General features: G+C 66.6%; 44 protein-coding genes and 2 pseudogenes (2 of these 46 cut by a window edge). 24 read left to right on the forward strand and 22 right to left on the reverse strand.

Features of this window, described 5'->3' with window-relative positions; genetic code table 11:
- The 10 genes from ACKN61_RS07355 to ACKN61_RS07400 all read right to left on the reverse strand — a co-directional run.
- A protein-coding gene (locus ACKN61_RS07355) for an AraC family ligand binding domain-containing protein (protein WP_408952929.1) crosses the window boundary here: on the reverse strand, positions 1–765 show its 5' portion. It extends 60 nt beyond the left edge of the window; only the first 765 of its 825 coding nucleotides appear in the window; the start codon lies at positions 763–765; its stop codon lies off the left edge, out of view.
- Between the two features lie 44 nt (positions 766–809).
- A complete protein-coding gene (locus tag ACKN61_RS07360; RefSeq protein ID WP_408952930.1) occupies positions 810–1298 on the reverse strand; it encodes a putative toxin-antitoxin system toxin component, PIN family in 489 nt (162 codons plus the stop codon).
- Positions 1295–2047 (reverse strand): hypothetical protein, encoded by a 753-nt coding sequence (locus ACKN61_RS07365; protein WP_408952932.1) that lies wholly within the window; start codon positions 2045–2047, stop codon positions 1295–1297. The genes ACKN61_RS07360 and ACKN61_RS07365 overlap by 4 nt, the downstream gene beginning before the upstream one ends.
- Positions 2044–2769: a hypothetical protein gene (locus tag ACKN61_RS07370; RefSeq protein ID WP_408952933.1), complete on the reverse strand. Its 726-nt coding sequence runs from the start codon at positions 2767–2769 to the stop codon at positions 2044–2046. Before ACKN61_RS07370 ends, ACKN61_RS07365 begins: the two co-directional genes overlap by 4 nt.
- A 180-nt stretch (positions 2770–2949) precedes the next feature.
- Positions 2950–3480 (reverse strand): hypothetical protein, encoded by a 531-nt coding sequence (locus ACKN61_RS07375; protein ID WP_408952934.1) that lies wholly within the window; start codon positions 3478–3480, stop codon positions 2950–2952.
- A gap of 183 nt (positions 3481–3663) precedes the next feature.
- A complete protein-coding gene (locus tag ACKN61_RS07380) occupies positions 3664–4395 on the reverse strand; it encodes a tellurite resistance TerB family protein (RefSeq protein ID WP_408952935.1) in 732 nt (243 codons plus the stop codon).
- Positions 4396–4542: 147 nt separating this feature from the next.
- Positions 4543–5187 (reverse strand): LysE family translocator, encoded by a 645-nt coding sequence (locus ACKN61_RS07385; RefSeq protein ID WP_408952936.1) that lies wholly within the window; start codon positions 5185–5187, stop codon positions 4543–4545.
- A gap of 147 nt (positions 5188–5334) precedes the next feature.
- Positions 5335–6732 (reverse strand): hypothetical protein, encoded by a 1398-nt coding sequence (locus ACKN61_RS07390; protein WP_408952937.1) that lies wholly within the window; start codon positions 6730–6732, stop codon positions 5335–5337.
- Positions 6733–6921: 189 nt separating this feature from the next.
- Complete coding sequence (locus ACKN61_RS07395) at positions 6922–7290, reverse strand: hypothetical protein (protein WP_408952938.1); 369 nt, start codon at positions 7288–7290, stop codon at positions 6922–6924.
- An 82-nt stretch (positions 7291–7372) separates the two neighbouring features.
- Positions 7373–8077, reverse strand: a complete 705-nt coding sequence (locus ACKN61_RS07400) for a mechanosensitive ion channel family protein (protein WP_408952939.1) — start codon at positions 8075–8077, stop codon at positions 7373–7375.
- On the opposite strand from ACKN61_RS07400, the gene ACKN61_RS07405 reads away from it, so the two are divergent.
- Entirely contained in the window at positions 8046–8651 is a 606-nt protein-coding gene (locus ACKN61_RS07405; RefSeq protein ID WP_408952940.1) for a hypothetical protein, read from the forward strand. The genes ACKN61_RS07400 and ACKN61_RS07405 overlap by 32 nt on opposite strands.
- Here the strand turns inward: ACKN61_RS07405 and ACKN61_RS07410 are convergent.
- From ACKN61_RS07410 to fusA, 3 genes are all read right to left on the reverse strand, one after another.
- Entirely contained in the window at positions 8632–9063 is a 432-nt protein-coding gene (locus tag ACKN61_RS07410) for a DUF4087 domain-containing protein (RefSeq protein WP_408952941.1), read from the reverse strand. The two genes, ACKN61_RS07405 and ACKN61_RS07410, sit on opposite strands and share 20 nt — an antisense overlap.
- Positions 9064–9163: 100 nt before the next feature.
- Positions 9164–10069: a hypothetical protein gene (locus tag ACKN61_RS07415; protein ID WP_408952942.1), complete on the reverse strand. Its 906-nt coding sequence runs from the start codon at positions 10067–10069 to the stop codon at positions 9164–9166.
- A 50-nt stretch (positions 10070–10119) separates the two neighbouring features.
- Entirely contained in the window at positions 10120–12177 is a 2058-nt protein-coding gene (fusA, locus tag ACKN61_RS07420) for an elongation factor G (protein ID WP_408952943.1), read from the reverse strand.
- A 304-nt stretch (positions 12178–12481) separates the two neighbouring features.
- On the opposite strand from fusA, the gene ACKN61_RS07425 reads away from it, so the two are divergent.
- The 4 genes from ACKN61_RS07425 (at position 12482) to ACKN61_RS07440 (ending at position 15839) form a co-directional block, all read left to right on the forward strand.
- Positions 12482–12913, forward strand: coding sequence for an OsmC family protein (locus tag ACKN61_RS07425; RefSeq protein ID WP_057917301.1), 432 nt, complete (start codon positions 12482–12484; stop codon positions 12911–12913).
- A gap of 211 nt (positions 12914–13124) precedes the next feature.
- A complete protein-coding gene (locus tag ACKN61_RS07430; protein WP_408952944.1) occupies positions 13125–13874 on the forward strand; it encodes an alpha/beta fold hydrolase in 750 nt (249 codons plus the stop codon).
- Positions 13875–13976: 102 nt separating this feature from the next.
- Complete coding sequence (locus ACKN61_RS07435) at positions 13977–14663, forward strand: glycine zipper 2TM domain-containing protein (RefSeq protein WP_408952945.1); 687 nt, start codon at positions 13977–13979, stop codon at positions 14661–14663.
- 282 nt (positions 14664–14945) lie between these two features.
- Entirely contained in the window at positions 14946–15839 is an 894-nt protein-coding gene (locus tag ACKN61_RS07440; protein WP_223619940.1) for a bile acid:sodium symporter family protein, read from the forward strand.
- Positions 15840–15893: 54 nt separating this feature from the next.
- Here ACKN61_RS07440 and ACKN61_RS07445 read toward each other — a convergent pair whose 3' ends face one another.
- Positions 15894–16775 carry a PhzF family phenazine biosynthesis protein gene (locus ACKN61_RS07445; protein WP_031373286.1) on the reverse strand — a complete coding sequence of 294 codons (882 nt, stop codon included), beginning with the start codon at positions 16773–16775 and terminating at the stop codon, positions 15894–15896.
- A 281-nt stretch (positions 16776–17056) separates the two neighbouring features.
- Here ACKN61_RS07445 and ACKN61_RS07450 point away from each other — a divergent pair, with 281 nt between their 5' ends.
- From ACKN61_RS07450 to ACKN61_RS07465, 4 genes are all read left to right on the forward strand, one after another.
- Entirely contained in the window at positions 17057–19654 is a 2598-nt protein-coding gene (locus ACKN61_RS07450; RefSeq protein ID WP_408952946.1) for a bifunctional aspartate kinase/diaminopimelate decarboxylase, read from the forward strand.
- 127 nt (positions 19655–19781) lie between these two features.
- Positions 19782–21143: a UDP-N-acetyl-alpha-D-muramoyl-L-alanyl-L-glutamate epimerase gene (gene murL / locus ACKN61_RS07455; protein WP_408952947.1), complete on the forward strand. Its 1362-nt coding sequence runs from the start codon at positions 19782–19784 to the stop codon at positions 21141–21143.
- Positions 21124–22524, forward strand: coding sequence for a UDP-N-acetylmuramoyl-L-alanine--D-glutamate ligase (murD, locus tag ACKN61_RS07460; RefSeq protein ID WP_408952948.1), 1401 nt, complete (start codon positions 21124–21126; stop codon positions 22522–22524). Before murL ends, murD begins: the two co-directional genes overlap by 20 nt.
- A gap of 105 nt (positions 22525–22629) precedes the next feature.
- Positions 22630–23427: a dienelactone hydrolase family protein gene (locus tag ACKN61_RS07465; protein WP_408952949.1), complete on the forward strand. Its 798-nt coding sequence runs from the start codon at positions 22630–22632 to the stop codon at positions 23425–23427.
- 1338 nt (positions 23428–24765) lie between these two features.
- On the opposite strand, the gene ACKN61_RS07470 is transcribed toward ACKN61_RS07465, so the two are convergent.
- On the reverse strand, positions 24766–25764 hold the full coding sequence (locus ACKN61_RS07470) for a polyprenyl synthetase family protein (RefSeq protein ID WP_408952950.1): 999 nt from the start codon (positions 25762–25764) through the stop codon (positions 24766–24768).
- Positions 25765–26516: 752 nt separating this feature from the next.
- On the opposite strand from ACKN61_RS07470, the gene ACKN61_RS07475 reads away from it, so the two are divergent.
- The 6 genes from ACKN61_RS07475 (at position 26517) to ACKN61_RS07500 (ending at position 34074) form a co-directional block, all read left to right on the forward strand.
- A complete protein-coding gene (locus ACKN61_RS07475; RefSeq protein ID WP_408952951.1) occupies positions 26517–28124 on the forward strand; it encodes a hypothetical protein in 1608 nt (535 codons plus the stop codon).
- Between the two features lie 80 nt (positions 28125–28204).
- On the forward strand, positions 28205–28753 hold the full coding sequence (locus ACKN61_RS07480; protein WP_408952952.1) for a hypothetical protein: 549 nt from the start codon (positions 28205–28207) through the stop codon (positions 28751–28753).
- Between the two features lie 594 nt (positions 28754–29347).
- Positions 29348–29884 carry a single-stranded DNA-binding protein gene (gene ssb, locus ACKN61_RS07485; RefSeq protein ID WP_223621260.1) on the forward strand — a complete coding sequence of 179 codons (537 nt, stop codon included), beginning with the start codon at positions 29348–29350 and terminating at the stop codon, positions 29882–29884.
- Between the two features lie 585 nt (positions 29885–30469).
- Positions 30470–31471: a hypothetical protein gene (locus tag ACKN61_RS07490; RefSeq protein ID WP_408952953.1), complete on the forward strand. Its 1002-nt coding sequence runs from the start codon at positions 30470–30472 to the stop codon at positions 31469–31471.
- 375 nt (positions 31472–31846) lie between these two features.
- Positions 31847–33616 (forward strand): ATP-dependent nuclease, encoded by a 1770-nt coding sequence (locus tag ACKN61_RS07495; protein WP_408952954.1) that lies wholly within the window; start codon positions 31847–31849, stop codon positions 33614–33616.
- A gap of 68 nt (positions 33617–33684) precedes the next feature.
- The gene (locus ACKN61_RS07500; RefSeq protein WP_408952955.1) at positions 33685–34074 is read left to right on the forward strand and encodes a hypothetical protein; all 390 of its coding nucleotides are present in this window, start codon (positions 33685–33687) and stop codon (positions 34072–34074) included.
- Positions 34075–34362: 288 nt separating this feature from the next.
- Here ACKN61_RS07500 and ACKN61_RS07505 read toward each other — a convergent pair.
- Positions 34363–34488, reverse strand: a pseudogene (locus ACKN61_RS07505) (N-acetylglucosamine-6-phosphate deacetylase); the annotation flags it as partial.
- Positions 34489–34896: 408 nt separating this feature from the next.
- On the opposite strand from ACKN61_RS07505, the gene ACKN61_RS07510 reads away from it, so the two are divergent.
- Positions 34897–36678 carry an Ig-like domain-containing protein gene (locus ACKN61_RS07510; protein WP_408952956.1) on the forward strand — a complete coding sequence of 594 codons (1782 nt, stop codon included), beginning with the start codon at positions 34897–34899 and terminating at the stop codon, positions 36676–36678.
- Between the two features lie 295 nt (positions 36679–36973).
- Here the strand turns inward: ACKN61_RS07510 and ACKN61_RS07515 are convergent.
- Positions 36974–37347: pseudogene (locus ACKN61_RS07515) on the reverse strand (N-acetylglucosamine-6-phosphate deacetylase); the annotation flags it as partial.
- Between the two features lie 308 nt (positions 37348–37655).
- Here ACKN61_RS07515 and ACKN61_RS07520 point away from each other — a divergent pair.
- The 6 genes from ACKN61_RS07520 (at position 37656) to ACKN61_RS07545 (ending at position 46007) form a co-directional block, all read left to right on the forward strand.
- The gene (locus ACKN61_RS07520) at positions 37656–40751 is read left to right on the forward strand and encodes a TonB-dependent receptor (RefSeq protein ID WP_408952957.1); all 3096 of its coding nucleotides are present in this window, start codon (positions 37656–37658) and stop codon (positions 40749–40751) included.
- 111 nt (positions 40752–40862) lie between these two features.
- Positions 40863–41594, forward strand: coding sequence for a SapC family protein (locus tag ACKN61_RS07525; RefSeq protein WP_408952958.1), 732 nt, complete (start codon positions 40863–40865; stop codon positions 41592–41594).
- On the forward strand, positions 41578–42585 hold the full coding sequence (locus tag ACKN61_RS07530) for a cupin-like domain-containing protein (RefSeq protein ID WP_408952959.1): 1008 nt from the start codon (positions 41578–41580) through the stop codon (positions 42583–42585). The genes ACKN61_RS07525 and ACKN61_RS07530 overlap by 17 nt, the downstream gene beginning before the upstream one ends.
- An 83-nt stretch (positions 42586–42668) precedes the next feature.
- Positions 42669–44429 carry a cellulase family glycosylhydrolase gene (locus ACKN61_RS07535; RefSeq protein ID WP_408952960.1) on the forward strand — a complete coding sequence of 587 codons (1761 nt, stop codon included), beginning with the start codon at positions 42669–42671 and terminating at the stop codon, positions 44427–44429.
- A complete protein-coding gene (gene glk / locus ACKN61_RS07540) occupies positions 44429–45415 on the forward strand; it encodes a glucokinase (RefSeq protein WP_408952961.1) in 987 nt (328 codons plus the stop codon). Before ACKN61_RS07535 ends, glk begins: the two co-directional genes overlap by 1 nt.
- Before the next feature lie 262 nt (positions 45416–45677).
- Positions 45678–46007: a hypothetical protein gene (locus ACKN61_RS07545; RefSeq protein ID WP_408952962.1), complete on the forward strand. Its 330-nt coding sequence runs from the start codon at positions 45678–45680 to the stop codon at positions 46005–46007.
- A gap of 67 nt (positions 46008–46074) precedes the next feature.
- Here ACKN61_RS07545 and nagA read toward each other — a convergent pair whose 3' ends face one another.
- The 5 genes from nagA to ACKN61_RS07570 form a co-directional block, all read right to left on the reverse strand.
- On the reverse strand, positions 46075–47202 hold the full coding sequence (gene nagA / locus ACKN61_RS07550; RefSeq protein ID WP_408952963.1) for an N-acetylglucosamine-6-phosphate deacetylase: 1128 nt from the start codon (positions 47200–47202) through the stop codon (positions 46075–46077).
- On the reverse strand, positions 47199–47975 hold the full coding sequence (locus ACKN61_RS07555; RefSeq protein WP_223621270.1) for a DeoR family transcriptional regulator: 777 nt from the start codon (positions 47973–47975) through the stop codon (positions 47199–47201). The genes nagA and ACKN61_RS07555 overlap by 4 nt, the downstream gene beginning before the upstream one ends.
- Before the next feature lie 34 nt (positions 47976–48009).
- Positions 48010–49350: a D-tagatose-bisphosphate aldolase, class II, non-catalytic subunit gene (locus ACKN61_RS07560; RefSeq protein WP_408952964.1), complete on the reverse strand. Its 1341-nt coding sequence runs from the start codon at positions 49348–49350 to the stop codon at positions 48010–48012.
- 114 nt (positions 49351–49464) lie between these two features.
- Positions 49465–50406, reverse strand: a complete 942-nt coding sequence (locus ACKN61_RS07565) for an ROK family protein (RefSeq protein WP_408952965.1) — start codon at positions 50404–50406, stop codon at positions 49465–49467.
- A gap of 7 nt (positions 50407–50413) precedes the next feature.
- Positions 50414–51568, reverse strand: coding sequence for an SIS domain-containing protein (locus ACKN61_RS07570; RefSeq protein ID WP_408952966.1), 1155 nt, complete (start codon positions 51566–51568; stop codon positions 50414–50416).
- Positions 51569–51886: 318 nt separating this feature from the next.
- Here ACKN61_RS07570 and ACKN61_RS07575 point away from each other — a divergent pair, with 318 nt between their 5' ends.
- The gene (locus ACKN61_RS07575) at positions 51887–55240 is read left to right on the forward strand and encodes a TIM-barrel domain-containing protein (protein ID WP_408952967.1); all 3354 of its coding nucleotides are present in this window, start codon (positions 51887–51889) and stop codon (positions 55238–55240) included.
- Positions 55241–55509: 269 nt separating this feature from the next.
- Positions 55510–57671, forward strand: partial view of a TonB-dependent receptor domain-containing protein gene (locus tag ACKN61_RS07580; RefSeq protein WP_408953775.1) — the 5' portion only. It continues 790 nt past the right edge of the window; the window shows 2162 of its 2952 coding nt (coding positions 1–2162); the start codon lies at positions 55510–55512; the stop codon falls past the right edge of the window.

The following is a 57671-nucleotide window of genomic DNA, read 5'->3' on the forward strand; positions in this document are numbered from 1 at the left end:
CCGGGTCAGATGGGCCTGATCGGTCAACCCGGTGTCGGCGGCGATGCTTGCGAGCGCAGCGCCGTCGGCGAGCAGGCGCTTGGCCTCGTACAGGCGCAGCGCCATCAGCATCTGCTGCGGGGTGACGTGGTACTGGGCGCGAAAACGGCGCAGGAAGTGGAAGGGGCTGAGGCCGGCGACCGCGGCCAGTTCTTCCAGGGTGACGCGTTCGGCCAGATGCGCGCGCAGGTACTCGACGACCGGGCCGAAGCGCGAAGCCGCTTCTTCGCGCAGATGCCGCGGCATGCGGGCGTGATCGCGGAACTCCATCAGCAGGGCGTACAACTGGCTGTCGAACGCAAGCGGCTCGCGTGCGTTCCACAAGGCATCCAGGCGCGCGGTGATGCGGCGGGCGCGTTCGGGGTCGTGGCGCACGGCGTCCTCGAACCACCAGCCGGCCTCGCCGGTGATGTCTTCGACCACGTCGGGGTCGACATAGACCATGCGATAACGCCAGCCGCCTTCGGTCTCGGCGCGGCCGGTGTGCAGCACGTCGGGATTCATCAGCACCAACGAATCCGGCGGGGCGAGGTGGTCGCTGCCGCGATAACGGAAACGTTCGACGCCCGATTCGATCGCGCCCAGACCGAAGGCCTCGTGGGTGTGCGGCTCGAAGGCGTGGCGGACGATGTGCGCGCGGTACAGCTCGACGCCGGCGCGATGCGAAGGCTGCCGGAATTCGGCGGCATCGTGGGCGTGGACGAACTGGGCAGGGACGCCTTGCATGGGCCGAGTATCGCACGGCCTCCGCGCACGATCCGCAGCGCCGTTCAGGCCCCGGGCGCGGTCTCGCGCAGGGTCTGCAGCGCGGCCCAGGCGCGCGGCGTCAACACTTCGAACAGGCCGTCGCGCGCGGTGCGGCGGCCGAGCACCAGCAGGGCGTGATCGCGGCTGAGCAGCCAGCGCGCGTCGGCGGCCAGGGCGAGTTCGAGGAACTTCTGGTCGTCGGGATCGGCGCAGCGGGGCAGGGAGCGCGCCGGAACGCCGTCGTGTCGGTGCAGACGCAGCAACTCGTCGTAGTCGCGCAGGCAATCGGCGCGTGCACTGTCGTCGAGGGCGAGCTTGGGATAGGTCAGCACGCGCTGCCATTCTTCGCGGCAGGCCGTATCGGTGACGGCCTCGATGCGGCCCGTGCGCAACGCCGCGAGCAATGAGGCAGTCAGCGGGTCCTTGAAGGCGAACATGTCCAGGCAGACGTTGCTGTCGAGGACGATGCGCGGGACGCCGGTGTTCTTGCCGCACTGCGAAGCGCGATTCAAAGATCGTCCTCGCCCGGGAACGACACCCGCAGTTCGCCGACCGACAGCAGTTCGCCCTGTTGCGGATAGCGTTTGTCGTCGCTGGAGAATTCGTTGTCGCCGGAGGGGTAGGCATCCTCCGCGGTGGACGCTTGCGCATTGCGGTCCAGACGCGCATGCCGGATCACCGGGCCGCCGTCCTTGGCGGCGAGACGGCCGCCGTTCCAGTCGGTAATCGCGCCGCCGTAGTCCCAGTCCAGGCCGCTGAACCGGATCGGCTTGCCGTTGAGGCGGACCAGCTCGGCCAAGCGCATGCCCATGCGCACGCCGTTGTCGAGGCGCCAACGCGAGTCGGGCTCGCGCACCACCACGTTGGACAGGCCGCGCAGTTGTTGCGAGTCCTGGAAATACAGATAGGCGCGCAGCGCCGAACTCTTGGGGTAGAGGATCACCCCGCGGAACTCCTCGCCTTCCGCGCCCGGCAGATGATCGGAGATCTCCACCTGGTCCGCGCCGAACAAGGCGCGCAACTGGGCCGGCCCGGTGTCGGGGGCGAGGGCGCCGGGCAGGACGTGGTCGAGCTTGGCCGGCGGCGCTGTGTCCTGGCCTTTTTCGGTCGCGGGCGTGTTCGTTTGTGGCGTTGCTGCCGGCCGCGACACCTGCGCGACCGGCTCGGCGGCAGGCGCGGGCGGCGTGCGTTCGCAAGCGCCGAGCAAGGCGACGGTGGCGATCGCGACGAAGGTCCGGCTCGCCACCGCGCGCGGGTTCATTGCCTGACCTCGCGGATGTCGGCGCTGCCGATCCGCCATGCGCGTTGTTCGTCGCTGGCGCCGTCGACGACGCTGCGGCGCAGGGTGTAGGCGCCCACGTATTTGCGCTGGCTGCCGTCGCGTTGAGTGGCGGTGATCGCGATCGGCACTTCGACATAGCGCTGGCCGGCGCCGGCATCGACCCGGCCCGGTGCCAGCACTTCCACCGACACGCCGGTGGTCTCGGCGAAACCGTTGGCGAACTGCTGGGCGTTCTGTCCGCTGGCGTTGCCGCCGTCCGACCACAGTGCGTGAGCGCGGGCGAAATTGCCGCCATTGATCGCGGCGTAGTAATCGCGCACGACGGCGACGGCGTCTTCCGGGGTGGGTTCGGCGGCGAGCGGCGGGGTGTCGGTCTCGGTGCCGGACTCGGGCGGCGGCAAAGTGCCGTCGATGCCGGCCGCGGGCGTGCCGGCGTCGCTGCCGGGAATCGGATCGCCGTTCTCGTCGAACAAGGGGCCGGCCGTGCTGCCTTCGACCGGCGCGCCGACCTGGCCGGGCCCGGGCGCCGAGGGCATGCCGGTGACGCCGGCCGCGCCTGCGCCGGCAGGCGCCGGCAGCGCCTGGGGATCGGCGCCGGCGGCGGTGCCGTCCGCGGGGCGGTCCTTGCCGTCGCAGGCGGCGAGCAGGGCGGACATCGCGAGTGCGAGGGCCGGGACGGCGAGGAAACGATTCGGGCGCATGACGGGGTCCGTAGAGGCATAGACCGCGCGCCGCTCGTTCGAGGGCGCGTCGATGGCCCAGTGTATAAGCCCCTCCTCGATTGCGGCGAGATGCCGGAAGTCGGGCACAGCGCAGGCTCAGCTCGCTGGACGCGCGCTGACCGGGGTGGGCGTTGAGTGCGCCAGCGTGGCGCGCGCGGCTTACTGCAGCTTCACCGACAGCGACGTGGCGGTCAGTTCCCAGCTGCGGTCGACCGGGCTGCGCCGCATGCGATACCAGCCGGTGTAGCGCCGCGACTCGCCGTCGGCGACGTCGACCCGCAGTTCGACCGGGATCTCCAGCGATTCCGGTACCGCTTCCTGGTCGAGTGGTTTCGGCGTGTCGTTCTCGATCCGCATCGAGGTGAATTGCTTGATCGAACGCAGGTCGGCTTCTTCGTTGCCGCGCGGCATGCGTTGATAGGCCCAATGCTTGTCGGCCGCTTCGCGTTTGCCGCTGCTGAGTTGCTGCAGGTACAGATGCAGCTTGTTGACCGCTTCGTTCATTGCATCCAGGCGCTGCTGGCTCAGTGCGTCGGCGCGTTTGGCGGCATCGGCGCGGGCGCGCGCGGCGGCATCGTCGGCGACCGGCGCCGTCGCCGCATCGGCAACGGGCGCATCGGTCTCGGCCTGGCGTTGGCAGGAGCAGCCGACGAAGGTCAGCGCTAACAAGGCGGGAATCAGCAAACGCATCGGCGACGGTCCGGTCGATAGGGAAGCGCCGCGCAGTAGGGCGGCGCAGCGATCCTAACGGTTGCCATCGGCGATGAGGGCGCCGCGCCGACCGGCGGCAGCGCCGGCGGTGCGGACGCGTCGTCGCCGCGTCCGCTTGTGACCGAGTTCCGCTCCGGGCGGCGGCCGGGAGCGCTTGGGTGCTTAGGTTTGTGCGTCGCGCAACTGCTGTTCGAGCCGGCTCTTGAGCGCGTCGTCGATCTTGAGCTGGCGCGCCAGTTCGTCGAGATAGGCGCGTTCCATATAGCTCTGTTCATCGGCGGCGAGCAGGCTGGCCAGGTACATCTCCGCGGCGATCTCCGGGGTGGTCGCGGCACGCGCCACTTCGGCCGGGTCCAGCGGTTTTTCCAGTTCGTCGTGCAGCCAGCGGCGCAGTTCCGGGTCGCCGTCGATGCGGGTGAATTCGCCTTCGATGGCCTCGCGTTCGCGCGCATCGATATGGCCGTCGGCCTTGGATGCGGCGACCAGCGCCTGCAGGATGGCCTGGCTGTGTTGCTCGGCCTGCGGCGGCGGCAGGCGGTCGACGGTCTGCGGCTCCACGGCGCCGGCATCCTGCTGCCGCTTGTATTCGCCATAGGCCTTGTAGGCCAGCACGCCGACCGCGGCGACGCCGCCGTACAACGCGATCTTGCCCGCGCTCTTGCGCAGCTTGCGGTGGCCGAGCAGCAGGCCGAGTGCGCCGCCGGCGAGCGCGCCCTTGCCGAAGTCGGCGTTGAGCAGGCCGCGTTTCTCTTCCGTTTGCTTGTCTCGTGCGTGCTTGTCCTGATAGGGCACCGGCGGTTTGCCGCCGCCGAGCAGGCCTTCGAGTCCGCCGGCCCCGCCGAGGCTGCTTTGTGCGGTCTTCAGCAATTGGTCGAGAAAACCCTGTGTCTTCATGCGCGGCGCTCCTGCAATCGAGGTCGTGAATCTCCGACCTGTGGGCGCGGGACCGCCGCTTCAAGACGAAGCGCGGCCTGCGCCGGCGGCGCCGTACATCCGCGGTTGGGTCCTCGCCGAAACGCCCGGGCGTGCGGGCGCTGCGCCTCAGCTGCGCTGCTGCACCGCCAGGCGCAGGCCCAGGGCGATGAATACGCTGCCGGTCAGGCGTTCTTTCCAGCGCCCGCCGCCGGAGAAGCGCCGGCCGATGCGGCGGCCGAAATGGCCGAAGGCGACGCTCAGCAACACGCTGTGCGACAGGCCGATCAGCGACAGCAAGGCGCCGAGCACCAGGAACTGCAGCCAGACCATGCCGCGCTCGGGGTGGACGAATTGCGGCAGGAAGGCGAGGAAAAACAGCGCGACCTTCGGATTGAGCACGCCGGTCATCACCGAGCGCAGATAGACGTGGCGCGCCGAGCTTGCTGCTGCCTGCGGCGCGTCCTCGGTCGCGGCCGGCGCAGGCGAGGGGCTGCGCCAGGCCTTGATGCCGAGCCAGATCAGATAGGCGGCGCCGGCATATTTGATCGCCTCGAAGGCCAGCGCCGAGGTCGCGAGCAACGCCGACAGGCCGAGGCCGGCGGCGAGCGCATGGATCAGGGTGGCGGTTTCGAGCCCGAACGCCGCCTGCACGCCGCGCGAGGTTCCGCCGGCGGCGCTCTGGGCGATGATCCAGGCCGTGCCCGGTCCGGGAATCAGGACCAGCACCGCAGCGGCGGCGAGGTAGGCGGCGAGCGTGGCGAAGTCGAACATGGCGGGTAGGCCGAGATGGATGGTTGCATGAAGTCTGCGCCGGCAGGCGCAATCCGCCAAGTCTCGTCAGGAGCTGCCCGCTCTCGAAAGTCTTGCGGCGACCTGTTCGGTCGCAGCAAGACCGTTTGCGAGGGTAGATCGACAGACTTACATGCTCAATCTATACAAACTGCCGGGGAAGTCGGTCAGAGCGACATTCACCTGATGGGTGTTGGTGCCGACGGTAATCCATTGGCCGCTGTTGAAGTCGTAGCGATCGACCTTCACCCACCACTTACTCAGCGTAATCATCGAACTGGCGTTCGCATATGGATTGTGTTTGGCCACGAACAGCATCGCCTCATTCGCTGCGTTGGTTCCGTATTGGCCGACCAGAACATCGTCGTTGGAGACGCCGCCGATCATGGGCCCATTATTCACGCCCAAAAACTGCGAAACGAAGCCCTGATAGGTATGTTGGCCGAGCTGTTGTTGGGCCAGTCGCGCGAACGAATTCAGGTCCGATTGCTCGGCCGCCAACTGGTTGGGAACGTTGTTGCGGTTGAGCAGGCCGATGTTGTTGTCGAAATCGTGGCTGACGAAATTCGCGGTACCCCGTCCACCGAACACATAAAACCAGCTCGCCAACCAGCGCAGCTGATTGAAGTTGGCGTGCAGCGGCTGGGTCGGCCCTGCCGGCGACTTAGCCATGTAGTTTTGCGAGTACGCCACCGGAACCTGGCCGCGCAGGCGTGCGGCGTGGGAGATGATTGCCATGTTCTCCGACAACACCAAGTCGCGTGCCGCGGGGCAGGCGTTCAGATACTCGTTGAAGGGATACAAATTGAAGGTCAGATAGTCCGGGTCGACGTTGTCGGCGATATCGTTCACGTAAGCCGAATAACGCGACACCATCGCATTGACCTTGGTGCGGTCGGTGATCTGCCCGGCAGCACAGTCCACGCCGTATTGGTCCGGTGTCATGGCATCGCCATGACCCGTGCCAGCGAAGGATGCGTCGTTGCCATAAATCGGGATCAGGTTGATGAAGACCTTCATTTGCGCCAACACCGGATTGGCGCGCACGCATTGTGCGAGCTCCTTGATCCGGCCCAAGTCGGGAATCGGGGGTTCGTCGCGGAACTGCAGGCCGGCGAAGGCATCGCCATACTTCGCTTTGAATGCCACCAGCGGAGCGATCCTTCCGGCGGTATAGGCCTCGCAGGTGCGGTAACCGCCGTTGCCGGGGTTGGAATCCCACCATTGCCAGCCTTCGTAGGTGTAGAAGCTCAAACCACGGTCCTTGATGACTTTGGCGATCAGGTCCAGTTCGGCCACGCTTTCGGTCGGCGGCAACAGAAAACGGGTCACTCCGCGGTCGGCGAGTGCGTTGATGGTCCTCTTGGCTTCCAACTCGTTGGTCAGATAACAACTGGCTGTAACCACCGGGCGGCAGCTTTCGTCCGACATGAATACGAAGCTGCCGCTTTGGATTTCGTCAGCGACGGCCGTATGCGATGCGATGGCCGTGATCAGGCCTAGAAGGGCCATGCTGATCTTTCTCATTTGATGCTCCTGATTGATTCATTCCATAAGGTGCCAGCACCGCAGCTGCATGGTGGCCGGCCGTGGGTCGGCCGGTGCCAATGTTTGCAGATTTCAGTCGCCCAGCGCGATACCGTTGCGCCTGTCGCGGGCGGCGCGATCGAGTGGGGCTAATGTTCAACGAAGCACGTCTTTTGGATCGACCAGCAGTTACGTTTCGCCGCGCAGTTTCTCGATCGCGGCGACGAAGGCGTCGGTGCCGGGCCATTGGCTGATCCGGCCGAGCTTCTTGGCGCCTCGGAACACGAAGAACGCCGGAATGCCGTGCAGGCCGAAATGGGTGCCCATGCTCGGGTCTTCGTAGACGTTGTCGTGCATCCATTCGACATCGGGCCAGACGAAGCGCTCAGGCGTGAGCAGGATCTGGCCCTTGGCGATATCGCAGTTCGGGCAGTCCTTGCCCCACAGGAACAGGATGCGCAGGTGGCCGTCGTCGGGCAGGGCCTCGGCCAATCCCTTCTCGCGGATCGGCCGCATCGGGAACTGCCAGAAGAAGCGCGGGTGGGAGCCGTCGTTCATGCCCGCATCCTACTCCTGCCGGGGCGTCGGCCAAGCGCAGCGGCGACGAACGGATCGGTCGCCGGACCGGCTTGCGTCCGCCTTACTGCGCCACCAGCGCGATGCCGTTCTTGCGGAAGGACTGCAGCACCGCGTCGTAGATGTCGGAGGCGACGTTGTGCTGGCCGTTCTCGGGGTCGTTGATCCAGAAGTGGCCGTCAAGCTGGATGCCCTTGTCGTTGACGCCGGTGACGTACATATGCGGCGGCGGTTGCTGCAGGACGCGGTCCTGCGCCTTCATCGCTTCCAGGAACAGTGCGCGGGCGGCGTGGGTGTCGGTGTCGCCCTTGACCAGCACGCCGCAGACCAGGCGCAGATTGCGGTCGGACCAGGACTGATTGACGATCACGTTGCTGGTCAGGCTGTCGTTGGGCACGATCGCCTCGACGCCGTCGCGAGTGCGGATCATGGTGTAGCGCACGGTCATGCGGGTGACGCGGCCGATGATGTTGTTGGTGGCGATGTTGTCGCCCACCCGCACCGACTGCTCGAACAGCACGATCAGGCCGCTGATGTAACTGGCCGCGAGCCGTTGCAGGCCGAGCCCCAGGCCGATGCCGAGGGCGCCGCTGAACGCGGCCAGGGCGGTGAGGTTGATGCCGCTGATCGAGAAGATCAGCGCCAGCGCGGCGATCCACATCAGCACGCTGAAGATGCGCGACAGGGCAAGGACGAAATTCGGCTGCAGGGTGCGGTTGCGCCGCAGCAGGTTGCCGATGGCCTTGTCGCCCCACAGCGCGACGATCACGATCACCACGCCGGCGGTGAGGCCGTCGAGGATGTGGCGGCACGCTCCATTGCGTCGAGAAGAACTGGCCGATCAGCGGGTTGCGCGTGCCGAAGATCTGCAGCACCACGTAGATCCACAGCAGCACCGTAACCACGCGCAGCATGAAGCGCAGGGTCGCGGTCGGGCGGAACAGCAGCTCGACGATCGCGCCGAGCAGGCGGATGAGGCACAGCAGCGCGATCAAGGTGCCGCCGAGATCGATCAGCGGGTTGTCGAACAGGTCGCCGAACAGGCCGAACAACGACAGCAAGGTCAGCGACAGCACCGGCGTGGCGAGGTAGTCGAGCAGGGTCAGCCAGGCGAAGCGATGCTTGAGTCGCGGCCGGATCCGGCGGACGATCAGCGCCGATGCGAGCACGCTGCCCACGACCACGAACAAGGTCGCGAGCAGGTCGGTGGGATTGGAGACGACCGTCAACGCATCGGAGACGATCTTGGTCAGCTCCGGATCGGTTTCCAGCGACGGCGGAGCGGGGGTGGTCGGGGCTGCGGTCATGGGCGGGGAGCGCGGCTCAGTCCTTGGGTTCCTTGAGCTTCGGGTCGCGTCGGCACTGCGCGAGCGGCTTGCTCTGCGCCGAGGCGATCCGCAGCACCGTCATGGTCTTGCGGTCCACCTTGACCTTCATGCAGGCGCAACCATGGCCGTAGCTGCTGCCGTTGGTGACGACCCAATCCTTGTCGGCGAACTCGGGCCAGTCGCCGTCGGCCTGGTGGCCGCCTTGCAGCGCCACCGTCCAACTGCCGTCGCGATCGTCGAGCCAGGCATTGGCCGGGGTCGGGTTGATGAACCAGCCGCAGCGGTTCTGCAGGGCCGTGCGCGACGATGCCTTGGTCCCGGCGGCCGCGGCGAACGCGGGCAGCAAGGCGAGGGCGACGAGCAGGCAGGCCAGCGCCGCGGCAGGGCCCGGCGTGCTGCGGCGATCGGATGGCGAGGTCGTGGGCATCGTGGCGCTCCTTGATTCCGATGGTAACGAGGCGGCGCGGCGCTTGTGAGCGCCGCCGCAGCGGGGCGGACGGGACTGCGCCCGCTGCGATTGTCCGGCCTCAGGGCGTGACGTCGGCGGGAAAGACGCGGCCGAATTCGAGCAGGCGCGCCTGCGGATGCGCGCCCAGCCAGTCGTCGAGCACGCCGCGCAGCCAGGCTTCGTCGGTCGCGGCGATGCCGAGCTGGAAGTGGGTGTGCGGGATGGGCTCGGCGCTGTCGTCGTGGTCGTGATCGCCCTCGGCACAGGCCTTGCACAGATAACGCACGCTGTGGGTCCAGTCCTCGACCTGGCCCTTGCTTTCGCCCTGGCCCTCGCGCACCCGCTCGACCAGTGCCGCCAAGGTTTCCGGCGCCGGGGTTTCGATCAGCGCCTCGTAGGTGGCGTAAGCCGAGGCCTGCCACAGCCCAAGGGCGTTGAACACCGGGTACTCGCGCCCTTCGACCTTGCGCGTGCCCTGCATGGCGCCGTCGTGCAGGACGATGTCGGCGTAGCGATGGCCGCTGCCAGGCAGCGGCACGTTGAGGATGCGCGCGCGCGCCGGGTCGATGCGTTCGGCCCAGACCGCCTCGCCGCTATCGTCCAGATCCACCCGCAGCACCATCGCGCCCAGTCCGGCTTCGATCGGGCCCTCGCCCTCGGGCAGGCCCACGCCGTACTTGCGCCAGGCCTCGCGGGTGCTGCTCCAATCGCTCAAGGCGGTCGCGGCGATGCCCAGGTTCCAGCAAGCGCCGGCATGGTCGCCCTGGCGTTCCAGCGCGGCGCGATTGGCCTGCAGGGATTCGGCCCACTCGCCGCGGTACTTGTGCGCCAGGCCGATGTTGAACCACGGTGCGGCCCAGCTCGGATCGGCCTGGGCCGCGCGTCGGTACCAGTGGAGCTCGCGCTCGCCGCCGCGATGGACGAGCCGTTGCGCGTAGCGGTTGAGGATCTCGGAACGCTCGCGGTCGCTGCGGTGTTTGGGCATGTTCGCGGTTCGGGACGATAGACCGCGAACGTTAGCAGCCCGGACCCCGCTCAGTCCTCTTCGTGCTTGGGCTTGTAGGCCTCCATGAGTTTTTGCTGGACGCTGCCGGGCACCGGCTCGTAGTGGCTGAAGTCGAGCGAGTAGCGGCCGCGTCCGGCGGTCACCGACTTGAGCTCGGCGGCGTAGCCTTCCAGTTCCGACAAGGGCACCTGCGCGCGCACGACGATCTCGCCGCCGCGCAGGCTGTCGGTGCCGTTGATGCGCGCGCGCTTGCTGGCCAGGCCGCCGCTGATGTCGCCCATGTGCTGCTCGGGTGCGTTGACCTCCAGGTCGACGATCGGTTCCAGCACCTGCGGGCGGGCCTTGGTGATCGCATCGAGAAAGGCTTTCTTGCCGGCGGCGACGAAGGCCACCTCCTTGCTGTCGACGGTGTGGTACTTGCCGTCGTAGACGATCACCCGCACGTCCTGGATCGGATACCCGGCCAACGCGCCGTCGTGCAACACCTGGCGCACGCCTTTCTCGACCGCCGGCAGGAACTGGCCGGGGATGGTGCCGCCCTTGACCTCATCGACGAACTCGAAGCCGCCGCCGCGCGGCAGCGGCTCCACGCGCAGGAACACCTCGCCGAACTGGCCGGCGCCGCCGGTCTGTTTCTTGTGGCGATGGTGGCCCTCGGCCTTGCCGCTGACGGTTTCGCGATAGGCGATGCGCGGCGGCCGCGCCGTCACCTCGACCCCGTATTTGTCCTTGAGCCGGTCGATGTTGATGCGCAGGTGCAGGTCGGACAGGCCGCGGATCACGGTCTCGTTGGTCTCGGCCTCGTGCTCGACCTGGAAGCAGGGGTCTTCCTCGGACAGCTTGTGCAGGGCGGTGGCGAGTTTCTGCTCCTGGCCCTTGCTCGCCGCTTCGACCGCGAGGCCGAACATCGGCCGCGGGAAATTCAGCGGCGCGAGGTGGATCTGGTCTTCGTCGTGGCTGTCGTGCAGGACCGCATCGAAATGCAGGTCGTCGACCTTGGCGACGCCGGCGATGTCGCCGGGGATCGCCTGGTCGACTTCGACGTGCTCCTTGCCCTTGAGCTTGAACAAATGCCCGACCTTGAACGGTTTCTTGCCGTCGTCGACGAACAACTGGGTGTCCTTGCGCACCGTGCCCTGGTAGACGCGGAACACGCCGAGCTTGCCGACGAAGGGGTCGTTGACGATCTTGAACACGTCGGCGATCACGTGCGCGTCCGGATCGGGCGCGGCGACGATGGGCTGGGCGTCTTCGCCGACGCCTTTGACGAACGGCGGCGGGTTGGCTTCGCCAGGGTGCGGGAACAGGCGTTCGGCGACGTCGAGCAGTTCCTTGATGCCGACGCCGCTGCGCGCCGAGCAGAACAGCACCGGCACCAGATGGCCTTCGCGCAGGCATTGCTCGAAGGCGTCGTGCAACTCGTCGCCCGACAGGCCGCCTTCGCCGAGGTCGAGGTAGTGCTCCATCACCGTTTCGTTGACCTCGACCACCTGGTCGATGATCTTCTGGTGCCAGTCGGCGACCGCGCCGAGGTCGCTGCCGCCGCCGTCGTTGCCGGGTGTGGCGAAACAATCGACGACCGCCTTGCCGCCCTCGGCGGGCAGATTGAGCGGCAGGCATTCGGGGCCGAAGCTTTCTCGGATCGCTTCCAGCACGCCGGCCGGGTCGGCGCCCTCATGGTCGATCTTGTTGACCACCAGCACGCGGCAGAGCCGGCGCGCCTTGGCGTGCTCCATCATTCGACGGGTGCCGTATTCGACGCCGCTGTCGGCATCGACCACCACCACGACGGTCTCGACCGCGGCCAGCGCCGACAGCGTCGGGCCGCGGAAATCCGGATAGCCGGGGGTGTCGATCAGGTTGACGTGGATGCCTGCGTGATCGGTGCTGGCGATGGCGGCGTCGAGCGAGTGGCCGCGTTGTTTCTCGATGGGGTCGAAATCCGAAACCGTGGTGCCGCGTTCGATGCTGCCTGCCGTCTGGACTGCGCCGCCGGCCTGCAGCAGGGCTTCGAAGAGCGTGGTTTTGCCGGCGCCGGGGTGGCCTGCCAAGGCCACGTTGCGAATGGATGCTGTGCTGTAGGACATGAGCGGACTTCTCCCTGAGGCTAGGGTGGGAAGGCCGTCATGGCTGTCCGCGCTGCGCGCCCGAGCGTGGCGCTCGGCGGGCGGTCATGGCGGGTTACTGCCGGCGGGGGCCGGAACCACAGACTCCCGCAGGCGCGAGGGTGGGTCAAGCCCGACGACGGCCGCGAAGCGCCCACCGCGTCGCGATTGCACGTGCTGCGCTGCGGAAGGAGTCCGCAGCGCCTGCGTTTTCGTGGCCTGCCGCAATACGGAACTAACATCGCCGCGGTTAGGCTGTGCCTCCCTTACTCGCTGGAGTCGCACCATGGGTATCTCGCGCCACGCCACCGCTCACTGGGAAGGCGATCTGAAAAGCGGCCAGGGCCGCCTGAGCACGCCGCAGAGCGGATTGCTCGCCGACACCCGCTACGGTTTCAACAGCCGCTTCGGCGACGAGAAAGGCACCAACCCCGAAGAGCTGATCGCCGCCGCCCACGCCGGCTGCTTCACCATGGCGCTGTCGGCCAAGCTGACCGAAGCCGGGCATCCGCCGGCCAAGCTCGACACCCGCGCCGAAGTCGACCTGTCGATGGAAGGCGGGCCGACCCTGTCGCAGATCCGCCTCAAGCTCACCGCCGAAGTGCCCGGCATCGATGCCGCCAAGTTCCAGGCGATCGCCGAGGACGCCAAGGCCAATTGCCCGGTGTCGAAGGCCCTCAGCGCGGTGCCGATGAGCCTGGAAGCCAAGTTGGTCTGATTCAAGTTGGTCCGAGCCAAGTTGGTCTGAGCCGGGCTGGCCTGAGCCGGGCGGCCGTTCCCGCATCGAGCGGGAGCGGCGCTGGGCCTGCGTTGCCCGGCGGCGCCGAGTCCGGCGTCGCGCCGCTTCGGCGTGACCGCCAGTAACCTGTCTTTGCACCGACCCTTCTCCCACGCCGTGGGCGAGGGGTAGTCGGTCTTGACCGAACCCGATGCCCGATCCCATGCCGCCGCGCGCCTGTATCCGCCATGCCTTGCTGATCCATGGCGCCGGGGCCGGCGGCTGGGAGTGGAACCTGTGGCAGGACGTGCTGCGCTCGCGCGGCCTGGGCACGGTGGCGCCGGATCTGCGGCCGGCGCTCGAGGGGCTGGCCGCGACCACGCTCGATCACTACCGGCGCCAGGTCCGTGCCGAACTGGAGGCCTTGCCGCGGCCGCGCGCGGTGATCGGCGCCAGCCTCGGCGGCCTGCTGGCCTGGTTGTGCGCGGACTTGGCCGACGCGGTAGTGCTGATCAACCCCGTGCCGCCGACGCCGTGGGCGGCGCGATTGCCGGCGCGCGACTGGCCCGAGGTGGTGCCTTGGCGGCGCGATGCGCGGCTGGCCTCGACCCGGCGCGCCATGGACGATGCCGACGAAGCCGCCGCGCTGTACGCGTTCCGGCGCTGGCGCGACGAGTCCGGCGCGGTGCTGCGCGAGGCGCATGCCGGTGTCGAAGCGCCAGCCGTCGAGATGCCGGCTGTAGAGATGCCTGCTGTAGAGATGCCCGCGGTCGAGGTGCCGGTGCTGTGCATCGCCTCGCAGCGCGACGACGACGTCGCGCCGGAATTGTCGGCGCAGTTCGCAGCGGCGATCGGCGCGACTTTGTTACCGTGGCCGTCGCCGAGCCACGTCGGTCCTTTGCTGGGGCGCGACGCCGCCCGGCTGGCCGCGCAGGCGGCCGACTGGCTGTCGGCGAGGTAAACGACACAGGCCGTACCGCCACGCCCCCGGCTGCATTCAGCCCGGGTTGACCGCTGCGGCCCGACGATCCATCCCGCGCCATGTCGGCGCCTGGAGCTCATGATGAACCGCTTGCTAGTCACCGCCCTGGGCCTGGGTCTGGCCGCCACCACCGGCGTCGCGTCGGCCCAGTCGTATGGCCAGCCGTACGGCTCGGCCTATGGCTCATCGCAGCAGGTCGGCGACTACAACAGCAGCCAGGTCGACTACGCGCGGGTGATCCGCGTCGATCCGGTGTTCGACAACTACAGCTCGCAGCCGGTCAACCAGGGCCAGCGCTGCTACGAGCGCCCGACCTACGTCCAGGGCGATTCGTATTACGGCAACGAGTACGAGCCGCGTCGCGACGATGGTTACTACGACCAGTACGGCAACCAGCGCCGCGCGGTCGGCACCGAAGGCGGCCGTACCGCCGCGACCGTGGTCGGCGGCATCGTCGGCGCGGTGCTCGGCAGCAAGGTCGGCGGCGGCAGCGCGCGCTATGCGACCTCGGCGCTGGGTTCGATGGTCGGCGGCATGGCCGGCCGCAGCATCTACGAGCAAAGCAAGCGCAGCCAGGAGCCGCGCACGGGCACGGTGCGGGTCTGCGACCCGGTGCCGGCCGGCGGCGGCAACTACTACTCGGGCGGCGAGCGTTCGGTCAGTGCCTACGACGTGACCTACGAATACGCCGGCAAGACCTATCGCACCCGCACCAACCACAACCCCGGCGATCGCATCCGCGTGCGCGTGGACGTGCGTCCCGACTGAGTCGGCATCGGCGCGGCGGAAGGAACGGTGTGCCGCGACCGCGACTGGAACGCCGGGACCGAAAGGTTCCGGCGTTTTCGTTTGTGCGGCGCCGATTGCGTACGCCTGCGATCCGCAAGCCCGCGGCGGAACTCGCGACGCGGTATCGCGACCGCAGCGCATCGAATGTGCGAAAGTCGGCAGCAACCGCCATCGCTCGTCGTCGGATGAGCCGCGGTCGGTCGATGCCGCATCGACGACGGCCGCAACGACAGACGCGCGCGAAAACTCAAGGAGATCGCCATGCAGGACAGCGTGTTGCTCAAGATCGGTCTGCCGATCGCGATCGCCATCATCATGTGCGGCATCGGGCTGACCCTGCGCGGCGAAGATTTCCAGCGCATCGGTCGCAATCCGCGCCCGGTCGCGGTCGGCCTGGTCGGCCATTATCTGTTGCTGCCTCTGCTGGGCTTCGCCGTCGCCTGGCTGTTCCCGCATTCGCTCGAATTCGCGGTCGGCTTCGTGCTGGTCGCCGCCTGCCCGAGCGGCAGCAGCTCCAACGCGTTGACCTATCTGGCCCGCGGCAATGTCGCGCTGGCGGTCACGCTGACCGTGATCAGCGCGCTGGTGACCTTCCTCAGCGTGCCGCTGTTGGTGAACCTGGCTCTGCAGTGGTTCGGCGGCGAGACCCGCGAGATCCGCCTGCCGGTCGGCCAGACCGTGATGCACCTGGCGGCCTTGGTGTTGGTGCCGGTGCTGCTCGGCATGGCCTTGCGCCGCTACGCGAGCGGTTTCGCCCTGCGCGTCGAACCCTGGGTCAGCCGCTTCGCCTTGCTGTTGTTGCTGCTATTGATCGTCGCCATCAGCGTGACCCAGAGCGAACTGTTGCTGCGCACCTTGCCGGAGCTCGGCCCGGCCGCGCTGGCGATGTGTTCGGCGGCGATCGGCGGCGGTTTCCTGTTGGCGCGGCTGACCGGCCTGGCGCTGCGCGATGCGATCACGGTCGGCATGGAAGTCGGCGTGCAGAACAGCACCCTGGCGATCGTGATCGCGCTGACCCTGCTGCAATCGCCGCAGATCGCCGTACCGGCGGCGATCTACGGCTTGCTGATGTACCTGCCGGCTTTCATCGCGGTCGCGCTGGGCCGCCGTGCGGTGGCGCGCCGCGAAAAAGCCGAGGCCGCCGGCGCGGCTTGAGCGTGGTTGCCGGGCCGCCGCGAACGGCGATGGCTCGGGACTGATGGCCTGCGCTCAGCGCCAGTCGATCTGGCCGCGCACCACATTGCTGACCCGGCCGCCCGACCAGACTTCGCCGTCGCCGTCGACACGCAATTGCAGGCGTGCATCGAAGCCGACTTCGCGGCCCTGGCTGACGGTATAGCGGCCATCGCGGCCGGGCAGGGCGCCGTTGTGATTGAGCCAGGCGGCGAGGGTGGCGTTGGCCGCGCCCGAGGCGGCGTCCTCGAACTGCGCCGGCGCACCGACGAAGGCGCGCACGACCAGGTCGTAGTCCCGGCCGGCGTCGGCGCGCGCGAATGCGCACAGGCCCATGCTTTCGGTGCTTTCGGCCAGGCGGCCGATCGCGGCCCAGTCCGGGGTCGCCGCGCGCAGGGCGCTCTCGTCGCGCAGTTCGGCCAGCCACCAGCGCCGGCCGCCGTCCACCAAGGCCGGCGGCAGCGCGCCGAGCGGCAGCTCGCGCAGGGTCTCGGCCAGGCGCGGATCGCCGGCCGCAGCGGTTTCCAGCACCCGCGCGCGCGGCGTGCGCACGGCGATGGTGCGGGCGTCGCCTTCGCCGTCGACCGACAGCGGCAACAGGCCGACCACGCCTTCCTGGACCAGATGGCCGTCGACCGGCTCGGCCAGGCCGGCCTCGAGCACCACGCAGGCGGTGCCGACGCTCGGGTGGCCGGCGAACGGCACCTCGCGGCGCGGGCTGAACATGCGGATGCGGTAGCTGGCGCCGGGCTGGGTCGGCGGGAACACGAAGGTGGTTTCGGGCAGGCGCGTCCAGCGGGCGATGGCCTGCATGGCGGCGTCGTCCAGGCCCTCGGCGTCGAGGACCACGGCCAGCGGATTGCCGGCGCCGGGCCGGTCGGCGAACACGTCCAGTTGCAGATAGCGGCGTTGCGTCATTTCGGTTGGGGTTCCGAAGAGTCCGTGCAGGTGGCGGTACACAGGCGGTGAGGGCGGCAGGGCCCGGAGTGCGGCGTCGGGAGCACGCTCGTGAGCCGGCAGGTTTCGACTAGAATCGTCGCTTCGTGCCCGGGCTCCCGGGCGAGCGCGTGATTCTAGGCGCGACGAGCCTGCAAGTGTGGAATCCCGCGCCGGCCGGACAGGTCGGTTGCGGATGGGTTTAGCTGCCCCGGCAATGTGCCGGGCCTTACGACAATGGAACGACAACCGAGGAATACGTGGTGGCGCAAGCGACAGGCTGGGTAGTGCTCAAGTTCGGTGGTACTTCGGTATCCCGCCGCAACCGTTGGGACACGATCGGGCGCTTGGCCTCGAAACGTATGCGCGAAGAGGGCCGCCGCGTCCTCGTCGTGGTCTCGGCGCTGTCGGGCGTGACCAACGAATTGCAGGCGATCGCCTACGCGCCGGCCGGCCAGGACGAGGGCTTCGCCGCGCGGTTCGCGACCCTGGTCGAGCGCCATCGCGCGTTCTGCGGCGAGCTCGACCTCGATCCCGACGCGGTGCTCGGCGAGCGCCTGGCGAAATTGATTGCATTGGAAACCGATCCGCGCGCGGCGAGCCGGGCGCTGGATTGGCAGGCCGAGGTGTTGGGGCAGGGCGAGTTGCTGTCCTCGACCATCGGCGACGCTTATCTGCGTTCGCAGGGCCACGACTTCGGCTGGTGCGATGCGCGCGACTGGCTCGATGCGGTGTCGCTGCCGAACGCCAGCGACTGGGCGCAACGGCTGTCGGTGAATTGCCGCCACCTGGGCGATACCGGTTTCCGCGAGCGCTTCGACGCGCAGCCGACCGCGATGTTGATCACCCAGGGCTTCATCGCCCGTCACGGCGACGGCGGCACCGCCATCCTCGGCCGCGGCGGCTCGGATACTTCGGCGGCGTACTTCGGCGCCTTGTTGAAAGCGCAGCGGGTCGAGATCTGGACCGACGTGCCGGGCATGTTCAGCGCCAATCCGCGCGAAGTGCCGGATGCGCGTCTGCTCGCGCGCCTGGACTACGCCGAAGCGCAGGAAATCGCCACCACCGGCGCCAAGGTGCTGCACCCGCGTTCGATCGCGCCGTGCCGCGACGCCGGCGTGCCGATGGCGATCCTCGACACCGAGCGTTTCGACCTGCCGGGCACGCGCATCGACGCCAGCGCGGTCACCGTGCCCGGGGTCAAGGCGATCAGCCGCCGTAACGGCATCGTGCTGGTGTCGATGGAAAGCATCGGCATGTGGCAGCAGGTCGGCTTCCTGGCCGACGTGTTCGAGCGCTTCAAGCGTCATGGCCTGTCGATCGACTTGATCGGTTCGTCGGAAACCAACGTCACCGTCTCGCTCGACCCGAGCGAGAACCTGGTCAACAGCAACGTCCTGGAAGCGCTGTCGGCCGACCTGGCCGAGGTCTGCCGGGTCAAGGTGATCGCGCCGTGCGCGGCGATCACCCTGGTCGGGCGCGGCATGCGCTCGCTGCTGCATCGTTTGTCCGACATCTGGGCGGCGTTCGGGCGCGAACGCGTGCATTTGATCTCGCAGTCGTCGAACGACCTCAACCTGACCTTCGTCATCGACGAGGCCGATGCCGACGGTCTGCTGCCGCATCTGCATCACGAACTGATCCGCAGCGGCGCCATGCCGGTGCGCGACGACAGCGTGTTCGGGCCGAGCTGGCGCGAGATTGCGCACGGCAAGCCGCAGCGCGCGCCGGCCTGGTGGCAAGGCAAGCGCGAGCGCCTGCTGGCCATGGCCGAGGCCGGCACGCCGCGCTACGTTTACGACCTGGCGACGGTGCGCGAGCGCGCCCGTTCGCTGATCGGCACCGAAGCGGTCGACCGCTGTTTCTATGCGATGAAGGCCAACTCGCATCCGGCGATCCTCAAGACCATCGTCGGCGAAGGCTTCGGCCTGGAATGCGTGTCGCTGGCCGAGATCGAACGCGTGTTCGCCGCGGTGCCGCACATGGCGCCCGAGCGCGTGCTGTTCACTCCGAGCTTCGCCCCGCGTCACGAATACGAAGCGGCGCTGCAGCGCGGGGTCATCGTCACCCTCGACAACATCGAAGCGTTGAAGCGCTGGCCCGAGGTGTTCCGCGGCCGCACCCTGTGGCTGCGCCTGGACCTCGGCCACGGCGAAGGCCATCACGAGAAAGTGCGCACCGGCGGCGTCGCCGCCAAGTTCGGCCTGCCGCTGTCGCGCTTCGATGCCTTCGTCGAAGAAGCGCGCAAGCTCGGCGTGCGCATCAGCGGTCTGCATGCGCACCTCGGCAGCGGCATCGACGACCCGCAGCACTGGCGCGGCGTCTACGCCAGCCTCGCCGGCCTGGCCGACAGCGTCGGCACGATCGAGACCATCGACATCGGCGGCGGCCTGCCGATCGCCTACACCCCGGAAGCGCCGCAGTTCGACCTGGCGCAATGGCGCGCCGGCCTGGAAGAGATCAAGGCCGCCTATCCGCGTTACGGCCTGATCATCGAGCCGGGCCGTTACCTGGTCGCCGAATGCGGCGTGCTGCTGCTCGGCGTCACCCAGGTGATCGAGAAGGACGGCGTGCTGCGGATCGGCTGCGATGCCGGCATGAACGCGCTGATGCGTCCGGCCATGTACGAGGCCTACCACGGCATCCACAACCTCAGCCGTTTCGAAGATGCGCAGACCGCGACCTTCGACGTGGTCGGCCCGGTCTGCGAAAGCAGCGACGTGCTCGGCCGCGCGCGTCTGTTGCCGGCGGCGACCGCCGAAGGCGACACCATCCTGGTCGCCGATGCCGGCGCCTACGGCATGGCCATGGCCAATACCTACAACCTGCGCGCGCTGCCGCTCGAGGAGGTGATCGAGTGATGGTCTCCTCCTCGCTGCGCCTTCGCGCGTGCGCACCCAAACCCCTGTTCGGATATCTCCCGGCGCCGTCGCAGGCCCGGCGTGTTTTCCGGTTTATCGCTGCAACCGCGCCCGCCGGAGCCGCCGCATGATCCCGACCCAGAGTTCCTTCAAAGCCGACGTGTTCCGCTTCGTGCGTTGCCGGCTCGATGCCGCCACCGGCGTCGCCGAACTCGTCTACGCCTTCGACGACGGTCCGGAACTGATCGAGACCATCACCGTGCCGGGCGCGCCGTTCGCCCTGGCCGGTGCGCGCGCGCATGCGGTCGAGCGGGCGCTGCGCCTGCTGCACCTGATCGCCGGCGTCAGCTATTACAAGGCGGCGGTGCCCGAAACCATCCGCATCGATTCCTATGCGATCGATGCCGGGACCGCGGCGCTGCTGGAGCTGATCTACGTCAACGGCCTGGGCGAGTTCGCCTATCGCAACGGGCTGAACCTGCACGGCAAGATCCGTTTTCCGGTCGACGCCGCGGCGGCCGACGCCAAGGCGGGCCCGCTCGGGTTGAAGCCGCATGCCCTGGTCGCGATCGGCGGCGGCAAGGATTCGCTGGTCAGCATCGAAGCGCTGCGCACGCTCGGGGTCGAGCAGACCGTAACCTGGATCGGCGGCTCGCAACTGATCGCCGCCTGCGCCCAGCGCACCGACCTGCCGACCCTCAACCTCGGCCGCGCGCTCGCGCCGCAGTTGTTCGAGCTCAACCGCCAGGGCGCCTACAACGGCCACATCCCGGTGACGGTGGTGAACTCGGCGATCATGGTGCTGGCGGCGCTGCTGCACGGCGTCGATCAGGTGGTGTTCTCCAACGAGCGCTCGGCCAGCTACGGCAGCCTGATCGAAGGCACCGGCGAGGTGAATCACCAGTGGTCGAAGGGCTGGGCTTGCGAGCAGGCGTTCGGCGACTACGTGCAGAACCAGGTCGCCGCCGATCTGCATTACTACTCCTTGCTGCGCCCGCTCAGCGAACTCGCGGTGGCGCGCCAGTTCGCCCGCACCGATCGGTACGACACCCACTTCAGCAGCTGCAATCGCAACTTCCACATCCTCGGCGAGCGCCCGGCCAGCCGCTGGTGCGGGGTCTGCCCGAAGTGCCATTTCGTGTTCCTGGCGCTGGCGCCGTTCATGCCCAAGCCGCGCCTGGTCGGCATCTTCGGCCGCAACCTGCTCGACGACGCGGCCCAGACCGACGGCTTCGACGCGCTGCTGGAATACCGCAACCACAAGCCGTTCGAGTGCGTCGGCGAAGGCCGCGAATCGCGCGCGGCGATGGCGGCGCTGGCCGAGCGTCCGGAATGGCGAGAAGACACCTTGGTCGAACGCTTCGCGCGCGAGATCCGTCCGCAACTCGGCGGCGACGATCTGCGCATCGAACCGTTGTTGGTGCTGGACGACGAACAGCGTCTGCCGCCGGCCCTGTGGGAGCGGCTGCGTGCTTATTTCGCAGCTTGACGGGCAGAGCGTCGCGCTGTGGGGCTGGGGCCGCGAAGGCCGCGCGGCTTATCAGGCGATCCGTTCGCGCCTGCCCGAGCTGGCGCTGACCCTGTTTTGTCCGGCCGATGAAGCCGCCGACGCGCGCGGCTTGAACGACGCGCGCCTGGCGGTCGAAACCGCCGCCACCGCCGAACGCCTGAGTGCGTTCGACTGGGTGATCAAGTCGCCCGGCATCAGCCCGTATCGCGCCGAGGCCTTGGCCGCAGCCGAGCAAGGCACCCGTTTCATCGGCGGCACCGCGCTGTGGTTCGGCGAGCATGCCGATGCGCGCACCGTCTGCGTGACCGGCACCAAGGGCAAGAGCACCACCACCTCGCTGCTCGGGCATCTGCTGCGCGCCGGCGGCCACCGCACCGCGCTGGCCGGCAACATCGGCCTGCCCTTGCTGGAAGTGCTGGACCCGCCGCAGCCGCCGGAATTCTGGGCGATCGAACTGTCGAGCTATCAGACCGGCGACGTCGCCGCGGGCGGTGCTCGCCCCGAAGTCGCGATTGCTCTCAATATCTACCCCGAACACCTCGATTGGCACGGCTCGCAAGCGCGCTATGTCGAAGACAAGCTGCGCCTGCTGACCGCGGGCAAGCCGAAGATCGCAGTGTTGAACGCCAACGACGCAGTGCTCGCCGGCCTCGACCTGCCCGACAGCGAGGTCCGCTGGTTCGGCCGCGAAGACGGTTGGCACCTGCGCGGCGACGTCCTGTGGCGCGGCGAGCGCGAGGTGCTGGACACCTCGGCCCTGCCGCTGCCCGGCCGCCACAACCGCAGCAACCTGTGCGCGGTGCTGACCGCGATCGAAGCCCTCGGCGTCGACGCGGCGCCGCTGGCCGCGCATGCGGCGAGCTTCTGTCCGCTGCCGCACCGCCTGCAGCAGCTCGGCGAACGCGAGGGCCTGGTCTACGTCAACGACTCGATCAGCACCACGCCGCACGCCAGCCTCGCCGCGCTCGACTGCTTCGCCGGGCGCCGCATCGCGATCCTGCTCGGCGGCCACGACCGCGGCATCGACTGGCAAGTGTTCGCCGATGCCATGCGGCGGCAGGCGCCGGTCGCGATCGTGACCATGGGCGAGAACGGCCCGCGCATCCACGAACTACTGGCTTCGATCGCAGCGCAGTCCGACTTCCGCCTGTCCGCGGCCAAGGACCTCGCCGAGGCCATGGCCCAAGCCCAGGCCGCGCTGCGCGAGGGCGGCGGCGAGGGTGGGGTGGTGCTGCTGTCGCCGGGCGCGCCGAGCTACGGCCCCTATCGCGATTACGTCGCGCGCGGCCGTCATTTCGCCGAACTGGCCGGCTTCGACCCGGACTCGATCAGCACCATCGCCGGGCTCGGCATAGCCTGATCCTGCGGCTTCGCGCCCGCCGCCGCGGGCGCGACCGGATTCACGCGCACGCAGCGGGCGGGCGCGCTAAGGTGCGCGCATTCCCACGCCACCCGGAGTCCGACCATGCGCCGTCTTGCCGCCGCGATATCTCTCGTACTGTGCGCTTCGCCCGCGTTCGCGGCGATGCAGGCTAAACCCGTGGAGTGGAAAGTCGGCGACGACAGCTACAGCGGCGTGCTGGTCTACGACGACGTCAACAAGATCAAGCGCCCGGGCCTGGTGATGGTGCCGAACTGGATGGGCGTCACCGACGACGCCATCAAACAGGCCAAGAACATCGCCGGCGACGACTACGTCGTGCTGGTCGCCGACGTTTACGGCAAGAGCGTGCGCCCCAAGGACAAGACCGAGGCCAAGGCCGCGGTCGGCAAGGCCTACGCCGACGGGGGCACCAGCTTGCGCAAGCGCGTCGGCGAAGCGGTCGCGGCGCTCAAGGCGCAGGACAAGACCGCACCGCTGGACGCATCGAAGATCGGCGCCCTGGGCTTTTGCTTCGGCGGCTCGGCGGCGCTGGAACTGGCGCGCACCGGCGCCAACCTCGCCGGCGTGGTGAGCTTCCACGGTGGCCTCAAATCGCATTTGCCGAGCAACGGCGTCAAGGTCAACACCCCGCTGCTGGTGCTCAACGTCGCCGCCGACAAATCGGTGCCGCAGGAAGACATCGTCGCCTTCGAGAAGGAAATGAACGAGGCCGGCGCCGATTGGCAGTTCGTCAACTACAGCGGCGCGGTGCATTGCTTCTCGCAGATCGAGGATGCCGATAATCCGGTGGGCGACAACTGCCGTTACGACGAACGCGCCGCCAAGCGCTCGTTCGCGGCGATGCGGGCGTTCTTCGCCGAGCGGTTCGGCGCGCATTGAAGTCGTTATCGGCCGTAGGCCAGCTCTTCAGGAGTAGGAGCGACGTCCTACTGGATTTCCTTCGGTCACAAGTCGCGACCGCGCTGCAACGGTCTAGTGGCGTTACTAGCCGTAGCCCCCCTGTAGGAGCGGCGTGAGCCGCGACCGCGCTGCTTCGGCCTGGCGGCGTTACTAGCCGTAGCCCCCTGTAGGAGCGGCGCGAGCCGCGACCGCGCTGCTTCGGCCTAGCGGCGTTACTAGCCGTAGCCCCCTGTAGGAGCGGCGTGAGCCGCGACCGCGCTACTTGTCGTTGCGGCGTTGCCGTAGAACCGTAAAGCAACATCTAGAGCTTCCGTCCGCTGACGCGGCCGGGTTACTTTCTTTTGCTGAGCCCAAAAGTCCGTCTGGATTCCCTTCGGTCAGAGGTAACCAAAGAAAAGGGCTCTCCTTGCAAGGGCATAGGCCACGAGTGCGATGCCGGCGCCGGGATTTTTCGATAGGACATCCATGTCCTATCGAAAAACGGCGCACGTCCTGTGCGCCGCCCTCCGGGTCTCCAAATGTCCCCGCGACTTCGGTACTTCGCCAAGCTCATATGGCAAGGCAACGGCAACGGCTGCCGTGCTCTTAGGTAGGAGCGGCGCGAGCCGCGACCGCGTCGCTTCGGCCTAGCGGCGTTACTAGCCGCAGCCCCCTGTAGGAGCGGCGTGAGCCGCGACCGCGCTGCTTGTCGTTGCGGCGTTTCTTGCCGTAGAGCGATGAAGCAGCATCAAGGTCTAAAGCTTCCGTCCGCTGACGCGGCCGGGTTACTTTCTTTTGCTGAGCCCAAAAGTCCGTCTGGATTCCCTTCGGTCAAAGGTAACCAAAGAAAAGGGCTCTCCTTGCAAGGGCACAGGCCACGAGTGCGCAGCTAGCGCCGGGATTTTTCAATAGGAGATCCATGTCCTATCGAAAAACGGCGCACGTCCTGTGCGCCGCCCTCCGGGTCTCCAAATGTCCCCGCGACTTCGGTACTTCGCCAAGCTCATACGGCAACGGCAACGGCAACGGCAACGGCAATGGCTGCCGTGCTCTGGTAGGAGCGGCGCGAGCCGCGACCACGAATTACGGCTGCCGGCGCGGGCGATCGTGGCCGCGACTTGCGTCGCTCCTACTCTGCGCCAGCACGCCGCTTCGATGGGTAGCCTCGGCGTTATGGCTTCTGCGCGTCCCGGGGGCGCGACTTGCGTCGCTCCTACCCTGCGCCAGTACGCCGCTTCGATGGATAGCATCGGCGTTGTGGCTTCTGCGCGTCCCACGGTCGCGGCTCACGCCGCTCCTACAGGGGAGGGGCGCCTCCGCAACCAAAACTACCGCGACTCAGTGATCGCGGCTGACCGCATACCGCGCCAAACCACGCAAGGCGGCGGTGTAGTCGTTCTCTTCCAGCGCGTCCAATGCGGCTTCGGCCGCGGCGGCGTAATCGCAGGCGCGCTTGCGGCTGTAGTCGAGGCCGCCGGTGGCGTGGATCGCCGCCAGCACTTCCGGCATCGCTTCGGTGTCGCCGTGCTCGACCGCGGCGCGCAGGCGCGCGCGGGTGGTGTCGTCGCTGTGAGCGATCGCATGGATCAAAGGCAGGGTGGCCTTGCCTTCGGCGAGGTCGTCGCCGAGGTTCTTGCCCAGGGTCTGGGCATCGGAGGCGTAGTCGAGCACGTCGTCGGCGATCTGGAAGGCATAACCCAGGGCCATGCCGTAGTCGTGCATGCGTTGCTGCACTTCGGCGTCGGCACCGGCCAGCACCGCGCCCAGGCGGGTGGCGGCGGCGAACAGCACCGCGGTCTTGCGCTCGATCACGCGCAGGTAGGCGGTTTCGTCGGTATCGGGGTTGCGCACGTGCAGCAGCTGCAACACTTCGCCTTCGGCGATCTGGTTGGTGGTGTCGGCGAGGATCTTCATCACTTCCAGGCGGTCGAGTTCGACCATCAACTGGAAGCTGCGCGAATACAGGAAATCGCCGACCAGCACGCTGGCGGCGTTGCCCCAGACCGCATTGGCGGTCTTGCGCCCACGGCGCAGGTCGGACTCGTCGACCACGTCGTCGTGCAGCAGGGTGGCGGTGTGGATGAATTCGACCACCGCGGCGAGTTGGTGCGCGTCCGGGCCGCGGTGATTCAGGGCGCCGGCGGCGAGCAGCAACAGCATCGGCCGCAGGCGCTTGCCGCCTGCGCCGACGATGTATTCGGCGACCTGGTTGATCAGTACCACGTCGGAAGACAGGCGTCGGCGGATCAGCGCATCGACGGCTGCCATGTCGTCACGGGCCAGGGATTGGATGGTCGCCAGATCGGCGACGGACATGGTCGTGGCGCTGGGAGGCATGGGACGGCCGAGTGGTTGGAATCGCGATTATAGAGTGTGAGCGCCGTCGAGCTTAAGCCTGCGTCGCAGGCCGCGAAGTCCCGGCGAACTTCCGGCGAAGTTCCCGATGATCTTGGCCGTGGCCCGGCAGGCATTGCCGAATGCCCAGCGGAGCCGGAAGGGGCCTGGATTCGCCGCGATCTTCGCTCGATCCTGCGGCCGGGGTGCGGCGTTCGGATGCGTTCCCAGGCCTGCCTCTCGGTCGCCACGCCATCGGATGCCGCGGCGGGCCTGGCCCGGTGAGACGATTTAAGTGCCTGATAGGGCAGGGATTGGGCGGCGGCCGCCGCAGGGGTCTTGCTGCGGGCCCTCGCCCAAGGCTCCCCGCATGCTGGGTGACGATGCCCGTATGCCCCGCATCGGTTCGCCGCACCTTCGTCGGCCTGGGCGGCCCAGCAGGAGCTGTCGCGCCGAACCTCGTTCGCCCGATCCGCCGGCTTGGTCGCCGGCCCGCGGGCCGATGGCGCCGGCACCTGCGACAACCGGACTCACCACCGCAGCGGCCGGATCGGGGCGGAAGCCCATCGAATGCGCCGGCCGCGACCGCGACAACGACCACCTTGTCGATATTGGCTCCCTGGTCTGGGCCCCGTTCGGCAGGCCATTTCTAGGGTCAGCCCTAATGGAACCGGGCCGGGAGCGCGGACTAGGCTGCGTGCATTCGTGGCGACTCCCTCGAAGGGCCCGCCTATTCCCCGCGTCGGAGAACGATCATGGCCATCGATGGCGTCAAGACCACGCAAGTCCTCGACCGCGACTTCGGTGTGTTCGATACCGCCAGGCAGGGCGACCCGAGCAAGGCCGACGGCAAGATCAGCCAGGAAGACCTGCAGGCGGTCGCCGACAACGTCGACAACAAGTTCACGCCCGAGCAGCAGCAGGCGGCGAAGGACGTGCTCGGCAGCTTGGCCGTGCGCAGCTTCCTCGACGTCGGCGCCGGTAAGGGCGAGGTCGACGGCACCATCGGCCGCGGCGACGTCACCGGCGCGATGGAGTCGATCAAGAACGGCAACTACACCAGCGAATTGCTCGATACCGCGGCCGGCCGCGGGCGCTCGGACGGGTTCGCGAGCAAGGACGACGTCATCGCCGCGCTCAACGACCCGGGCGTGCCGCAGCAGGTCAAGGACACGCTGCAACTGGCGCGCACCGGCGACCCAGGCGAGCTCAACGAGCTGATCAAGGGCTTGAAGGAAGACGGCTACAAGGCCGGCAGCGAGCTGTACAACTCCGCCGAGTTCAAGGCCCTGTCGCCGGAAGACAAGAAGCTGGCGGCCGAGGTGTTCCGCGATGCCAAGGGCGATGCGGCGACCACCAACGATCTGCTCAAGCAAATCAAGGACCCCTCGTTCCAGGCACTGACCGCGCCGCAGAAGAGCGCCAAGCTCGAAGAATTCGCCCTGACCCATTCGGCCGAATTCAAAGCCTTGCCGGCCGCCGACCAGAAGAACATCACCGACGCCCTGGCCGGCCGCAAGTCCACCGACACGGCCTTGCCGAAGGCCTTGCACGACCTGATCGAGGACAAGAAATTTTCCGAACTCTCGGCCGGCGACAAGACCGCGGTGCTGAGCCAGGCCAAGAACTATCCGGATTCGCGCTCGGTCTCGAACATGGAGCGCACCCTGCAGAAGGAGTGGTTCCAGGACCAGGACAGCGGCGACAAACAGCGTTCGCTGAAGCTGGTCGCGCACCTGTCGCAGCACGACAGCGGCGATCGGGCGATCATCGACAACACCTTGAACCGTTTCCTCTCCCCGGATTCGGACTACGAGCTCGACTGGAAAGCCATCCCGGACGAAGGCGGCAACACCACCTACGGTTACGCCGACGACGAAACCCTGACCTTGAACGCCAACAAGGTGCCGGCCGACAACAACCGGGTCAGCGGCAGCGACGCCGAAGCGGTGATCGAGAACACCACCGCGCACGAGGTCAGCCATCTGGTGAACGGCGACGAGACCGACCAGACCTTCGACTACCTCAACGAGGAATACCGCGCCTGGTATGTCGGCTACATGGCCGAGAACGGCAAGCCGCCGAGCAACGAAGAGGCCGCGGACCGTTGGGAATATTTCCTTAACCCGAGCGGCGGCTATGCCGACTATGCTCACGGCATCCAGAGAGACTGGTGGTGGGACACCGACGGCGCGCTCGACAAGCCCGAGGAAGCCGCCAAGATCTTCGATACCCTGAGCCAGCTGACCGGCCTCAAGGTCGATGCGAGCAACTATCAGTCCGTCCTGAGCGATACCAGCAAATGGAAGACCAAGCCGTCCGATCCTGCCGCCTCGGTGCCGCCCGGAGACCGGGACAACTGAGCCTGTCCGGTGGCATCCTCCGGGTACTGTTCCTGGGGTGGGTTGCGACCGCTACTTCCGCTTGCAGCAAGGAGATTGCGATGGACGCCAATACCAGCGCCGATGTAGTTGCCGAAGTCAGTGCCGCCGCGCTGCGCGACCACGGCTGGAGCAAGGACCAGATCGAAGTCGGCTCGACCCAGGCCCTGGACCTGGCCGGCTGCCGTTTCTTCCGCGTCTCCAACCGCGCCCGCGCCGGCCAGCAGCCGGCCGATTACGCGGTCCTGCCGGACGGCTCGCTGGTCAGCGGCACCCAGGCCGGCGGCGCCAGCGGCGCCGAAGCCGTGCTGCGCAGCTGCGGCCAGAACGCCCCGGCCGAATGGTGGGCCCAGGTCGTCTCGCGGTTCGCATCGGTCGGCGGGGTCATGGTCGACGAAAACGCGCCCTCGGCGATCCGCCGCATCCGCAAGTCCGGCGCCAGCTCGTACGCGCCCACCCTGCAGCCCGACGGCAACGCCAAGGTGCTGACCTTCTACAGCAACGACTACGAACGCAGCACCACCTATCGAGTCACCGCCACCCTCGACGCCGCCGGCAAGCTCAGCGTCGACAAGACCGTGTTGTCGGCCAAGGCCGAAGCCGCGCACTGACGCGCGGGCCGGGCCGTGCCGACGGCCACAGGGTAGGAGCGGCGTCCTACTGGATTTCCTACGGTCACAAGCCGCGACGGCGCCGTCTCAACCTTGCGGCGACCCCGGTCGCCTCCTGTAGGAGCGGCGTAAGCCGCGACCAAGGGACGCGCAGAGATCGCCCTGCCCGACGTCACTGATCGAAGCCACGAACTATCGCGGGTAGGACCGGCGCAAGCCGCGACCGCCATGCTCGACCCACTGCGTAAGGACGGCGGCCCCCTGAGACGGGCCTCTGACAGACAGGCCCCGCGGCGGCGCACGCGCGCACCTCCGCCCGGCCAGGACGGTTCTAGGCTCCGATCCCGGCAACGCCCCGACGGCAACGGAAGCCAGGCCAACCCAGACTCCCCGCTTGGCCCAGATCCATACCTCACAAGCCACAGACCCAAGCCAGCCAAGCTTCCAGCCCCGCTCAACCCGCCTGCGGTCGGGCATCCCCCGGACACCTCGATCGGACAAACCCCACCCCAAACCGCGCCCGGCGCCGATGGCCGGGGAGGCCGCTATAATCCATCATCCCGGCCGTACCCCCGGCAATATGTAAGGAATCCCATGGCACGCGGCATCAACAAGGTCATCCTGGTCGGCAACCTCGGCAACGATCCTGAGACCAAATACACCCAGGGCGGCATGGCCGTGACCACCCTCAGCCTGGCCACCACCAGTGTGCGCAAGGACAAGGACGGCCAGACCCAGGAACGCACCGAGTGGCACCGGGTCAAGCTGTTCGGCAAGCTCGGCGAGATCGCCGGCGAGTACCTGCGCAAGGGCCGCCAGGTCTACATCGAAGGCTCGATCCGCTACGACAAGTTCACCGGTCAGGACGGCGTCGAGAAGTACTTCACCGACATCATCGCCGACGAGATGCAGATGCTCGGCGGCGGCGATGCAGGCGGCGGTGGCGGCGAACGCCCCGCGCGCTCCTCCGGCGGCGGTGGCGAGCGTTCCGCGCGCCCGTCCGGCGGCGGTGGTGGTGGCGGTGGCGGTTACGGCGGCGGTCGCCAGGACTCCGCCCCGCGTCGCGAAGCGCCCCCGGCCAAGTCGAACGACTTCGGCGACGATTTCGCGGATGACGATATTCCGTTCTGAGTCGGCGCGCTCGATAGCTTTAATCGAAAAACGGGAGGCTTCGGCCTCCCGTTTTTTTTGTGTGGCCGTTAGGGGCTAGAGCTCGGCGCGGGAGGTGGTGATGCCCTAAGGCTCCTGCTTAGTTGCCCTGTGCTGAATGGGTGGTTGGACATAACGCGAGACTCTGCGAAGTCTACAGTCTGATCTCCGTCTCAAAACTGATGGTAAAGACCAAGGCTTGGCCGGTTGTTGGCGCTTTTGTCGTTTTTTAAGTGTCCTTCGATCCTGCGAGAAACGAATAGTCGTAGGACTTCTTTCAGACCCTCAGAGAAAGAAGTGCAAGTAAGGAAGACTGGGGGACTGTGCGATTGGACACGGTCGCAGAATTCGAGCATCACGTTCGGGCCATACAGGAGGGGGGCAGGCGGTCAGCATTTCGATCAAGCAAGTTGCCGCTGACGTATACGGCCGGCGTGCCGTGCCTCCTGAAAATTCAGGCGCCTAACTCATTGCATTCGCAGCTGTGACCGATTGACTCTTATTTAAGATGTCCGAGGTTCGATCCAACGAACCGAAAAGCCGAAGTGCCATCCAGAGGGATGAGGTATGGGATATACAAAAGGAATGGTCGCCTGGGAGGAACGTCTTCCCGAGGCCCCGGATGCCGCCTTTATCGACCACACTCGCGAAGTGGACGACTTTTGGCTGCCGGACGCGCATGAGAATGACCAAGTCGCCGCCATTGTCCAATGGTTTCTAGCTCGGTTCTGCGACCCGGCGCAGGAGACCCCCTATATGAGCTCAGAAGGTGGCTACATATGGGTCCATGGAGGACCATACGACGCCCGTGAGCAAATTGAACAGCGATTCGAAGGTCTGGTCTCTGAGGAGGTGATCAAGAGGGCAGTTGATCTCGTTGAGGAGGACGGCAACTACGAATGGGCTCCAACTCGCCTCACTTACTACGATGAAAGTTATGACGTAGAAGTAGATGAACGAAATGAGGCAACGAAGCGGCTGGAATCGAGGCTTATCCAGTTACTGCGCGTTCTTGGATTGACTGGCGACGAGAAAATAAAAGAAGTTGCCAGAAACCTAGTGTACAGCGGCGTCATTGCGGCCCTGGAAACATTCCTCTGGGAGACCATGACGTATTGGGTGGACCACAACGAGGCCACTGTACAAAATTTGATCACTAAGCACCCAGCATTCCGCGAACGGTCCTTCAAGCTCGGCGAAATCTATGAACTGCCGACTAAGCTAGTTGGTGAAGTCAAGGCGTATATGCAGAACCTGGTCTGGCATCGCGCAGAACAGGTTGGGGCATTGTTCAAATACGGACTGAGCATAAACCTGGGCTATCGCGGGTTTGAAGATGCCATCAAGAAGCGGCACGACATCGTTCACAGATCAGGTAATGACGTCAACGGTAAGCCGATCGTTGTGACCGACTCCGAGATCATGGATTTGGCGACCAAGGTTAAGGTCTTTGCAGAGGAGGTTGACGGGAAGATTGCCGCTGCGTTACGCGCTCCGCAGTCCGTCGATATGGCTTCTGTCGCCGACCCAGGCCAGCATGTCGCGCCGGCTTCAACAAAGCCTAGCTGAGGCTCGGCATATGGCATAACGCGCCCCCATACCCCTCAACAACTCCCATCGCCTCAACAATCCCCATAGAGAGTTGGAACCGGCGTTTCGAGGCCCCCCGTCCCATTCGCCTCAATGACCCTCGTTGGCCCTAATGGTCAGGGAAGGTACGGTCAGTGCCTGCTTTCGACCCGAAGCGAACATCGGACAATGACGGTGTGAAAGCGGTACCCGCCAAGCGAATGCCATCGTGAAGATCACCGGGACGAGACTGGGATGTCGAACTTCATTTGTGGGAAATCACAAGGTCAGGTTCGTATGCGAGCCTGGCCTTTATCTTATGCTGTGAAGTACGTGAGCCGGCCTTCTGTCCGGGCAATGGATTGAGAGGAATAGATGACGAATCACTTCACGTCTGTGCGATTTCGCAATTACAAGGCGTTTCGCAACTACTGTGTTTCCCTTAGCGATTTCAACATCCTGGTCGGGGCGAACAATGCGGGAAAATCTACAGTAATTGGCGCATTTCGAATTCTTGCGGAAGGCATGCGTCGCGCGCACGCGAAGGGCGCGGAATATAGCGACGCCAAGGCCATTCGAGGATGGGGCTATCAGATCAACATGAAGGACCTCCCGGTATCGACCGAGAATGTCTTTACCAACTACGACGACTCAGAGCCGGCGTTAATCGAGTTCGGCATCTCCAATGGGAACAAACTCAAGCTCGTATTCCCAGAGCAAGATCTCTGCTTCTTGATGTGCGAGACCGATGGAAAGCCGATTCGAACTCCTAGTGATTTCAAGCGTGCCTATGACGCTTCAATTCACTTCGTCCCGGTTCTTGGGCCGGTGGAGCACGATGAGGAGCTAAACCAGAAGGAGACCGCAAGGCGTGCACTACTAACGCATCGTGCATCTCGAAACTTCAGAAACATCTGGTACCACTTTCCCGAGGAGTTTGAAGCGTTCCGTGACTTGGTGAAGGAAACGTGGCCAGGAATGGATATTCAGAAGCCCGAGCTCACCAGAGATTCCGAGTCTGCGAAGCTCTATATGTTCTGCCCGGAGGAGCGGGTGCCGCGCGAGCTGTACTGGGCGGGCTTTGGATTCCAAGTCTGGTGCCAGATGCTTACGTTCATCTCCAAGGCTCCGGCGGAATCCCTGCTGATCATCGACGAGCCCGACATCTACCTTCATTCTGATCTCCAGCGCCAACTTGTTCATCTCCTTCGGCAGCGGTCAGGGGATGTCCTAATTGCAACTCACTCCACGGAGATTCTCGCGGAGGCAGAGTCTGGAGAAATTCTCGTCCTGAACAAGAAGGGGAATTCTGCACAGCGAGTAAAGAATCCTTCCCAGTTGCAGGGCTTGTTTGGCGCTCTAGGCTCCAACTTGAATCCGACCTTGACTCAGTTGGCTAAGACGAAGCGCGTACTGTTCGTTGAAGGTGAGGACTTCACACTTCTATCTGCGTTTGCGAGAAAGCTTGGCTTCAGCGCGCTAGCCAATCGGTCTACTTTCGCAGTGGTTGGAGCGAATGGCTTCAATCCTTCCCGCGTCTACGACTTTGCAGAGGGCATGCAGGCTACGCTTGGCATATCGATAAAGAGGGGCGTAATCTTCGATCGCGACTACAGGCCGGAGCCGACAGTCGCGGCGTTGAAGGCTGAGTTCGAGAAGACGAGCAGCTTCGTGTGGATACATCAGCGGAAGGAGTTGGAGAACTTCCTGCTCGTCTCGAGCGCGTTAGAGCGCGCTGTAAAGGCGAGAATTCAAGACAAGAAGGCGCGAGGCGGGAAGGTTGTTGAATTCGATGCCGACGTCGAAATCAAACTTGGCGAAATTACAGATTCAATGAAGAGCGACGTCTTCGGTCAGTGCAACGCGCTTGGGGTGAGGGCGCTTTGCGAAGCAAGTCGTGGGGTCGATGTGTCGACTGCCTCAGCCAAAGTCCACAGGGAGTTCGAAGAAAGGTGGGCCTCGCTTGAAGGGCGATTGAAACTCGTACCTGGCAAGTACCTCCTGGCCAAGCTCAACGACTGGTTACAGGCTGTGTACGGTGTTTCTGTTAGCACGAACGCAATCGTCTCCGCTATGCAAGTCTCCGAAGTGCCTGAAGAGATGAAGTATCTAATCTCAGCGCTAGACGGGTTCTCTAAGAGCTAGCTGGCGCGCAAGGCACTCGAGCAACCAGGGAGCGGATGGTCATATGTTCTATGACGTCCCGAACTAGCATGAAGAACGAATATCGACTGGCTGCTCTCGAAAAAGAAATCGACGAAACGAGCGACGAAGCCAAAAGCACGCTGTTCTTCAAGATGCTCGACACAGTGAGCGACGGCCAGCTTCAATGGATGACTGAGTCGGTCGATGACCTCGAAGCTGCGATTCCCGATGGGGGCTACGTGATTGCGCACAAGCACGTGGTCGCCAAGGGGAAATCGCTTCTTTTCAAGGGGACGCTGGCACGGACTCGAAAGCACAACCTGATCCGTTTTCTAAAGCAGGCCATTGATAGCTGCGATCTGAGAGAACTGCTTGTTGCCCCGAGCTTCGAGGACGAGCCCTCCTTCGTGCTCCACGCCAGTGAGGACGTTAAATTCTGCATCTATGTGAACAGATGAACCTGCGACGAATATGGCGAGAACCGACTGATCTACATCGGTGATGTGCGACTCAAGCACCACCACCCCCAATTGCCCTCATTGGCCCCCAAACGCCCCCAATCGCCCATCAAGAGGGTTTGAGCCCGGTTCCCGTGGCTCCAGCCATCGAAACAATCAAACCTTCTGTAGCGACCCTCTTCATACCCATGCAGCTTCGCAGCTGCGCTCTTATGGGCTGACCCATATGGGCTCAGACAGCATTGAGCGACGCATTCAATCTCTGGGCGCTGTGCCCAGTCATGAGTTCGCCTGACGGATCGCGCCGGGGCGCACCTGTTGCAGCTCGGGGATCAGTTCGGCGTATTCGGCGTGGGCGAGGGCGGTCGCGGCGATGCCGGGTTTGCAGTGGTCGACGCCGGTCATGCTGTTGAAGCTGTAGGCATTGAGGTTGCCCTCAGCCTCGGCCTCGCGGCCCTGCAGCGACAGTGATTGCCCGCGCAGCAGTCCGCCGGCGAGCAACACGTCCACGCCGGGGGGGGCAGTTCCCATGCGATGTTCAAACCGTTGTCATCACCGTGACGACCACCGCATTAATCGGAAATGGACGACTTGACACGCGGGTCGTCGCGCACCACAGTCGGCAGCGTCCTATAGCGCTGCACATGCATGCAGCGCACTGCGCGGATCAGCAACTGACCGCACAACGATCGTCATTGTTCTCTGGGGGGAACGGCCGCGCCGCAACAGGTTTGCCGCGTGGCTCGAAAAGGTCGGCGCTTCCGCGCCCGCCTCCTTCCCTATCCACTAGGTATCTGGAGAACACACCTAATGAGCATCCGATTGACAGGAATCTTGCTGTCCGGCTTTTTGCTGGCGGCCGGGCTGTCGCCCGCGCACGCACAGAGCGTCAGCTGCGCGGGGATCGCCGAATGGAATGCGGCTACCATCTATAACGCAGGCAGCAAGCTCGTCTATCAGGGGCGGCTGTACCAGGCGACTATGTCGATCTGGAATACGCCGCCCACGCACTGCCCCAGTTGCGGCTATTACCAGGATCTGGGTGCCTGCAGCGCCGGCGGCAACCAGCCGCCGACGGTCGCGTTGACCGCACCGGCGAACGGCGCGACCTTCACTGCAGGCGCCACTATCACTGCTACGGCGAATGCAGCCGATGCCAACGGCACCGTCGCCCAGGTGCAGTTCTTCCGTGGCAGCACTTCGCTCGGCATCGATACCACGTCCCCCTACAGCGCGAGCTGGGCCAATGCGGCCGCGGGCAGCTACGCGATCACTGCGGTCGCTACCGACAACGAGGGCGCCACCACTACGTCGGCCGCGGCCAACATCACCGTCAATTCCGGGACGCCCGATACCACCGCACCCAGCGTGCCGGCCGGACTGGTCGCGACGTCGGTGACGTCGTCCAGCGTCAACCTGAGCTGGAACGCTTCCACCGACAACGCGGGCGGCAGCGGCATCGCCGGTTACGACGTCTACCGTAACGGCACGTTGGTCGGCTCGCCAGCCGGTACGTCCTTCAGCAACACCGGCTTGGCCGCGTCCACGGCCTATACCTTCCGCGTGCGCGCCCGCGACAACGCCGGCAACGCTTCGGCGCAAGGCACGCAGATCAGCGCAACCACCAGCGCCGGCAGCGACAACAGCTTGCCGCGCCATGCGCTGGTGGGGTACTGGCACAACTTCAGCAATCCATCCGGCCCCACCTTCCCGATCAGCCAGGTCTCGAATGACTTCGACGTCATCGTGGTCGCCTTCGGCGACGATGCGGGCAACGGCGCCGTCAGCTTCACGGTCGATCCGGGCGCCGGAACCGAAGCGCAGTTCAGGGCCGACGTGGCCGCGGCGCGCGCGCGTGGCAAGAAGGTCGTGCTGTCGCTGGGCGGCCAGAACGGCACGGTGACCTTGAACAATGCGACGCAGGTCGCCAACTTCGTCAACAGCATGGAGGACCTGATCCGCTACTACGGTTTCGACGGCGTGGACATCGACCTGGAAAGCGGCGCGGGCGTCTACCACGGCGCGGCCGTGCAGACCAACCTGGTCACGGCCATCAAGCAGCTCAATACGCGCATCGGGCCGTCGTTCTACCTGTCGATGGCGCCCGAGCACCCGTATGTCCAGGGCGGCTTTGCCGCGTACAGCGGGATCTGGGGCGCCTATCTGCCGATCATCGACGGACTGCGCCAGGAGCTGGACCTGATCCACGTGCAGTACTACAACAACGGCGCGCTGTATTCGCCGTACAGCCAGAACGGCTTGTCCGAGGGTTCGGTCGACATGCTGGTCGGTGCCAGCCTGATGCTGATCGAGGGGTTCAGGACCAACAACAACACCGGCGTCGTGTTCAACGGCCTGCGGCCGGACCAGGTGGCGTTCGGACTGCCCTCGGGACCTTCCTCGGCCAACAGCGGGCTGGCGTCGCAGACCACGATCGCCAATGCCCTGAATTGCCTGACGCGCCTGCAGAGTTGCGGAACCATCCGGCCCCAGCAGGCCTATCCCAGCTTCCGTGGCGTCATGACTTGGTCGATCAATTGGGACCGGCACGATGGTTTCATCTTCTCAAGGCCGGTGCGCGCGACCTTGAACACCTTGCCCTGACCGGCAGCGAAAAATCGGGGGCGGGCGACGCTTCGCCCGCCCTCCAACTTCTTCCTACTCGGCGCCCTTGGTGGGCGCCGATTTTTTGTGTCGCCTCCCGGTAAACGCACTCCGGCCGCAACCAGAAGTCTCTGTCTTCTAAGACGATCCTGCCACGCCGGATTGTTTGCGCGACCGCGCTCAGTTTCGCTCGCTTGCGAACAGCATTCGATCAATCAGCCATCAACGTCGCGCTGACGATATAGGCGCCCTCTGACAGACGAAGTAGTTGGGCAGGCAGGTGGCCGAATAAAATCAGCCCAACAGCCCGGCCCTTAACCACCACCCGCACCACCCGCAACTGCGAATGCAACATCACGATATCCGCGCAGGCGCCAGGCTCCAGCGGGCCGCGGTCGGTCAGGCCGAGGTAATCGGCCGGGAAGGTAGAGGCGTGATGAGCGTTGCCGGCGAGGTTAAGCCCGACTTCGACCAGGTTGCGTAGTGCCTGATCCATCGTGAGTGCGCTGCCGGCGAGCGAGCCGCTGGCGAGGCGCACGCGGCCGGGGCCGCCGGTTATGCCGTTGAATAGTGGGCAAAGCCTGCTGTGCCGGCGCGCACTGCGGCCAGACCCTTTTCGTAACTGCCTGCACCGTGGCCGATCCGGACGCGCATGCCGATTGCGCTTAGCGGCGTAGTGCGATCGATTCGGCGGGGTCAATCTTCGACGCTTTCGACATTTTGGTCATCGCCACGACCCTGCGCGCACCCGACCACGCAGTAGCCGAGGCGCGCTCGCGTCCCGCATCCCCGCGCGACCCATGTTGCGATGCGACAAGAAAAGTAGCGGAGAAAACGCTTTTCCCAAGATCGAAATGCGACTTCTGTCCGGAAAATTGACAGCGCTGTCATGGGCGTGCCAAATCGCCACGGCAGTTGAGGGGGGCGGGCAGGGTCTGTTCGCCCATCTATCGTGAGTGATCCGGGGAGGGGGTTCGATGAAAGGTAGGCATTGCGCTTTGAAGCGCACCGTATTGATGTCCGCGTTGCTGGTGGCATTGGGCCAGTCGGCGTATGCGCAAAGCACGACACCGGCGGCGGAGGCTCAGGCCGCCGTTCCTGCGGAAGGGGAAGCGCAGGCGCAGAGCCGGCCCGGTGCCGTCGGCGAGGCGCGCACGCTCGATACGGTCGTGGTGACCGGCATCAAGGGCAGCCTGACCTCGTCGATGAACCTCAAGCGCGACGCCCAGGGCGTCGTGGACGGTATCGCCGCCGAGGACATCGGCAAGTTCCCCGACACCAACCTGGCCGAGGCGCTGCAGCGCATCAGCGGCGTGTCGATCGATCGCAATGCCGGCGAAGGTTCGCGCGTGACCGTGCGCGGCGTCGGCCCGGATTTCAACATGGTGCTGCTCAATGGCCGGCAGATGCCGACCGCGACCGGCAGCCGCGCGTTCGAATTCGGCGACCTGGCCGCCGAATCGATTTCCGCGGTCGAGGTATACAAGACCAGCCGCGCCAGCACGCCCGCCGGCGGTATTGGTGCGACCATCAACATCAAGACCGCGCGTCCGCTGGACAATCCCGGCCTGCACGCCAATGTCGGCGTCAAGGGCGTTTGGGACACCTCCGACGACGATCTGCCGGGCGACCTGCGCGGCGACACGGTCACCCCCGACGCCTCGGGCATCTTCAGCACCACCTCGGCCGATGGCCGCTTCGGCATCGGCCTTAGCGCCAATTATCTCAAGCGCGAATCCGGTTCGGCCTCGGCCTTCGTCGCCCCCGGCAACGGCTGGCGGCCGTTCCTCGACACCCCGCTGGTCAGCGGCGAAGGTTCGGGCTCGGCCTTGCCGGTGCCGGGCCAGCCGGGCTCGGAAAACATCACCGGCCGGCCCGGCCCGAACGACGTCTATTCGATGCCGCAAAGCCTGGGCTACAGCGTCAACTCGGTGAAACGCGAGCGCCTCAACGGGCAACTGACCCTGCAATGGGCGCCGACCGACAACCTCACCACCACGCTCGACTACACCTATTCGCAGAACAAGATCGAGCAGATGCGCCACGACATGTCGGTGTGGCTCAACTTCACCCCGGGCATGAGTTCGTGGACGCCGGGGTCGGGCTCCTCGCCGTTGATCTACGACGAGCGCTATAACGGCAACTCCGACTTCGCCAACGGCGCGGGCAAAAGCGCGATCAAGCGCGAGAACAAGTCGGTCGGCCTCAACGTCGATTGGCGGCCGAGCGACGACTTCAGGTTGAACTTCGACTACCACCGTTCGACCGCCGATTCTTCGCCCGACAGCCCCTACGGTTCGAACAACACCCTGGCCAGCGCCGGTTTCTTTCGCGCCGGCAACACCATCGATTTCAGCCGCGATTTCCCAGTACTGACCCTGCACCTGCCGGCCGGCATGAGCGCGATCGACCCGGCGCAGATGCTGGTCACCGGTTCGGTGTTCCGCAACGAACGCGAGCGCGCCCAGATCGAGCAGTTCCAGGCCAGCGGCGAATATCAGTTCCAGGGCTATTCCAAGCTCAATTTCGGCATCGCCTCGACCGACTACAAGAACCGCTCGGCCTTCACCCACGTACAGCTCGACACCTGGGGCGGCGCGACCAGCCCGAACGACTATCCCGATTCGACCTGGAAGCTCGCGCACATGGGCGATTACTTCCGCGGCGTCGGCGGCGCCAACGACCCGCGCTTCACCGACGCGTTCTTCCTGTTCGACTTCGACCAAGTGCGCCAATTGGCCGAAGACGCCTGGGTCGCCAGCGGCAAGGGCGTGCGCGAGGACTACCGCGCCTCGTTCGACTACACCGGCGCGCGGGTGCCGGGCACCGCCGCCAACCGCACCGTCGGCGACAGCCGGGTGCGCGAGGAGTCGCGCAGCTTCTACCTGCAGTGGAGCAACAGCTTCGACTGGAAGTTGCCGGTGCATGTCGCCGGCGGCGTGCGCTACGAGAGCACCAAGGTCAAGGCCTCCGCCCTGCAGCCGGCGCCGGTCGGTATCGACTGGGTCGCGGCCAACGAGTTCATCATTCGCTACTCCGGCTCGCAGTTCCGCGAGCTCGACGGTGACTACAAGTACTGGCTGCCGAGCCTGGACGTCAGCGTCGACCTCACCGACGACATGAAGCTGCGCGCCAGTTACGGCGAGTCGATCGGCCGTCCGAACTGGAGCAACCTCAACCCGGCCCTGAGTGTCGGCGGCCAGGCGCGTTTCGACGGCGGCGGCGGCGGCGCGGGCAACCCGAACCTCAAGCCGTTGGAGTCGCGCAACTTCGACCTGTCCTACGAGTGGTACTACGGCGAGTCGAGCTATCTGTCGGCCGGCTATTTCCGCAAGAAGATCGACAACTTCATCGCCGACCAGGTCAGCCGGCAGACGCCGTATCCGGACTTGCATACGCCCTCCGGCGGCGCCTACTGGAACCAGGCGATCGGCGCGGGCGGCTGCGCCAGCACCGACCGGCCGTGCATCCGCAACTACATCCTCAACACCTACAACGGCCAGCCCGGGGTGGTGAAGACGGGCGTGGATTCCAACGGCTTCGCCACCGGCACCGTCAGCGGCCTGAGCGGCGATCCGGTGCTCGCGTTCAACATCACCCAGCCGGTCAACAACCGCGCCGACACGCTCGACGGCTGGGAGTTCAACATCCAGCACGTGTTCGGCCAGTCGGGCTTCGGCCTCGCGGCCAACTACACCATCGTCGACTCGGGCCTGACCTACAAGAACGGCAGCCTGGGCACCCAGTTCGCGATGACCGGCCTGAGCGATTCGGCCAACCTGGTCGCGTTCTACGAAAAAGGCCCGTGGCAGGCGCGTGCGGCCTACAACTGGCGCGACGAATTCCTGACCTCGCTGGGCGACGGCAAAGGCGCCAATCCGATCTACGTCGAAGCCTACGGGCAGTTGGACATGAACGTCAGTTACGCGGTGAGCGACAATCTGGTGCTCACGCTGGAAGGCATCAACGTGACCGACGAGACCATGCGCACCCGCGGCCGCAACAAGCGTCAGCTGTACTCGTTCGACCAGTACGGGCCGCGCTACATGTTCGGCGTGCGCTACAAGTTCTGAGTGCGATGGCCGTCGTCTGCGCGGTAGCGCAGGCGGCGGTCGCCCGGCCGCGGGCGCTATTTCACCAGACGGCAGCGTCCGCCCGCGCTCGTCCCGATCACGGAAACCGCGATGCCCCGAACCGTATTGCTCAATAACGTCGAGCACCACGACCTGCGCGTGATCACCGCGCGCGGCGCCCGTTACGGCGACGACGAAATGCTGGTGCAGGCCTTCTCCGGCGAATTTCGCGCGTTGCAGGCGCACTATCCCATCGTGTTCCAGAAAACCGTCGACGGCGGCTTCCGCTCGGTGGCGCTGCTCGGCTTGCGACCGAGCGAAAACCTGTTCCTGGAAGCCGCAGGGGATGGCAACGGCGAACGCTGGGGCGCGCATTACCTGCCGATGGCGATCGAACGCCTGCCGTTCTGGATCGGCATCGCCGAGGACGAACCGATGGTCCACATCGACCTGGATCATCCGCGGGTCGTGCGCGGCGCAAGCGAGGGACTGCCGCTGTTCCTCGAACACGGCGGCACCACCGCCTACCTGGAGCACGTGGCCTCGTTGCTGCGCACGCTGCACGACGGGCTGCGCGACGACGCCGGCTTTCTCGCCGCGCTGCAGCGTTACGAGTTGCTGGAGCCGTTTTCGCTCGACATCCGGCTGGACGACCGCAGCCAGCATGTCCTGTCGGGATTCCACACCCTCGACGAGCGCCGCCTGCGCGGCCTCGATGCTCCGGCCTTGCATGCGCTCTCGCAGGCCGGGCACCTGGAAGCGGCCTACATGGCGCTGGCCTCGCTGTCGCGCTTGCGCGACCTGATCGCCCGCCTGGAGCGCCGCCATGCCGCCGGTCGCTGAGCCCATAGAGGAACTGCACGGCGTCGATGCGGCGGCCTTGCCCGAAGCGCTGCTGCAGCCGACCCGTCCCTGCGTGCTGCGCGGTTTGGTGGCGCACTGGCCGTTGACGCGCGCGGCCTCGGCCGAGGCGTCGGCCGCTTATCTCAAACGCTTCGCCGGCGATGCGGAAGTGACCGTCAGCCTCGCGCCGCCGGAGGCCGATGGGCGGATCAGCTATCGGCCGGACCTGCTCGGGTTCGGTTTCGAGCAGCGCAAAGCGCCGCTGTCCGAGGTGCTGGACGCCTTGCTGCAATATGCCGGCGATCCGGCGCCGCCGACGATCTACGTCGGCTCGACCACGATCGACACCTGGCTGCCGGGGTTGCGCGAAGGCAACGACCTCGGCTTCGGCGAGGTGCAGCCGCTGGCCAGCATCTGGATCGGCAACCGCACCCGCATACCCGCGCACCAGGACCTGCCCGACAACATCGCCTGCGTGGTCGCCGGCCGCCGGCGGGTGACGCTGTTGCCGCCGGACCAGTTGCGCAATCTCTACATCGGCCCGCTCGATCGCACGCCGGCCGGGCAGGCGGTCAGCCTGGTCGATTTCGCCGTGCCCGATCATCGGCGGTTCCCGCGCTTCGCCGAGGCGATGCGCCATGCGCAGGTCGCCGAACTGGGCCCGGGCGACGCGGTGCTGATCCCGAGCATGTGGTGGCATCACATGGAGGCGCTGGAGCCCTTCAACGTGTTGGTCAACTACTGGTGGCGGCAATCGCCGCGCTGGATGGACACGCCGATGAACGCGCTGCTGCACGCGATCATGAGCGTGCGCGATCTGCCGCCGGCGCAGCGCGAGATCTGGCGCGATGCGTTCCGCCATTACGTATTCGAGGCCGATGCGCAGACCTGCGCGCATATCCCGGAAGCCGTGCGCGGCGCGTTGGCGCCGATGGAAGAGGCGCGTTCGCGCGAGTTGCGCGCGCGCCTGCTGCAGGGGCTGAACCGTTGAGGGCGGCATCGCCGGGTGCTGCACCCTCGGGCGCCGCAGCGTTCAGAGCCGATCGATTGAGAGCCGCAATGTCGGGAGCTGCCATGCACGATGACTTCGAAACGCCTCCGCGCAGGACGCGCGCGCTTGCCCTCGCGGCCGCGGCCCTGTTCGCCGCGCTCGCCCTAGCGTCGGGCGCGGGTCGCGCCGAGGGATTCCTGCGCGCCGAGGGCCAGCAGATCGTCGACGCGCATGGGCGGCCGGTGATCTTGCGCGGGGTCGGGCTCGGCGGCTGGATGCTGCAGGAGGGCTATATGCTCGGCCTGACCGGCCCGGGCATGCAGCACGCGATTCGCCGGCGCATCGTCGATCTGATCGGCGAGGAAGACACCGAGGCGTTCTATCGGGCCTGGCTGGATAATTACGTCGGCAAGGACGATATCGACCTGCTCGCGGCCTGGGGATTCAACTCGGTGCGCCTGCCGATGCACTACGGGCTGTACACGCTGCCGGTGGCGAAGGAGCCGGTGCGCGGACAGCAGACCTGGCTGGAGGACGGTTTCCGCCGTACCGACGAGCTGATCTCGTGGGCCAAGGCCAACGGCCTGTACGTGATCCTCGACCTGCACGCGGCGCCGGGCGGGCAGGGCAACGACCTGAATATCTCCGACCGCGATCCGTCCGCGCCCTCGCTCTGGGACGAGGCCGCCAACCGCGACAAGACCGTCGCGCTGTGGCGCAAGCTGGCGCAGCGCTATCGCGACGAGCCCGCGGTCGCCGGCTACGACCTGATCAACGAGCCCAACTGGGGCTTCGCCGATGCGCAGGACACGCACGGCTGCAAGGAAACCGGCAATGCGCCACTGCGCGAACTGCTGGTGCGCACCACCCGGGCGATCCGCGAAGTCGACCCGCACCACATCGTCATCGTCGAAGGCAATTGCTGGGGCAACAACTATCGCGGCGTGCTCGACGCGGGGCTGTGGGACGGCAACCTGGTGCTGAGCTTCCACAAGTACTGGAACGGCAGCGGGCGCGACAGCATCGCCGAGCAACTGGCCCTGCGCGAGCGCTGGAACGTGCCGTTGTGGCTGGGCGAGACCGGCGAGAATTCCAACGACTGGTTCGCGCGCGCGGTCGAAACGGTGGAAGGCGAGGGCATCGGCTGGGCCAACTGGCCGCTGAAGAAACTGCGTTACAACAATCCGCTGCAGGTGATCGCCAATCCCGGCTACGAGCGGGTGCTCGCGTACTGGGAGGGCAAGGGACCGCGGCCGAGCCGCGCGCAGGCACGCGAAGCCTTGTTGACCCTGGCCGAGTACGACGTGCGCCTGCGCAACAACCTGCGCCGTCCCGATGTGGTCGACGCCTGGTTGCGCGCGCCGCGCGACGACCGCAGCCTGCCGTTCAAGCCGCAACGGGTCGCCCGCGACGGCGGCGAACTGGCGGCGGTCGATTTCGACATGGGCCGCAATGGCGTGGCCTATTTCGACCGCAGCGCGGGCAACGAGAGCGGCAAGCCGAACGCGGACTGGAACCCCTCGCAGCTCTATCGCAACGACGGCGTCGACCTGGTGCGCGACGGCGCGGGCTTGCGCGTGGCGGCGATGCAGCCGGGCGAATGGCTCAAGTACACGATCGAGGCCGAAGCCGCCGGGAGCTACCAGTTGACCGTGCGCGGCACGGCCGGCACGGTGCGGGCCAGGCTCAACGGCGACGCGCTGGCGCCGGTGCGGGTGAACCAGGCGCAGCGCGTCGCGCTGCTCGGCGGGCGCAACACCCTGGTGGTGGAATCGGTGTCGGGCGAGCCCGACCTGGCGGCGCTGCAGTTCGCGCCAGCGTCTGCTGCCAGAGCCGCCCGCTGATGCGCGTGCTGGTCAGCGACATCGGCGGTACCAACGCACGTTTTGCGGTGGCCGAGCTGGCTCAGGGGGAGCGCTTGCTGCACGAAAGCGTGCGCGAGTACCCGGCCGCGGGTTTCGCCAGCGCGGCCGACGCGGCGCGCCATTTCCTCGGCGAACTGGGCGAGCGCGTGGACGCCGCCGTGTTCGCGGTGGCCGGGCGGGTGCGCTTCGGCGAGGCGCGCATCACCAACCATCCCTGGCAGATCCGCGCGCCGGAGATCGGCCTCGCGCTCGGCACTCGGCGGGTCGCGCTGATCAACGATTTCGCCGCGCAGGCGATGGCGATCTCGCGTCTGCGCGCGGGCGACGTGGCCGCGGTCGGCGCAGTCGACTGGCCGGGGTTCGACATGGGTGCGGCGCAGACCTATGCGGTGATCGGCCCCGGCACCGGCCTGGGCGTCGGCGGCCTGCTGGTGCGCAACGGCCGCTGCTTCGCCCTGGAAACCGAGGGCGGCCACGCCGGCTTCGCGCCTTCGCGCCCGCAGGACGTGGCGGTGCTGGACTGCCTGATGCGGCGTTTCGGCCGGGTCTCGTGCGAGCGGCTGGTGTCCGGCCCGGGCCTGGCCAATCTGTACCACGCGCTGTGCGAATTGGAGGGCGCGGCCGCCGAGTCGTGGTCGCCGGCTCAGATCAACGCCCAGGCGGCGGCTGGCGACGATCGCTGCCGGCGCGCGGTGGAACTGTTCTGCGCTGCGTTCGGTGCGATGGCCGGCGACCTGGTCTTGACCCTGGGGGCCTGGGACGGCGTGTTCCTCGCCGGCGGCGTGGTGCCGAAGCTGCTGGATGCGCTGCGGCTGGACAGCTTCCGCAGCGCGTTCGAGGCCAAGGGCCGGTTCGCGCCGGCGATGGCCGAAGTGCCTTCGCTGGCCGTCGTCCATGCCTGTTCGGGTTTGCTCGGCGCCGCCGCGCATGCGGCGGAGACTTACCGCGGCACGATGCGCGCCTGAGCCGGAGCGAACGGAGGCGCTCGCTCGCTGCGATCTAGGCGGCACGGCGGCAAGATGCGCCGTGCGATGCTGTTCGTTGGGGCGGTACGTTCGGCGGATCCGTACAACCCGTCCCGGATCAATCCGGTGAAAAATGCCGAGCTCTGATAGCCTCCAGCCTGGACCAAGAACGAATTTCAGGCGGTGGAGATGGCGACACGCATCTGACAGTTCATCCAACTGGTCGGGCTGAAGCGTTCTACCGCCAACTCTGGGACAGGCTATGACCGATGAAGAAATTTCCCGATTGATTAGCGAAAATCTGCAGTACGGCCTTCCCGCCTCTTTGCTGCATCGTGATTTTGCCTTGGCTCTGGTGCAATCGGGCGACCCGATGTTCCTGTTGAAAGTGCCGGAACCATACAGGACCGCTGTCGTGGAACTGGGGAAGTGCGTTACAGATCAATGGTTCGAGATCAGCAACAACGGCGTGATCGACCATTCCGCCCATGCCGGAACGCTGCATTCACTCGTCATGCAGTTCCTTAGGGATGTCCCGCTTGGAGAGTTCAGGGACTGGCACGGCCGCAAACGGCTTCGAGACGGCGACTGACGAGTCGATCGAGCCGACCGCTTTGCGCGGTTTGGCCTGACTCGCATACCGGGACTGCTTCGGTGTTTCAGCCTAGGGCTATCGCCCGCCCGGCGACACGCACCCCGACCACCCGCAACTGCGAATCCAACACCACCATATCCGCGCAAGCGCCAGGCTCCAGCCGACCGCGGTCGTTCAAACCCAGGTAATCGGCAGGGAAAGTCGAGACGCGATGCGCGGCATCGGCGAGGTCCAGGCCTACTTCGACCAGGTTGCGCAGTGCCTGATCCATCGTGAGTGCGCTGCCGGCGAGCGAGCCGCTGGCGAGGCGCACGCAGCCTAGGCATTTGTGCACGCGCTGCGAGCCGAGTGCGTATTCGCCGTCGGGCATGCCGGTGGCGGCGGTGGCGTCGGTGACGGCGTACAGGCGCGGGATGGCTCGCACGGCGAGGCGGATGGCGCCGGGGTGCACGTGCTGCAGGTCGGGGATCAGTTCGGCGTATTCGGCATGGGCGAGGGCGGCCGCGGCGATACCGGGTTTGTAGTGGTCGACGCCGGTCATGCCGTTGAACAGATGGGTGAAGCCGGCGGCCCCGGCGCGCAGTGCGGCCAGGCCTTCTTCGTAGGTGCCGGCGCTGTGGCCGATCTGGACGCGGATGCCGAGCGTGTTCAACAGCGGGATCAATTCGGTGTGGCGGCCGATTTCCGGCGCCAGGGTCAGTACGCGGATCGGCGCCAGGGCGTGCAGGCGTTGCACGGACTCGAAGGTGGCTTCGACGGTCAGCGGCGGCTGCGCGCCGAGGCGCTGCGGGCTGATGAAGGGGCCTTCCAGGTGCACGCCGAGTATCTGCGCCGCGTCCGGGTCGGGTTCTGCGATGGCCGTGGCCAGGCCGCGCAGCGCGTGGACGATGTCGGCCTCGGCGGCGGTCATCGTGGTGCCCAGCAAGGCAGTGGTGCCGTGGCGCACGTGAGTGCGGGCGATGGTGCGCGCGGCGTCGCCGCCTTGCATCAGGTCGACGCCCGCGGCGCCGTGCACGTGCAGGTCGATGAAGCCGGGCAGGACGATGGCTTCGTCGCCGCCGATGCCGTCGATCGCACCTGCTTCGACACCAGCCTCTTCGATCGCACGGATCTTATGGTCGAAGCTGATGCGTCCGCGGCGCCAACCCTCGGGGGTCAGGATGCGGCCTTGCAGGCGGTGCAGTTCGGTCACGGTTGCGGCTCGGCGATGATCAATTCGATGCCCAGTTGCTGCAGGCCTTCGCGGTAGCGGTCGTCGATGCCGGCGTCGGTGATGATGGCGTGGACCTGGTTGAGATGAGCGATGCGGTGCAGGCTGACGCGGCCGAACTTGGAGGCGTCGGTCAGCACCACGATGCGGCGCGCACGCTCGACCATGCGATGGTTGAGGCGCGCTTCGGCTTCATCGTGGGTGGTCAGGCCGAACTGCAGGTCCAGGCCGTCCACGCCGAGGAACAAGGTGTCGAAGCTGTAGGCGGTGAGGCTGGCCTCGGCCTGGCTGCCCTGCAGCGACAGCGATTGCTTGCGCAGCAGGCCGCCGGTGAGCAACACATCGACGCCGGGGGCGTTGGCCAGTTCCCAGGCGATGTTCAGGCCGTTGGTCATCACCGTGACGTCGCGATGGCCGCGCAGGTGGCGGGCCAGGGTCATGGTGGTGGAGCCGGAGTCGATGATGATGTTGTCGCCCGCCTGCACCAGCTGCGCGGCGCGCGCGCCGATGGATTCCTTCAGCGGCAGGTTCAGCGCGTCCTTCTCGTGGATGTCCTGTTCCTGCGGCGGCGTGCGCACCAGATTGGCGCCGCCGTGGGTGCGGGTGGCCAGGCCCTGCGATTCGATATGGCTGAGGTCGGCGCGGATGGTCACGGCCGACACGTCGAAGCGCTCGACCAACTCGGCCACCTGCACCGACCCGCGTTCGATCAGGCACTGCAGGATCTGCTGTCGGCGGGAGCGGGTATTGCGTATGGCCATCTCTCGATCCGCAGGAAAAAACCGAAGATTAGCCGTTCGCCGCAGCGACGGCGTTGGCGGGCGCGTGCTCGCCGACGGCACGCTCGCCGGCAGTGTTGGCCGAACAGGCGCGGGCGTATTCGTCCAGGCACAGGCCGATGCGGTGGCGGACCAGTGCTTCCGGCGTGTTCGCCAGGGTGCCGGCGCGCACCGCGCGGTATTGCTCCGGCAGGTATTGGCTGAGTAGGAACGCCGGCGGCGCATGCGTGCGCAGGTTGTTGAACAAGCGCTGCGTCGCGGCGACCAGGGCCGGCTCGCCCCAGTAGTAGCGGCAGCGGTCGCTGAGTGCGTACAGGCGCAGCAGGTGCAAGTCGCGTTCGTCGCCGTGGTAGTGCTGCTGCCAGTGCTTCGGGTTGTCGAGCATGCAGCGCTCCAGCACCTGCGGCAGGTCCGAGCATTGCTCCGACGGCAGCAATTCGGCCTCGATCGCGGCCAGCGCGAACAGCGCCTCGCGGTAGGCGAAGGTGGCGGCCGGGCCGACCTTGAGGATGGCGAAGTGGTCGCGCACCAGCGCGTGCAGGCCGTCTTCGCGCTGGTAATCGGTGGAGTGCGCTTCGAACACGATGCGCGGCTGGCGTTCGAGGAAGTCGGCCAGGGCTGCGGCTGCGACCGGGTCGTAGTCGTGCACGCTGCTGTGGTCGAAGTCGACGCCGGGCTGCACCACCATTGCGATTACGCGCTCCCAGGCGGCGGCCAAATCCGGTGCGGCGAAGGCCTGGCGATGAATGGCCAGGGTCTGTTCGGCCGCTTGCGGCGTGGTCACCGCGAGACCGCCTGCGAGCGAGGCTTCGCCGCCGGGCACCGGCACTTCGGTGCCGATCACGTACACCGGCGGCGGCAGGCCGTGTTCGGCGGCGGTGCGCTCGGCGATGCGCGCCAGTTCGGCCGAGCGCGCGGCGACGGTCGCATCCGGCAGCGGCGTGGGATCGTCGGCGCAGGACATGCTGCAGTCCAGATGGATCTTGTGGAAGCCGGCGGCCACGTAGGCTTCGATCAGCACGCGCGCATGCGCCATCGCTTCCTCGGCCGGGCGCTTCTGCCAGGCGTTGGGGCCGAGGTGGTCGCCGCCGAGCACCAGGCGGTCGGCCGGGAAGCCTTCTTCGCGCGCCAGTGCCAGCACGTAGTCGCGGTATTGCGGCGGGGTCATGCCGGTGTAGCCGCCGAACTGGTCGACCTGGTTCGAGGTCGCTTCAATCAGCAGCAAGGTGCCGTGACGATGGGCCACGTCCATGGCGGCGCGCAGCACCAGTTCGTTGCTGCAGCACACGCTGTACAGACCGACGTTGCGGCCCTGGCGGTGGGAGGCGATCAGCGATTGCACGGGCGACATGAGGTAACTCCAACGCGACTCAGGACGAGGCGGAACTTAGACAAGCGAGAACTTAGAAAAACCGGCACTCAGACAAACCGTCGCTCAAACAAACCAGCACTCAGGCAAGCGAACTCAGGACAGCGCCGACGGCCAGGCGAGCAGGGCGGCGCCGCGGGCGCCGCCGGCATCGCCGAAGCGCGGCGGCACGATCGGCGGCACCTGCACTCCGCTGAACAAATGCGCGGCGACCGCGGACGGCAGCACGTCGTACAGCGGTGCATGCTGCGACAGGCCGCCGCCGAGCACGATCACGTGCGGGTCCAGCGCCAACACCAAGGCCGCCAGGCTGTGACCGAGCAGGTCCAGATGGATGGCCAGCACTTCGCGCGCACGTGCATCGCCGGCTTCGGCCCGGGCGATCACCGCGCCGGCATCGACGGCCTCGCCACCGAAGTGGTGATGCAGTGCGACCAGACCGCTGCCGGAGACATAGCGTTCGATACAGCCGCGCAGGCCGCAGGCGCAGTCGAGCACGGGCAGGCCGTGGCGCTGCAGCAGATGCGCCGGCACGCTCCAGTGGCCCCATTCGCCGGCGAGGCCGTTGAAACCGACCACCAGCCGGCCGTGCAGGCAATAACCGCCGCCGGCACCGGTGCCGAGAATCGCGCCGAACATGCTCGGGTAACCCTCGGCGGCGCCGCCGTGGGCTTCGGATAAAGCGAAGCATTGCAGATCGTTGCCGAAGTGCAGCGGCCGGCGCAGCCGCGCTTGCAGGTCGGCGGCGACGCTTTCGCCGGTCAGCGCCGGTACGTTGGCGCTGAGTTGGCGGCCGCTGCGCCGGTCGCGCACGCCGGGCAGGGCGATGCCGATCGGAGTGTCGACGAGTCCGAGCTCGGCGTCGGCCGCGGCGATCAGCGCTTCGAGTGCGGTCAGGAAACCGGCGTAATCGCCTTGCGGCGTGGCGATGCGCCGGCGATGGCGCACCTTGAGCGCGGCATCGCAGGCGACCAGTTCGATCTTGGTGCCGCCGATGTCGATGCCGTAGCAAATCGCGGGGACCGAAGTTTCGGCCATGGGCGCTTCAGCCATGGTGGATGGTGACGCCCTTGACCACCCGGTTGACGGTGCCGTCCGGGAAGGGATTGTCCGGAGTCAGGCCGAGCGAGGCCGAACGCTGCAGCGCGTACATTTGCGCGAACGTCAGCCACACCGGCGCCAGCCAGGTGTCGTCGAACGGCGGCACGCGCAAGCTGTGGTCGTCGTCGGCGCCGATGTCGGCATGCGGGCCGATCGCCAGCACTTGTCCGGCGATGCCGTCGCGGCGCAGTTCGTCCAGCAGGTCCTGCTCGTAACGGCGCGCCAAGGCGTGGGCGCTGCGCACCACCACGACCAGGGTGTCGCCGTCGAGCGTGGATTTGGGGCCGTGGCGGAAGCCCAGCGGCGTGTTGGCCAGGGCCAGCACGCGGCCGGCGGTGAGTTCGAGCAGCTTCAGCGCGGCTTCGCGCGCCAGCGCTTCGAGCGGGCCGCTGGCCAGATAGATGACGCGGTTGAACGAGCGTTGCGCCAGCGCCGCGGCGGGCGCGTCCCATTGCGTCAGGCCCTCGTGCGCCAACGCGGCCAGTTGCGGCAGGCGCTCGATGCGCTGCGGCCAGGGCGCGGTGTCGAACACGCTCAGCGCCGTCAACAACATGCAGCTCAGGCTGCTGGTCATGGCGAAGGCGCGGTCGCAACTGTCGGCCGGCATCAGCAGGGTGCAGGTGTCCTCGCGGCCGGCGCCGCGACGGGCCAGTTCGCCCTCGGGGTTGCAGGTGATGTCGAGAAAGCGCGCGTGCTCGACTTCGGCGCGCACCAGTTCGACCGCGGCCACGCTCTCCGGGCTGGAGCCGCTGCGGGCGAAGGACACCAGCAGGGTCGGGCGGTCGCGCTGCAGGTACAACGCCGGATGAGTGAGCAGGCTGGTGGTGTGCACGGCGCGCGTTTCGGCCGGCCACTGCGCGTTGATGCGGTCGGCGACCAGGTCGGCGATGAAGCCCGAGCTGCCGGCACCGGTGAACAGCACGCGCTGGCGCGGATCGTTCAAGCAGTCGCCAAGAAAGGCTTGCACGCGTTCGCAGGCCTGCGCCAGGTCTTCGGCCAGGCGATTCCACAGGGCCGGTTGCTGGGCGATCTCGGCGGCGGTGTCGGCTCCGCCCAGGCGCTGCCAGGCGGAGGAGTCGGAGAGCGGGGTGACGTCCATGGATGATTCCTGTTGAGCGAGGGCACGATCTGTGTTTTCTTTCGGAAAGTCAATTATCGAAAGTAAAACAAAAGAAATAGACCAAGTTTGTGTAGTGACCGGTGCCGCCGAATCAAAACGAAAGATCTAGTTGCATTAGCTTTCGTTGCAGTATTAACGGGGGTTTTCGGCCTGTTTGGAAAGTATTGCATCGCACAAACTTTCGTTTCATCAAATAAATTCTTCCTTTTTTCTTTCAATTCATTGACAGCTTTCGAAAGCCTGCCCTAGAGTCGGCCGCATCACAGATATGCCCGTCGAACGGGCCCCGGGGGCAAGGTGGAATTCCGTGTGCGTCGTCCGCGACTGTCGATGGCGATCCTGGCTGCGCTGTTGGCGTCGGCGCTGCCGGCCGCGGCCGAGCCGGTCGGCAATCTGCGCGCGGTCCGTGCGGGTACCGGCGCGACGCCGAGCTGGGAGCTGAGCACCGACACCGGCAGCCTGTTGCGCATCGAGGTGCTGGCCGACGACATCGTGCGCGTGCAGGCGGGGCGCCGCGGCAAGTTGGCGCCGGCCGGCGATAAGGCCGCGCCGATCGTGCTGCCGCAGCCGGCCGCCAAGATCGACGCCACCCTGGAAGAGGACGCTGCCGAAGTGCGGGTGCGTACCGGCGCGCTGGTGCTGCACGTACAACGGCAACCGCTGAAGCTGCGGCTGGAGCGGATCGACGGCGAGCGCCGAACGCCGCTGTGGCAGGAATTGCAGCCGCTCGACCTGGACGCGGCGCAAAGCGTGCAAGTGCTGTCTTCGCAGGCCGACGAAGCTTTCTACGGCGGCGGTCAGCAGAACGGCCGCTACCAGTTCAAGGGCCGCGAGTTGGAAGTGTCTTACTCCGGCGGTTGGGAGGAGGGCGATCGCCCCAGTCCGGCGCCGATGCTGCTGAGCTCGCGTGGCTGGGGCATGTTGCGCAATACCTGGAGCGACGGCAGCTACGACCTGCGGCAACCCGATCAATCGACCTTGTTGCACCGCGAAGACCGTTTCGACGCGTACTACTTCGTCGGCGAGTTGCCGCGCTTGCTCGAGCGCTACACCCGTTTGACCGGCCGTCCCGGCCTGCTGGCGCGCTGGGCGCTGTCGTACGGCGATGCCGATTGCTACAACGATGGCGACAACGGCAAGAAGCCCGGCACCGTGCCGGAAGGCTGGCACGACGGCGCCACCGGCACCACGCCGGACGTGGTCGAAAGCGTGGCGCGCCAATACCGCGAACACGACATGCCCGGTGGCTGGATCCTGCCGAACGACGGTTACGGCTGCGGCTACAAGCAATTGCCCGAAACGGTGAAGGGCCTGGCCAAGTACGGTTTCCGCACCGGCCTGTGGACCGAGAACGGCGTCGACAAGATCGCCTGGGAAGTCGGCACCGCCGGCAGCCGGGTGCAGAAGCTCGACGTGGCCTGGACCGGCAAGGGCTACCAATTCGCCATGGACGCCAATCAGTCGGCGTTCAACGGCATCCTGCACAACTCCGATTCGCGCCCGTTCCTGTGGACGGTGATGGGCTGGGCCGGCATCCAGCGTTATGCCGTGGCCTGGACCGGCGACCAGAGCGCGAGTTGGGATTACATCCGCTGGCACGTGCCGACCCTGATCGGCTCGGGCCTGTCGGGCATGGCCTATGCCACCGGCGACGTCGACGCGATCTTCGGCGGCAGCGCCGAGACCTACACCCGCGACCTGCAGTGGAAGGCCTTCACGCCGGTGTTGATGGGCATGTCGGGCTGGTCGTCGAATGCGCGCAAGCACCCGTGGTGGTTCGACGAGCCGTACCGCAGCATCAATCGCGATTACCTGAAATTGAAGATGCGCCTGACGCCGTACATGTACGGCCTGGCGCAGCAGGCCGCGCAGACCGGCGCGCCGCCGGTGCGCGGGCTGATGTGGGATTACCCGCAGGACCCGCACGCGCAGGACGAGGCCTACAAGTATCAGTTCCTGCTCGGTCGCGACCTGTTGGTGGCGCCGGTCTACCGCAGCCAGGCCGCGAGTCGCGGTTGGCGGCGCGGCATCCATCTGCCGGCCGGGCGCTGGTTCGACTACTGGGACGGGCGCAGCGTGCAGGCCGACGCCGCCGGCCGCGATCTCGATCGCCAGGTCGACCTCGCGACCTTGCCGTTGTTCGTGCGCGCCGGTGCGATCCTGCCGATGTACCCGGCGATGCTGTTCGATGGCGAAAAGCCGCTCGACGAGGTCACCTTCGACCTGTATCCGCAGGGCGATTCGCAGTACGCGCTGTACGAGGACGACGGCAACACCCGTCGCCATGAGCAGGGCGAGTCGAGCACGCAACAGATAAAGGTGACGGCGCCGGCGCAGGGCAGCGGCCCGGTGACGGTGCGCATCGGCGCAGTGCAGGGGCGGTACCAAGGGCAGTTGCCGCAGCGCCGCTACGCCTTGCGCGTGCTCAGCCGCCAGGCGCCGCGCGCGGTCTCGCTGGACGGCCGTGCGCTGCCGCAGCTGGCCGATGCTGCCGCGTTGCAAGCGGCGGCGGAGGGTTGGTATTTCGATCCGGCCGAGCGCAAGGGCAGCGTGCACGTGCGCAGCGCCGCCAGCGATATCCGCAAGCCGCTGGAATTCGCGCTGGACTTCGCCACCGCCGCGGCGCTCGCCGACGACGCCTTCCCGGCTGCGCCGGCGCAGGGCCGCGCGTTGCCGGCCGACGGCCTGCTGGTGGTCAACCGCCCGGCGGAAGAGCCCGGCCACGCGCTCGAGAATGCTTTCGACGACGATGCGAAAACGTGGTTCCGCAGCGTGCGCAACCAGGCCGTGCGCACCGGCGCGCACGAGTGGACCATCGGTTTCGGCGAGCGCAAGTTGATCGACGGCATCGAGCTGGCGCCGCGCAACGACAAGAACTGGAAGCACGGCCAGGTACGCGACTACGAGGTGTACCTGGGCGACAGCAACGGCGAGTGGGGCGAGCCGATCGCGCGCGGCCGTCTGCAGCTCAAGCAGGAGCTGCAGCGCATCGACTTCCCGGCCCGCGCCGGCCGGCTGCTGCGCTTCCGCGTGCTCAGCGTGCAGAACCCCGAAGGCGACGGCGCCTCGGCCACCGATCCGATGGTCACCGCCGCCCAGGGCGGCGCGGCGCGCGCGATCGATGCGCTGCAACCGCGCGACGTCGGCCCGATCGCGCTGTCGAGTTTCCACATCCTCGAACACCAGGAACCGGAGCGGCCGGCACAGCAACGCTATCTCTCCGAGCTGCCGTTGCCGGCCGCGCTGGCCGATCAGGTACGCGCCGATCACGCCTTCCGCGGCGACGCTGCGCTGCGCATGAACGGTTTGTTGTTCCGCCGCGGTCTCGGCGTCGGCCCGAGCAGCCGCATCGACTTGCGCCTGCAAGGGCAGTGGCGATTGCTGCGCGCCGACCTCGGCATCGACGACGCCTGCCGCGCCGCCGGCGGCCTGCAGTTCCAGGTCTGGGGCGACGGCCGCCTGCTCTACGACAGCGGCCTGGTGAAGGCGCCCGGCGTGGTCAAGCCGGAGCTGGATATCCGTGGCCTGTCGTCCTTGAGCCTGCGCACGCTGGGCGCGCAAGGCAGCCAACCCACCCAGGTCTGTGCGAACTGGGCCAACGCCGTGCTGATCGGCCAGGAGGGCGATAGCGCCAGCATCCTTCCGCCATGAACCAAGCGACCACGCGACACGTACACCGAACACCCGACGCATAAGTCCCAACACGTAACGCCGAACACGTAACGCCGAACACCGAACGCGTACACCGCTCCTCCCCCCGCTCCAACCGACTGCGGCCGTCAGGCCGCGGCCCGGGATCGCTGTTGCCTTTCGTCCGCCATCCGCGCCGCAGATCCGCCAGGAGAGTTCCGATGTTGCCCGCAAGCCGCCGCCAGCGCCGTCAATGCGCCAATCGCCCATCCCGCATCACCGCCACCCCGCTGTCGTTGGCCCTCGCCGCCGCGCTGCTGGGCCACGCTTCTTTCGCTGCCGCACAGGATGGCCAGAGCAGTACGAACGGCACCGACAGCGCCGAAAAGACCACAGAGCTGTCGCGCATCGAAGTGACCGGCTCCAACATCCGCCGTCTGGACGTGGAGACCGCCTCGCCGGTGCAGGTCATCAGCAAGCAGGACATCGAGAACATGGGCGCGCGCACCTTGCTGCAGGTGCTAGACAACCTGCCGGCAGCGCGTCCGGCGCAGCAGGATTCGCGCTCCTTGTTCACCGGTTCGGATGGCGCTTCGCAGGCCAACCTGCGCGGCCTCGGCGCGCAGGGCACCCTGGTGCTGTTGAACGGCCGCCGCTTGTCGTACTACGGCGCGCCGGCCGGCTTCCAGACCCAGTTCGTCAACATCGACGCCATTCCCGCCGCGGCGATCGAGCGCATGGAAGTGCTGACCGACGGCGCCTCGGCCGTGTACGGCACCGACGCGGTGGCCGGCGTGATCAACGTGATCACCAAGCGCAACTACCAGGGCGCGGAGGTCAGCGTGACCACCGACAAATCCTCGCGCATCGATTCCTACGGCGAGCACCAGGCCAGCATCACTGCCGGCTTCGGCGACCTCGATAAAGATCGTTACAACGTCTACGCCTCGGTCAATCTGTACCGCCGCGATGCGATTCCGTTGAGCGACTTCTACGACAAGCGCCCGGATCAGTACTACGTCAACAACCCCAACTATCTGAAGAACCTGCGCCTGGGCACCGGCAGCAAGCCGGGTGTGTTCAATCCCGGCAGTTACTTCGCCATCAACCCCAGGACCGGCGCGCGCGTGCAGGAACCCGCACCGGGCTGCAACAACGTGCTGACCGGCGAAGCCGCCGGCCCGCGTTGCATCTGGCAGACCTGGATGAACAACGAGATCGACGCGGGCGCCGAAACCGAGCGCATGACCGGCTACGTCAACGCTCACTTCCTGGTCGGCGAAAGCACCGAAGCCTTCGCCGAGCTGACCTATACCGACATCGACCTGCGCGCCAACGGCGGCACGCCGCGTTCGTTCGGCACCACCACCGGTAACCCGACCAGCTGGTTCTCGCGCAACACCGGCAATACGGTCAACCAGTTCCGCTATCCCTTCCTGGGGCCGAACAACGAATACAACCACGCCAGCCCCCAGCTCAAGGCGATCAACGGCGGGGTGGTGGGCCTGCAGTATCTGTTGCAGGATGTCGGCGACAACTACTTCGGCCAGCGCAACACCGACAAGAGCTACCGCGGGCTGTTCGGCCTGCGTGGCGCGATCGGCGACTGGAACTGGGAAACCGCGTTCGCCACCGCCGGTACGCACTCGGTTACCTACCAGACCATCAACGTCAACCTGGACGGCTTCCGTAAAGCCTTCGGCCCGTTCACCGTCGATCCGGGCACCGGCCGCGTAATCATCTCCGATCATCCGGCATACAAGTTCGGCGAGATCAGCGAAGCCAACGCGGCCTTGCTGCGCGAGGCCTATCCGACCTTCGACATCCAGTCCTGGACTCGCCTGCATACCCTGGACGGCAAGATCGAAGGTCCGCTGTTCAACCTGCCGGCCGGCGAAATGCGCGCAGCGTTCGGCTTCAACATCAGCCGCGAAACCTTCTATACCCCGGGCAACGCAGACGCGGCCAACGGCCTGATCACCCAGCAGGGCGGTTCGTGGTTCGACGGCAAGCGCAACACCTACGCCTTGTTCGCCGAGACCGTGGCGCCGTTGACCGAGAAGTTGGAACTCGACGCCGCATTGCGCGTGGACAAGTACCCGAACTTCAGCGCCAACCTGGCACCGAAGATCGGCCTGAAATATCAGGTGCTGCCGCAATTGCTGTTGCGCGGTACTTACTCGGAAGGCTTTCGTGCTCCCAGCCTGGCCGAGGCCGGCACCGGCGGCGTGTTCGCCCAGCTCGGCGGCTTCCGCGACGAGCTGCGCTGCGCCGAGACCAACGCCATCGCCAACCTGCTGCGCCAGTCGCGCCGCGGCGGCGATGTGGACTTGGGCAACTCGCTGCTCAATGCCGACTGCAGCCGCACCGTGGCGCGCATGACCCAGCCCAACCAGGACCTGGAGCCGGAGAAGGCCAAGATCGCCACCTTGGGCTTCGTGTTCGAACCGCT

Origin of the sequence: Lysobacter sp. Hz25 (genome assembly GCF_046097045.1) — a bacterium.
GTDB lineage: Bacteria > Pseudomonadota > Gammaproteobacteria > Xanthomonadales > Xanthomonadaceae > Lysobacter > Lysobacter antibioticus_B.

Excerpts from the sequence above, each read along its gene's own strand:
- ACKN61_RS07405 (WP_408952940.1), top strand. The coding sequence starts at position 8,046 with ATGGCCTTGTCGCCCCACAGCGCGACGATCACGATCACCACGCCGGCG.
- ACKN61_RS07525 (WP_408952958.1), top strand. The coding sequence starts at position 40,863 with ATGCCCCGAACCGTATTGCTCAATAACGTCGAGCACCACGACCTGCGC.
- ACKN61_RS07390 (WP_408952937.1), bottom strand. The coding sequence starts at position 6,732 with ATGAGAAAGATCAGCATGGCCCTTCTAGGCCTGATCACGGCCATCGCA.
- glk (WP_408952961.1), top strand. The coding sequence starts at position 44,429 with ATGCGCGTGCTGGTCAGCGACATCGGCGGTACCAACGCACGTTTTGCG.
- ACKN61_RS07530 (WP_408952959.1), top strand. The coding sequence starts at position 41,578 with ATGCCGCCGGTCGCTGAGCCCATAGAGGAACTGCACGGCGTCGATGCG.
- ACKN61_RS07490 (WP_408952953.1), top strand. The coding sequence starts at position 30,470 with ATGGGATATACAAAAGGAATGGTCGCCTGGGAGGAACGTCTTCCCGAG.
- ACKN61_RS07520 (WP_408952957.1), top strand. The coding sequence starts at position 37,656 with ATGAAAGGTAGGCATTGCGCTTTGAAGCGCACCGTATTGATGTCCGCG.
- ACKN61_RS07570 (WP_408952966.1), bottom strand. The coding sequence starts at position 51,568 with ATGGACGTCACCCCGCTCTCCGACTCCTCCGCCTGGCAGCGCCTGGGC.
- ACKN61_RS07465 (WP_408952949.1), top strand. The coding sequence starts at position 22,630 with ATGCGCCGTCTTGCCGCCGCGATATCTCTCGTACTGTGCGCTTCGCCC.
- ACKN61_RS07480 (WP_408952952.1), top strand. The coding sequence starts at position 28,205 with ATGGACGCCAATACCAGCGCCGATGTAGTTGCCGAAGTCAGTGCCGCC.
- ACKN61_RS07370 (WP_408952933.1), bottom strand. The coding sequence starts at position 2,769 with ATGCGCCCGAATCGTTTCCTCGCCGTCCCGGCCCTCGCACTCGCGATG.
- ssb (WP_223621260.1), top strand. The coding sequence starts at position 29,348 with ATGGCACGCGGCATCAACAAGGTCATCCTGGTCGGCAACCTCGGCAAC.
- ACKN61_RS07535 (WP_408952960.1), top strand. The coding sequence starts at position 42,669 with ATGCACGATGACTTCGAAACGCCTCCGCGCAGGACGCGCGCGCTTGCC.
- ACKN61_RS07560 (WP_408952964.1), bottom strand. The coding sequence starts at position 49,350 with ATGTCGCCCGTGCAATCGCTGATCGCCTCCCACCGCCAGGGCCGCAAC.
- ACKN61_RS07495 (WP_408952954.1), top strand. The coding sequence starts at position 31,847 with ATGACGAATCACTTCACGTCTGTGCGATTTCGCAATTACAAGGCGTTT.
- ACKN61_RS07470 (WP_408952950.1), bottom strand. The coding sequence starts at position 25,764 with ATGCCTCCCAGCGCCACGACCATGTCCGTCGCCGATCTGGCGACCATC.
- ACKN61_RS07565 (WP_408952965.1), bottom strand. The coding sequence starts at position 50,406 with ATGGCCGAAACTTCGGTCCCCGCGATTTGCTACGGCATCGACATCGGC.
- ACKN61_RS07445 (WP_031373286.1), bottom strand. The coding sequence starts at position 16,775 with ATGACGCAACGCCGCTATCTGCAACTGGACGTGTTCGCCGACCGGCCC.
- fusA (WP_408952943.1), bottom strand. The coding sequence starts at position 12,177 with ATGTCCTACAGCACAGCATCCATTCGCAACGTGGCCTTGGCAGGCCAC.
- ACKN61_RS07410 (WP_408952941.1), bottom strand. The coding sequence starts at position 9,063 with ATGCCCACGACCTCGCCATCCGATCGCCGCAGCACGCCGGGCCCTGCC.
- ACKN61_RS07425 (WP_057917301.1), top strand. The coding sequence starts at position 12,482 with ATGGGTATCTCGCGCCACGCCACCGCTCACTGGGAAGGCGATCTGAAA.
- murL (WP_408952947.1), top strand. The coding sequence starts at position 19,782 with ATGATCCCGACCCAGAGTTCCTTCAAAGCCGACGTGTTCCGCTTCGTG.
- ACKN61_RS07545 (WP_408952962.1), top strand. The coding sequence starts at position 45,678 with ATGACCGATGAAGAAATTTCCCGATTGATTAGCGAAAATCTGCAGTAC.
- ACKN61_RS07415 (WP_408952942.1), bottom strand. The coding sequence starts at position 10,069 with ATGCCCAAACACCGCAGCGACCGCGAGCGTTCCGAGATCCTCAACCGC.
- ACKN61_RS07430 (WP_408952944.1), top strand. The coding sequence starts at position 13,125 with ATGCCCGATCCCATGCCGCCGCGCGCCTGTATCCGCCATGCCTTGCTG.
- ACKN61_RS07475 (WP_408952951.1), top strand. The coding sequence starts at position 26,517 with ATGGCCATCGATGGCGTCAAGACCACGCAAGTCCTCGACCGCGACTTC.
- ACKN61_RS07385 (WP_408952936.1), bottom strand. The coding sequence starts at position 5,187 with ATGTTCGACTTCGCCACGCTCGCCGCCTACCTCGCCGCCGCTGCGGTG.
- ACKN61_RS07380 (WP_408952935.1), bottom strand. The coding sequence starts at position 4,395 with ATGAAGACACAGGGTTTTCTCGACCAATTGCTGAAGACCGCACAAAGC.
- ACKN61_RS07365 (WP_408952932.1), bottom strand. The coding sequence starts at position 2,047 with ATGAACCCGCGCGCGGTGGCGAGCCGGACCTTCGTCGCGATCGCCACC.
- ACKN61_RS07435 (WP_408952945.1), top strand. The coding sequence starts at position 13,977 with ATGAACCGCTTGCTAGTCACCGCCCTGGGCCTGGGTCTGGCCGCCACC.
- ACKN61_RS07500 (WP_408952955.1), top strand. The coding sequence starts at position 33,685 with ATGAAGAACGAATATCGACTGGCTGCTCTCGAAAAAGAAATCGACGAA.
- ACKN61_RS07375 (WP_408952934.1), bottom strand. The coding sequence starts at position 3,480 with ATGCGTTTGCTGATTCCCGCCTTGTTAGCGCTGACCTTCGTCGGCTGC.
- ACKN61_RS07395 (WP_408952938.1), bottom strand. The coding sequence starts at position 7,290 with ATGAACGACGGCTCCCACCCGCGCTTCTTCTGGCAGTTCCCGATGCGG.
- ACKN61_RS07440 (WP_223619940.1), top strand. The coding sequence starts at position 14,946 with ATGCAGGACAGCGTGTTGCTCAAGATCGGTCTGCCGATCGCGATCGCC.